Source organism: Kitasatospora sp. NPDC101155 (assembly GCF_044768305.1).
Classification (GTDB): domain Bacteria; phylum Actinomycetota; class Actinomycetes; order Streptomycetales; family Streptomycetaceae; genus Kitasatospora.
On the sequence record NZ_JBIWPN010000001.1, the window covers coordinates 94,456 to 149,405 of the forward strand.

General features: G+C 72.7%; 51 protein-coding genes, 1 tRNA gene, 1 pseudogene and 1 riboswitch (1 of these 54 running past the window's edge). Of the genes and pseudogenes, 22 read left to right on the forward strand and 31 right to left on the reverse strand.

Features of this window, described 5'->3' with window-relative positions; translation table 11 throughout:
- Window positions 1-204: 204 nt before the first annotated feature.
- Window positions 205-1,290, reverse strand: coding sequence for a histidinol-phosphate transaminase (gene hisC, locus ACIRYZ_RS00505; RefSeq protein WP_402937682.1), 1,086 nt, complete (start codon window positions 1,288-1,290; stop codon window positions 205-207).
- A 336-nt stretch (window positions 1,291-1,626) separates the two neighbouring features.
- Between hisC and ACIRYZ_RS00510 the strand changes: the two genes are divergently transcribed.
- From ACIRYZ_RS00510 to ACIRYZ_RS00520, 3 genes are all read left to right on the forward strand, one after another.
- Window positions 1,627-2,784 carry a LacI family DNA-binding transcriptional regulator gene (locus ACIRYZ_RS00510; protein ID WP_402937685.1) on the forward strand — a complete coding sequence of 386 codons (1,158 nt, stop codon included), beginning with the start codon at window positions 1,627-1,629 and terminating at the stop codon, window positions 2,782-2,784.
- 159 nt (window positions 2,785-2,943) lie between these two features.
- Complete coding sequence (locus ACIRYZ_RS00515) at window positions 2,944-4,254, forward strand: metallophosphoesterase (RefSeq protein ID WP_402937688.1); 1,311 nt, start codon at window positions 2,944-2,946, stop codon at window positions 4,252-4,254.
- A gap of 263 nt (window positions 4,255-4,517) precedes the next feature.
- Window positions 4,518-5,336, forward strand: coding sequence for a hypothetical protein (locus ACIRYZ_RS00520; RefSeq protein WP_402937691.1), 819 nt, complete (start codon window positions 4,518-4,520; stop codon window positions 5,334-5,336).
- Between the two features lie 56 nt (window positions 5,337-5,392).
- On the opposite strand, the gene ACIRYZ_RS00525 is transcribed toward ACIRYZ_RS00520, so the two are convergent.
- Both ACIRYZ_RS00525 and ACIRYZ_RS00530 read right to left on the reverse strand, forming a co-directional pair.
- The gene (locus tag ACIRYZ_RS00525; protein ID WP_402937694.1) at window positions 5,393-6,361 is read right to left on the reverse strand and encodes an aldo/keto reductase; all 969 of its coding nucleotides are present in this window, start codon (window positions 6,359-6,361) and stop codon (window positions 5,393-5,395) included.
- Between the two features lie 13 nt (window positions 6,362-6,374).
- Window positions 6,375-6,971 (reverse strand): NADPH-dependent FMN reductase, encoded by a 597-nt coding sequence (locus ACIRYZ_RS00530; protein WP_402937696.1) that lies wholly within the window; start codon window positions 6,969-6,971, stop codon window positions 6,375-6,377.
- A 101-nt stretch (window positions 6,972-7,072) separates the two neighbouring features.
- Here ACIRYZ_RS00530 and ACIRYZ_RS00535 point away from each other — a divergent pair, with 101 nt between their 5' ends.
- Window positions 7,073-7,909: a helix-turn-helix domain-containing protein gene (locus ACIRYZ_RS00535; RefSeq protein WP_402937698.1), complete on the forward strand. Its 837-nt coding sequence runs from the start codon at window positions 7,073-7,075 to the stop codon at window positions 7,907-7,909.
- 59 nt (window positions 7,910-7,968) lie between these two features.
- Here the strand turns inward: ACIRYZ_RS00535 and ACIRYZ_RS00540 are convergent, their stop codons facing one another.
- Window positions 7,969-8,856, reverse strand: coding sequence for a LysR family transcriptional regulator (locus ACIRYZ_RS00540; protein ID WP_402937701.1), 888 nt, complete (start codon window positions 8,854-8,856; stop codon window positions 7,969-7,971).
- Window positions 8,857-8,991: 135 nt separating this feature from the next.
- Between ACIRYZ_RS00540 and ACIRYZ_RS00545 the strand changes: the two genes are divergently transcribed.
- Window positions 8,992-9,378, forward strand: coding sequence for a VOC family protein (locus ACIRYZ_RS00545; protein WP_380608927.1), 387 nt, complete (start codon window positions 8,992-8,994; stop codon window positions 9,376-9,378).
- 80 nt (window positions 9,379-9,458) lie between these two features.
- Here the strand turns inward: ACIRYZ_RS00545 and ACIRYZ_RS00550 are convergent, their stop codons facing one another.
- From ACIRYZ_RS00550 to ACIRYZ_RS00610, 13 genes and pseudogenes are all read right to left on the reverse strand, one after another.
- Complete coding sequence (locus ACIRYZ_RS00550; RefSeq protein ID WP_402937704.1) at window positions 9,459-9,638, reverse strand: thiamine biosynthesis protein ThiC; 180 nt, start codon at window positions 9,636-9,638, stop codon at window positions 9,459-9,461.
- Between the two features lie 42 nt (window positions 9,639-9,680).
- The gene (locus ACIRYZ_RS00555) at window positions 9,681-10,100 is read right to left on the reverse strand and encodes a PIN domain-containing protein (protein ID WP_402937706.1); all 420 of its coding nucleotides are present in this window, start codon (window positions 10,098-10,100) and stop codon (window positions 9,681-9,683) included.
- Complete coding sequence (locus ACIRYZ_RS00560; RefSeq protein WP_402937709.1) at window positions 10,097-10,318, reverse strand: type II toxin-antitoxin system VapB family antitoxin; 222 nt, start codon at window positions 10,316-10,318, stop codon at window positions 10,097-10,099. Before ACIRYZ_RS00560 ends, ACIRYZ_RS00555 begins: the two co-directional genes overlap by 4 nt.
- A 136-nt stretch (window positions 10,319-10,454) precedes the next feature.
- Window positions 10,455-10,646, reverse strand: a pseudogene (locus tag ACIRYZ_RS00565) (hypothetical protein); the annotation flags it as partial.
- Between the two features lie 33 nt (window positions 10,647-10,679).
- Entirely contained in the window at window positions 10,680-11,087 is a 408-nt protein-coding gene (locus ACIRYZ_RS00570) for a type II toxin-antitoxin system VapC family toxin (protein ID WP_402937711.1), read from the reverse strand.
- On the reverse strand, window positions 11,084-11,314 hold the full coding sequence (locus ACIRYZ_RS00575; protein WP_033348302.1) for a FitA-like ribbon-helix-helix domain-containing protein: 231 nt from the start codon (window positions 11,312-11,314) through the stop codon (window positions 11,084-11,086). Before ACIRYZ_RS00575 ends, ACIRYZ_RS00570 begins: the two co-directional genes overlap by 4 nt.
- A 115-nt stretch (window positions 11,315-11,429) precedes the next feature.
- Window positions 11,430-11,582: a thiamine biosynthesis protein ThiC gene (locus ACIRYZ_RS00580; protein ID WP_402938543.1), complete on the reverse strand. Its 153-nt coding sequence runs from the start codon at window positions 11,580-11,582 to the stop codon at window positions 11,430-11,432.
- A gap of 52 nt (window positions 11,583-11,634) precedes the next feature.
- Window positions 11,635-13,008, reverse strand: a complete 1,374-nt coding sequence (locus ACIRYZ_RS00585) for a toll/interleukin-1 receptor domain-containing protein (protein WP_402937714.1) — start codon at window positions 13,006-13,008, stop codon at window positions 11,635-11,637.
- Entirely contained in the window at window positions 12,998-14,191 is a 1,194-nt protein-coding gene (locus tag ACIRYZ_RS00590; RefSeq protein ID WP_402937717.1) for a hypothetical protein, read from the reverse strand. Before ACIRYZ_RS00590 ends, ACIRYZ_RS00585 begins: the two co-directional genes overlap by 11 nt.
- A 234-nt stretch (window positions 14,192-14,425) precedes the next feature.
- Window positions 14,426-16,240: a phosphomethylpyrimidine synthase ThiC gene (gene thiC, locus ACIRYZ_RS00595; RefSeq protein ID WP_402937720.1), complete on the reverse strand. Its 1,815-nt coding sequence runs from the start codon at window positions 16,238-16,240 to the stop codon at window positions 14,426-14,428.
- Window positions 16,235-16,370, reverse strand: a riboswitch (TPP riboswitch). (Overlaps the previous gene by 6 nt.)
- A 162-nt stretch (window positions 16,371-16,532) precedes the next feature.
- Window positions 16,533-16,733, reverse strand: coding sequence for a DUF5326 family protein (locus ACIRYZ_RS00600; protein WP_380608924.1), 201 nt, complete (start codon window positions 16,731-16,733; stop codon window positions 16,533-16,535).
- Between the two features lie 194 nt (window positions 16,734-16,927).
- Window positions 16,928-17,599 carry a thiaminase II gene (gene tenA, locus ACIRYZ_RS00605; protein WP_393023802.1) on the reverse strand — a complete coding sequence of 224 codons (672 nt, stop codon included), beginning with the start codon at window positions 17,597-17,599 and terminating at the stop codon, window positions 16,928-16,930.
- Between the two features lie 17 nt (window positions 17,600-17,616).
- Window positions 17,617-17,934 (reverse strand): cupin domain-containing protein, encoded by a 318-nt coding sequence (locus tag ACIRYZ_RS00610; RefSeq protein WP_393023800.1) that lies wholly within the window; start codon window positions 17,932-17,934, stop codon window positions 17,617-17,619.
- Window positions 17,935-18,042: 108 nt separating this feature from the next.
- Here ACIRYZ_RS00610 and ACIRYZ_RS00615 point away from each other — a divergent pair, with 108 nt between their 5' ends.
- Window positions 18,043-18,423 (forward strand): phage holin family protein, encoded by a 381-nt coding sequence (locus ACIRYZ_RS00615; RefSeq protein WP_393023797.1) that lies wholly within the window; start codon window positions 18,043-18,045, stop codon window positions 18,421-18,423.
- 188 nt (window positions 18,424-18,611) lie between these two features.
- On the forward strand, window positions 18,612-19,154 hold the full coding sequence (locus ACIRYZ_RS00620) for an NUDIX domain-containing protein (protein ID WP_402937726.1): 543 nt from the start codon (window positions 18,612-18,614) through the stop codon (window positions 19,152-19,154).
- On the opposite strand, the gene ACIRYZ_RS00625 is transcribed toward ACIRYZ_RS00620, so the two are convergent.
- The gene (locus ACIRYZ_RS00625; protein ID WP_402938482.1) at window positions 19,155-20,153 is read right to left on the reverse strand and encodes an FAD-binding oxidoreductase; all 999 of its coding nucleotides are present in this window, start codon (window positions 20,151-20,153) and stop codon (window positions 19,155-19,157) included.
- Here ACIRYZ_RS00625 and ACIRYZ_RS00630 point away from each other — a divergent pair.
- Window positions 20,046-21,053 carry a pentapeptide repeat-containing protein gene (locus tag ACIRYZ_RS00630; RefSeq protein ID WP_402938485.1) on the forward strand — a complete coding sequence of 336 codons (1,008 nt, stop codon included), beginning with the start codon at window positions 20,046-20,048 and terminating at the stop codon, window positions 21,051-21,053. The genes ACIRYZ_RS00625 and ACIRYZ_RS00630 overlap by 108 nt on opposite strands.
- 95 nt (window positions 21,054-21,148) lie before the next feature.
- On the opposite strand, the gene ACIRYZ_RS00635 is transcribed toward ACIRYZ_RS00630, so the two are convergent.
- From ACIRYZ_RS00635 to pdhA, 3 genes are all read right to left on the reverse strand, one after another.
- Window positions 21,149-22,492, reverse strand: a complete 1,344-nt coding sequence (locus ACIRYZ_RS00635; protein WP_402938487.1) for a dihydrolipoamide acetyltransferase family protein — start codon at window positions 22,490-22,492, stop codon at window positions 21,149-21,151.
- 5 nt (window positions 22,493-22,497) lie between these two features.
- Entirely contained in the window at window positions 22,498-23,460 is a 963-nt protein-coding gene (locus ACIRYZ_RS00640) for an alpha-ketoacid dehydrogenase subunit beta (RefSeq protein WP_402938489.1), read from the reverse strand.
- A gap of 77 nt (window positions 23,461-23,537) precedes the next feature.
- Window positions 23,538-24,677 carry a pyruvate dehydrogenase (acetyl-transferring) E1 component subunit alpha gene (gene pdhA / locus ACIRYZ_RS00645; protein ID WP_402937729.1) on the reverse strand — a complete coding sequence of 380 codons (1,140 nt, stop codon included), beginning with the start codon at window positions 24,675-24,677 and terminating at the stop codon, window positions 23,538-23,540.
- Window positions 24,678-24,826: 149 nt separating this feature from the next.
- Here pdhA and ACIRYZ_RS00650 point away from each other — a divergent pair, with 149 nt between their 5' ends.
- Complete coding sequence (locus ACIRYZ_RS00650; protein WP_030278207.1) at window positions 24,827-25,288, forward strand: Lrp/AsnC family transcriptional regulator; 462 nt, start codon at window positions 24,827-24,829, stop codon at window positions 25,286-25,288.
- Window positions 25,289-25,446: 158 nt separating this feature from the next.
- Here ACIRYZ_RS00650 and ACIRYZ_RS00655 read toward each other — a convergent pair whose 3' ends face one another.
- Window positions 25,447-26,034: a TetR/AcrR family transcriptional regulator gene (locus tag ACIRYZ_RS00655; protein WP_402937732.1), complete on the reverse strand. Its 588-nt coding sequence runs from the start codon at window positions 26,032-26,034 to the stop codon at window positions 25,447-25,449.
- 147 nt (window positions 26,035-26,181) lie between these two features.
- Between ACIRYZ_RS00655 and ACIRYZ_RS00660 the strand changes: the two genes are divergently transcribed.
- The 3 genes from ACIRYZ_RS00660 (at window position 26,182) to ACIRYZ_RS00670 (ending at window position 30,948) form a co-directional block, all read left to right on the forward strand.
- A complete protein-coding gene (locus ACIRYZ_RS00660; RefSeq protein WP_402937734.1) occupies window positions 26,182-27,447 on the forward strand; it encodes a hypothetical protein in 1,266 nt (421 codons plus the stop codon).
- Window positions 27,448-27,597: 150 nt separating this feature from the next.
- The gene (paaN, locus tag ACIRYZ_RS00665) at window positions 27,598-29,298 is read left to right on the forward strand and encodes a phenylacetic acid degradation protein PaaN (protein WP_402937737.1); all 1,701 of its coding nucleotides are present in this window, start codon (window positions 27,598-27,600) and stop codon (window positions 29,296-29,298) included.
- Window positions 29,299-29,448: 150 nt separating this feature from the next.
- Entirely contained in the window at window positions 29,449-30,948 is a 1,500-nt protein-coding gene (locus tag ACIRYZ_RS00670) for an FAD-dependent monooxygenase (protein WP_402937740.1), read from the forward strand.
- A 163-nt stretch (window positions 30,949-31,111) separates the two neighbouring features.
- Here the strand turns inward: ACIRYZ_RS00670 and ACIRYZ_RS00675 are convergent, their stop codons facing one another.
- The gene (locus tag ACIRYZ_RS00675; protein WP_402937743.1) at window positions 31,112-31,678 is read right to left on the reverse strand and encodes a CGNR zinc finger domain-containing protein; all 567 of its coding nucleotides are present in this window, start codon (window positions 31,676-31,678) and stop codon (window positions 31,112-31,114) included.
- Between the two features lie 255 nt (window positions 31,679-31,933).
- Here ACIRYZ_RS00675 and ACIRYZ_RS00680 point away from each other — a divergent pair, with 255 nt between their 5' ends.
- The 4 genes from ACIRYZ_RS00680 to ACIRYZ_RS00695 all read left to right on the forward strand — a co-directional run bounded on the left by ACIRYZ_RS00680 (window position 31,934) and on the right by ACIRYZ_RS00695 (window position 37,098).
- Entirely contained in the window at window positions 31,934-34,102 is a 2,169-nt protein-coding gene (locus tag ACIRYZ_RS00680; RefSeq protein WP_402937745.1) for a protease pro-enzyme activation domain-containing protein, read from the forward strand.
- A 310-nt stretch (window positions 34,103-34,412) separates the two neighbouring features.
- Window positions 34,413-35,441, forward strand: a complete 1,029-nt coding sequence (locus ACIRYZ_RS00685) for an XRE family transcriptional regulator (protein ID WP_402937748.1) — start codon at window positions 34,413-34,415, stop codon at window positions 35,439-35,441.
- Window positions 35,442-35,644: 203 nt separating this feature from the next.
- Window positions 35,645-36,115 carry a VOC family protein gene (locus ACIRYZ_RS00690; protein ID WP_393023766.1) on the forward strand — a complete coding sequence of 157 codons (471 nt, stop codon included), beginning with the start codon at window positions 35,645-35,647 and terminating at the stop codon, window positions 36,113-36,115.
- A gap of 71 nt (window positions 36,116-36,186) precedes the next feature.
- Window positions 36,187-37,098 carry a pyridoxamine 5'-phosphate oxidase family protein gene (locus ACIRYZ_RS00695; RefSeq protein ID WP_402937751.1) on the forward strand — a complete coding sequence of 304 codons (912 nt, stop codon included), beginning with the start codon at window positions 36,187-36,189 and terminating at the stop codon, window positions 37,096-37,098.
- A gap of 170 nt (window positions 37,099-37,268) precedes the next feature.
- Here ACIRYZ_RS00695 and ACIRYZ_RS00700 read toward each other — a convergent pair whose 3' ends face one another.
- The 5 genes from ACIRYZ_RS00700 to ACIRYZ_RS00720 form a co-directional block, all read right to left on the reverse strand.
- The gene (locus tag ACIRYZ_RS00700; protein WP_393023958.1) at window positions 37,269-38,018 is read right to left on the reverse strand and encodes a TrmH family RNA methyltransferase; all 750 of its coding nucleotides are present in this window, start codon (window positions 38,016-38,018) and stop codon (window positions 37,269-37,271) included.
- Between the two features lie 22 nt (window positions 38,019-38,040).
- Window positions 38,041-40,152: an FUSC family protein gene (locus ACIRYZ_RS00705; protein ID WP_402937754.1), complete on the reverse strand. Its 2,112-nt coding sequence runs from the start codon at window positions 40,150-40,152 to the stop codon at window positions 38,041-38,043.
- A 9-nt stretch (window positions 40,153-40,161) separates the two neighbouring features.
- Entirely contained in the window at window positions 40,162-41,505 is a 1,344-nt protein-coding gene (locus ACIRYZ_RS00710) for an HTTM domain-containing protein (RefSeq protein ID WP_402937757.1), read from the reverse strand.
- Window positions 41,502-42,185: a DUF5819 family protein gene (locus ACIRYZ_RS00715; protein ID WP_402937760.1), complete on the reverse strand. Its 684-nt coding sequence runs from the start codon at window positions 42,183-42,185 to the stop codon at window positions 41,502-41,504. Before ACIRYZ_RS00715 ends, ACIRYZ_RS00710 begins: the two co-directional genes overlap by 4 nt.
- An 82-nt stretch (window positions 42,186-42,267) precedes the next feature.
- Window positions 42,268-43,482, reverse strand: coding sequence for a rhodanese-like domain-containing protein (locus ACIRYZ_RS00720; protein ID WP_402937763.1), 1,215 nt, complete (start codon window positions 43,480-43,482; stop codon window positions 42,268-42,270).
- A 279-nt stretch (window positions 43,483-43,761) separates the two neighbouring features.
- Here ACIRYZ_RS00720 and ACIRYZ_RS00725 point away from each other — a divergent pair, with 279 nt between their 5' ends.
- Window positions 43,762-46,527 (forward strand): SpoIIE family protein phosphatase, encoded by a 2,766-nt coding sequence (locus tag ACIRYZ_RS00725; RefSeq protein WP_402937765.1) that lies wholly within the window; start codon window positions 43,762-43,764, stop codon window positions 46,525-46,527.
- A gap of 70 nt (window positions 46,528-46,597) precedes the next feature.
- On the opposite strand, the gene ACIRYZ_RS00730 is transcribed toward ACIRYZ_RS00725, so the two are convergent.
- Both ACIRYZ_RS00730 and ACIRYZ_RS00735 read right to left on the reverse strand, forming a co-directional pair.
- Window positions 46,598-47,359 carry a hypothetical protein gene (locus ACIRYZ_RS00730; protein WP_402937767.1) on the reverse strand — a complete coding sequence of 254 codons (762 nt, stop codon included), beginning with the start codon at window positions 47,357-47,359 and terminating at the stop codon, window positions 46,598-46,600.
- A gap of 244 nt (window positions 47,360-47,603) precedes the next feature.
- Entirely contained in the window at window positions 47,604-49,373 is a 1,770-nt protein-coding gene (locus ACIRYZ_RS00735) for a phosphatidylglycerol lysyltransferase domain-containing protein (RefSeq protein ID WP_402938491.1), read from the reverse strand.
- Between the two features lie 400 nt (window positions 49,374-49,773).
- Between ACIRYZ_RS00735 and ACIRYZ_RS00740 the strand changes: the two genes are divergently transcribed.
- Together ACIRYZ_RS00740 and ACIRYZ_RS00745 are read left to right on the forward strand one after the other, a co-directional pair.
- Window positions 49,774-50,424, forward strand: a complete 651-nt coding sequence (locus ACIRYZ_RS00740; RefSeq protein WP_380346706.1) for a response regulator — start codon at window positions 49,774-49,776, stop codon at window positions 50,422-50,424.
- A complete protein-coding gene (locus ACIRYZ_RS00745) occupies window positions 50,421-51,569 on the forward strand; it encodes a sensor histidine kinase (RefSeq protein ID WP_402937770.1) in 1,149 nt (382 codons plus the stop codon). The genes ACIRYZ_RS00740 and ACIRYZ_RS00745 overlap by 4 nt, the downstream gene beginning before the upstream one ends.
- Before the next feature lie 116 nt (window positions 51,570-51,685).
- Here ACIRYZ_RS00745 and ACIRYZ_RS00750 read toward each other — a convergent pair.
- Window positions 51,686-51,769: transfer RNA gene (locus ACIRYZ_RS00750), tRNA-Leu, on the reverse strand.
- Between the two features lie 432 nt (window positions 51,770-52,201).
- Here ACIRYZ_RS00750 and ACIRYZ_RS00755 point away from each other — a divergent pair.
- The 3 genes in view from ACIRYZ_RS00755 to ACIRYZ_RS00765 are tightly spaced (at most 53 nt apart) and all read left to right on the forward strand, a layout consistent with a single transcriptional unit that may run on beyond the window.
- On the forward strand, window positions 52,202-53,059 hold the full coding sequence (locus ACIRYZ_RS00755) for an FhaA domain-containing protein (RefSeq protein ID WP_402937773.1): 858 nt from the start codon (window positions 52,202-52,204) through the stop codon (window positions 53,057-53,059).
- A gap of 46 nt (window positions 53,060-53,105) precedes the next feature.
- The gene (locus ACIRYZ_RS00760) at window positions 53,106-53,654 is read left to right on the forward strand and encodes an FHA domain-containing protein (protein WP_402937775.1); all 549 of its coding nucleotides are present in this window, start codon (window positions 53,106-53,108) and stop codon (window positions 53,652-53,654) included.
- 53 nt (window positions 53,655-53,707) lie between these two features.
- Window positions 53,708-54,950 carry the 5' portion of a PP2C family protein-serine/threonine phosphatase gene (locus ACIRYZ_RS00765; RefSeq protein WP_402937777.1) on the forward strand. 398 nt of this gene lie beyond the right edge of the window, so 1,243 of the gene's 1,641 nt are visible here — the first part of the coding sequence; it begins with the start codon at window positions 53,708-53,710; its stop codon lies off the right edge, out of view.

Sequence of the window (54,950 nt, forward strand, 5' to 3'; positions counted from 1 at the left end):
GCATGACGGACCAACCGCCCATCCCGCGCGGGCACCTTGGCGCGGGCGTGGCCAGCCGTTGGCCGAACTCCCAGCGCCCTCCCAGCGTTCCCCAGCCATCCGGCAGCGCATCCTCAGACGGCCGGCCCGGGAACGCCGCAGGGGCGCACCCCGTGGAGTGCGCCCCTGCGGAACAGGCGATCGTCAGCCGTCGGTCTCCCGACCTCAGCCGTTGATCTCCTTGCGGAACGCCTCCGCCACCGCCAGGAAGATCGAGTTGCCCTCGGCCTCCCCGATCGACACCCGCACGCCCTCCGGGAACGGCCGGACGATCACGCCGGCCTCGGCGCAGGCCGCGGCGAACTCCGCCGAGCGCTCGCCGAGCCAGAGCCAGACGAAGTTGGCCTGCGAGTCCGGGATCTCCCAGCCCTGGGCGCGCAGCCCGGCCACCACCCGGTTGCGCTCCTCGACCAGCGCCTCCACCCGCTCCAGCAGCGCCTGCTCCGAGCGCAGCGAGGCGACGGCGGCGTCCTGGGCGAGCTGGCTGACGCCGAACGGGACGGCGGTCTTGCGCAGCGCGTTCGCCACCGGCTCGTGGGCGATCGCGAAGCCGACCCGCAGGCCCGCCAGGCCGTACGCCTTGGAGAAGGTGCGCAGCACGCAGACGTTCGGGCGGTCGCGGTAGAGGTCGATGCCGTTGGGCACCTCGGGGTCGCGGATGAACTCGATGTACGCCTCGTCGACGACCACCAGGACGTCGCTCGGCACGGCGTCGATGAAGCGCTCCAGCTCGGCGCGGTGGATCACGTTGCCGGTGGGGTTGTTGGGGTTGCAGACGAAGATCAGCCGGGTGTTCGGCGTGATCGCGGCCAGCATCGCGTCCAGGTCGTGGTCGCCGCCCGCGGTGAGCGGCACCGGGACGGGCGTGGCACCGGCGATCTGGGTGATGATCGGGTAGGCCTCGAAGGAGCGCCAGGCGAACATCACCTCGTCGCCCGGGCCGGCCGTGGCCAGGATCAGCGACTGGGCGACGCCGACCGAGCCGGTGCCGGTGGCGATGTGCTCGGCGGGCACGCCGAAGCGCGCGGCCAGCTCCGCGGTCAGCTCGCCGACGCCCATGTCGGGGTAGCGGTTGAACGAGCCGGCCGCGGCGACCACCGCCTCCAGCACACCCGGCAGCGGGTTGTTGGGGTTCTCGTTCGAGGACAGCTTGTAGGCGTCGGCGCCGGCCGGCTTGCCGGGCTTGTAGGTGGGGATGCCGTCCAGGGTCGGCCGCAGGCGCGGGCCCTGCGCTGACGTACCACTGCTCACGGTCGTACTCCTTCGTGTCTCTCCGGTCCGCCCGCCGTGCCACGGTCGGGATCACCGCCGTGCCCCGGGTACTCGGAACGCGCCCGGACCACCCCGGTCGGGTGCTTTGCACGATACCGACCGGCCCTCACCCGTAGGAGTGAGATGCCCGGACGGGTTACAGGCGCAGATCAGCCATTCTGCCCGGTTCCTATGGCACATGTCAGAGGTAAGACGGCTGGTTTCGAGCGGGTATCGAAGGGGCGCACCCCGGCTCACTAGCGGAGAAACGTATCTCCAAAGGCTCCCGATGCGCCGGTCACAGACCCTTGTCAGGAGCCATACGATCGGTCCGCCATGACAGCAGCAGCCAACCAGAGCGGTCGGCGTCCCACCACCTCACGGCGTTTGGAGCGGGCCGGCATCCGGGATGTGGCAGCAGCCGCCGGAGTGTCGATCACCACCGTCTCCGACGCGCTGAACGGAAAGGGCCGCCTGCCCGACGAGACCCGCAGCCGGGTGCGCGAGGTCGCCGAGCGCCTCGGCTACCGCCCCTCGGCGGCCGCCCGCACCCTGCGCACCGGACGGTCCGGCCTGATCGGGCTGACCGTCACGACCTACGGCGAAGAACCCTTCACCTTCACCGAGTTCGCGTACTTCGCCGAGATGGCCCGCGCCGCCACCAGCGCCGCCCTGGGCCGCGGCTACGCGCTGGTGGTGCTGCCCGCCTCCTCCCGGCACGACGTCTGGGGCAACATCGCCCTGGACGGCACCGTGGTGATCGACCCGCCCGACCAGGACCCGCTGGTCAGCGAGCTGTACCGGTCCGGCGTCCCGGTGGTCAGCGACGGCAAGCCCGGCAACTGCCCGGTCACCGCCTGGGTCGACAACGACCACGAGGCCGCCGTGCTCGACATCCTCGACCACCTCTCCGAGGCCGGTGCCCGCCGGATCGGCCTGCTCACCGGCACCAGCACCGACACCTACACCCGGCTCTCCACCGAGGCCTACCTCGGCTGGTGCGCCAAGGTCGGCCAGGAGCCGGTGTACGAGGCCTACCCGGCGCACGACCCGGCGGCCGGCGCGGTGGCCGCCGACCGGCTGCTCGCCCGCCCGGACCGGCCGGACGCCGTCTACGGACTGTTCGACCCCAACGGCACCGACCTGCTCGCCGCCGCGCGCCGCTACGGCCTGCGGGTGCCGGACGACCTGCTGCTGGTCTGCTGCAGCGAGAGCGACGTCTACGCCGCCACCGAACCGCCGATCACGACACTCTCGCTCAAGCCGCGCAAGATCGGCACCACCGTGGTCAACCTCCTCATCGACGCCATCGAGGGCGTCGACTCCGGGACGGGCGTGGACATCGCCCGGCTCTTCCCGCCGCGCTTCCGCACCGCCGGGAACGGCCCGCCGCCGGGCACCCTGATGCCCACCGAGCTGATCGTCCGCGCCTCCTCCCAGCGGCGGAGTCCGCGCACCACCGTCAGCCCGCCCCGACCTCCGGGCGAGGTCTAGACCTCACTCGAACCGGGCCGACAACCCCGTCGAGGCGCTGACGAGACCATACCGAGCCGGGACAAAACGGACCCCGCGGGACCGCCCGGCTGACGCTCCGGAGGATTGGATACCCACCAGGTGACGACGGCGGGAGAGTGGTCTTCCTATGATGGGCGAATGACACCCGAGGACCGCTTCCCCGGACCTGAGCACCCCCACTCAGGCCCCCGCCACCAGCCGGACCTCGACGTGCTGCCGTACGGCACCTACTACGAACCCGAGCCCGCCGCGGGCTACCAGGGCACGCCGTACGACGCGGAGACCTACAGCGGCTACGGCGGCGCCCGCTACCTGGAGCAGCACTGGCCCGCGGACGGCCAGGGACACAGCCACACCGTGCACGCCCAAGGGCTCAACACCGACCAGGCCCCGGCGTTCCCGCACCAGGGACAGTACGACGGCGGCTACGAGAGCCAGGACGTCTACGAGGGCCAGGACGCCTACGAGAGCCAGGAGAGCGGCTACGACGACCGCGCCGGCTACGAGCCCACCCTGCCCGACCAGCCCTCCCCCGCCCTCCAGCTCCCCGGCCGCGACGACCCGCCGACCATCGAGCTCGGCCCGCCGCTGCCCGACCCCGCCGCGCCGACCTACCCGTACCCGGCCCCCGGCCCCGACGAGCCGCCGGGCCCGGTCTACGTCGTCGGCGACGTGCACGGCTACCTGGAGGAGCTGCGCGCCGCACTGCGCCACCAGGGCCTGATCGACGCCGACGGCCACTGGTCGGCCGGCCGGGCCCGGATCTGGTTCCTCGGCGACTTCACCGACCGCGGCCCGGACGGCATCGGCGTCATCGACCTGGTCATGCAGCTCGCCGCCGAGGCCGCCGCCGCCGGCGGCTACTGCCGCGCCCTGATGGGCAATCACGAACTGCTCTTCCTCGGCGCCGCCAAGTACGGCGACGAGCCCGTGCAGTCCACCGCCGGCACCGCCTCCTTCCTCGCCGCCTGGCGACTCAACGGCGGCCAGCAGAACGACCTGGACCGGCTGGAGGCCCACCACATCAGCTGGCTCTCCCGGCTGCCCGCCGTCGCACTGGAGGACGGGCACCTGCTGCTGCACTCCGACACCACCGCGTACCTGGAGTACGGCGAGTCCATCCCCGACGTCAACGACGCGGTGCACAGCCTGCTCTCGGACGGCAGCGTGGACGAGTGGTGGGACTGCTTCCGCCGCTTCACCAAGCGCTTCGCCTTCCGCGGCGACGCCGGGCCGATGGCCGTCCACGAGCTGCTCGACACCTACGGCGGCACCCGGATCGTGCACGGGCACAGCCCGATCCCGTACCTCACCGGCGCGGTGCACGCGGACGACGGGCAGCCGCCGCACATCCCCGGGCCGTACGTCTACGCGGACGACCTGGCGGTGGCGATGGACGGCGGGGTCACCATGGAAGGGCGCCTGCTGGTCGCGCGGCTGCCGATCTGACCACCCGACCGGTCGTCAACTCCTACCACTACTCGAACAGTTGTTCCCGGCGCTCGGGCCGCCGCACGCGCGCGGCCCGGGGCGCGAAATTCCGGAAACCGACTGTCAGCACGGCTGCACCCGCCCCTACCATGAGGCACACCAAACCCGGCCGCCCGTCCGGCGGCCCGCCTCCGCGCCCGCTTCGGCGTCCTGAGGGTCCCCGCGTCCTCGATGCGCGTCCTTCCGCGATGCCGATCGGGGTCCGCATGAACGGGGTCCCCATGTCCAACCCCCCGCCGCTGCTCGCCGAGGACCGCCCGGAGTACGAGCGCCTCCTCGGCGAAGCCCTGCGCGACCGCACCGTCCTCACCGCCCTGCGCGCCCCCGGCGCGCTCACCTCCGACCAGCTGCGCGTCCGCGCGCTGCGCGACGCCGACCGCATCAACGCCGCGGCCGCCACCGAGTACGGCCACTACACCGCGCTGCGCGAGGACCTGCGCGCCACGCCCCCACCACCGGACGGCGTCGAACCGTACGCCCCCGGCCTGCTCAGCCAGCTGCGCTCCGCCAACGGCGGCGCCGGGCTGTTCCCCGTCCTCACCGTGCTCACCCCGATCCTCGCCTGGGCCGCCGCACTGGCACTGCTGCTGATCGGCTACCTGCTGCGCGCCGCCGACTCCGGGCTCACCCTCGCCCCCTCCCTGGTCACCGCCGGCTGGGTGGCGCTCGCCGCCGGAGTCGCCGCGATGGCCGTCGGCATCATCGGGCTGCTCCTCACCGCCATACGCGACGGCGCCGCCGCCGTCCCGGCGGGCACCGACCGGGAGCTGGCCGCCGAACTCGCCGCCGCCCGCAACGAGTGGCGCACCGCCCTGCGCGAGCGCGGACTGCTGCCCTACCTGCACACCCAGCTGCCCGCCGTCCCCGGCCGACCCGCACCCGGCTTCAGCAGCCCCGACTTCAGCAGCCCCGGCTACACCCCGCCCGACTTCACCGGCCCCGACGGCCGCGCCTCCCGGCCCGCCGCCTTCACCCCGCCCGACTTCACCGGCCCCGGCTACAGCTCGCCGGACTTCACCGGACCGGACGACGTGGGCTGAGCCCGCCCGGGAAACCGGGCGCACCCCGGGACCGCTCGGCAGGTCGGCTCAGAAGCTCAGAAGCCGGTCGGCAGCCGGGGCGTGTACGGCGCCTCCAGCGCCGTCACCTCCGCCCCGGTCAGCCGGACGTCCAACGCGGCCACCGCGTCGTCGAGGTGGCCCGGGCGGGTGGCGCCGACGATCGGGGCGGTGACCACCGGATTGCCCAGCACCCAGGCCAGCGCGACCCGCGCCATCGGCACCCCGCGGGCCTCGGCGACGGACTGCACGGCGTCCACGATCGGCCGGTCGACGTCCGCGAAGAACCGCCCGGCCACCTGGTCCCCGGCCGAGCGGGCCGTCGACTGCCCGTACGGGCGGGCCAGTCGGCCCGAGGCCAGCGGGCACCACACCAGGCTGCCCACCCCCTGGTCGGCGAGCAGCGGGAACATCTCCCGCTCCTCCTCGCGCTGCACCAGGCTGTACTGGTGCTGCATCGACACGAAGGCCGGGCCGCCGTCCCGGGCCGCGGCGTGCCGCAGCTTCGCGAAACGCCACGCCCACATCGAGGACGCCCCGACGTACCGGACCTTCCCGGCCGCCACCACCTCGCGCAGCGCCGCCACGGTCTCCTCGACCGGGGTCGCCGGGTCGAAGCGGTGCAGCTGGAAGAGGTCCAGGTGGTCGGTGCCGAGCCGGGCCAGCGAACCGTCGACCTGCTCCAGGATCGCCCGCCGGGACAGCCCCGAGCCGCCCGGTCCGTCGTGCATCGGCAGGCCCGCCTTGGTCGCCAGGACGACGTCCTCGCGCCGGGTGTACCGCCGCACCGCGCGACCCACCAGCTCCTCGGAGGCGCCGCCGCCGTACACGTTGGCGGTGTCCCAGAAGGTGATGCCGAGCTCCACCGCCCGCCGGAAGACCGGCGCGGCCGCCTCCTCGTCCAGCGCCCAGGGGTTGTGCCCGCGGCCGCTGCCGCCGAAGCCCATGCAGCCGAGCGCGATCCGGCTGACCTCCAGCTCGGTGCCGCCGAGCTTCACGTACTCCATCGTCGTCCCCTTCTCAGGCCGGGTACGGGGCGGCGGCCCGGGCGTTCTTCAACGCGCCTGCCCACCAGGACAGTTGGTCGAGCATGGCCCTGGCGTAGCCGGCCGCCTGCGGGTCGTCCGGGCGGCCGTCCGACCAGGCGGTGAAGTAGTTCGGGAAGGCCAGGCCGTCCCGAACGGTCACCGCGCGCAGCTCGGTCAGCACGTTCTCCAGGTGCAGCACCGCGTGCCGGCCGCCGGCTGCTCCGCCGTAGCTCACGAAGGCGACCGGCTTGGCCGTCCACTGGGTGAAGTGCCAGTCGATGGCGGCCTTCAGCGAGGCGGGGTAGCTGTGGTTGTACTCGGGGGTGACGATCAGGACGGCGTCCGCGCCCTCCAGGGCCTCGGTCAGCTTCGCCATCCCGGCCGGGCGAGGGTAGTCGGCGCCCGCGAACTTCGGTGAGGCGGCGGGCAGGGCCAGCGGTACGTCCACCTCTGCCAGATCGACCACCTCGACCTCGAACCCGCCGTGCGCGGCGGCCTGTTCGGCCACCCACGCGGACACCACCGGGCCGAACCGGCCCTCCCTGACACTGCCGACCAGGACGACCAACTTGTGCGTGTTCTTCTCCATGGCCACCACTCTCGGCCCGCCCCGCAGACGCAGCCAGACCGTGCCCAGGCTGGCCCTCGCAGGGCCACCCTCCGCACCGACCTGGTCCGTACGATCATCACATGGGCACACCACTGGGGGACTTCATCCGCGCCAAGCGCGACAGCATCCAGCCCGAGACACTCGGCCTGCCCGACCACGGCCGCCGCCGCTCACCCGGACTGCGCCGCGCCGACCTCGCGATCCGCGCGGGCATCAGCGTCGAGTACCTCACCCGGATGGAACAGGGCCGCGACCGCAACCCCTCCACCGCCGTGGTCAACGCCCTCGCCGACGCCCTCAGCCTCGCCCCCGCCGAGCGCACCCACCTGCGCTACCTCACGAAGATCACCGGCGGCGCCTGCCCCAACCACGTCCGCCCGGCCCCGCCCTCCCGCGAGGTCCGCCCCACCGTCCGCGACACCCTCCGGCTGCTCGAACCGGGCATCGCCGCCGTCACCAACCGCCTCGGCGACGTCCTCGCCCACACGCCCGGCTACGCCGCCGTCCTCGGCGCCGCCGGCCTCCTCGACCACCCCGCCCCCAACCTCACCCGCTACGTCTTCACCGACCCCCGCGCCCGCGCCCTCTTCGCCGACTGGGACGACATCGCCGACGAGCAGGCCTTCGACCTCTGGCTCGGCCCCTCCGCCGAGAGCTCCGAGTGGCTCAGCACCGAACTCGCCCCCGCCGCCGGCCCCGAGTTCACCCGCCGCCTGGGCAACCAACTCGTCCCCCGCCGCGGCCCGTTGCGCATCCACCACCCGGCCGGCCCCGAACTCCGGCTCCACCGCGAGGTCCTGGAGTTCCCCGCCGACGCCCAACAGCTCCTGGTCCTCCTCCCCGCCGACCCCGAAACCGCCGCCCACCTCGACCGGTTGACCCGGCCGGCCCCGACCCGCCTGCGCGCCATCTCCTGACGCCCGAGCCGGGATCCCCCGCCAGGGGGAGACGGTTCACCCCGGCTGCGGACGCCCCGCTACCCCCCGACGCCCACCTCGGCCGCGGCCCGGGCGAACTCGCGGACCCGCGCGGTGGTGTTGCCCGTCCGCCAGATCAGGCCGCGTTCGATCGGCGGGGCGTCGTGGATCGGGACGTAGGCGAGATCGGGGCGCGGGTAGTACTGGCGGCAGTGCTCGCCGACCGGGAGGACGCCCCGGCCCATGGCGACCAGGCTGAGCATCTCGGAGAAGGTCCCGCCGGACGGGCCCTTGGGGACGGGGCGGCCGGACGGGGTGCGGTCGGGGGTGCGGTCGCGCTTGAAGCCGATCGAGGTCACCGCCGGGTACTGCACCACCGGGTGGTCGGCGAGCACTTCGAGCGACACCGAGGCCTCCGCGGCCAGCGGGTGCCCGGCCGGGACCGCCAGGGCGCGCCGCTCGGTGAGCAGGACCGGGCCGAGGGTCATGCCGTCGAAGGGGTAGGAGGCGACCAGGATGTCGATCGAGCCGTCCTCCAGACTGGAACGGGAGTTGGAGAGCTGGACCTCCCGGACGTCCACCCGGCAGTCGGGGTGGCGCTCGCCGAACAGCGCCACCGCCCTGAGCAGTACCGGCGCCGTCCACTCCCCGAGGAACGCGACCCGCAGCTCGCCGGTCACCCCCCGGCTGGCGTCCACCGCCCGGCGCAGCGCCTCCTCCAGCGCGGCCACCACCGGAGCGAGGTCCTCGGCCAGCTGCCGCCCGACCGGGGTGAGCCGGACGGACCGGCTGGTGCGCTCGAACAGCGGGCCGCCGACCCGGCGCTCCAGGGTCTTGACCACCTGGCTGACCCGCCCGGTGGTGAGGCGCAGCCGCTCGGCGGTCCGGCCGAAGTGCAGTTCCTCGGTCAGCGCGAGGAAGACCTCGATCTCCAGCCGCTCCAGCATGTCTCCCCCGCCGTCGAGCCCGAACCGTTTAGTCCGGCTCAACGATCGTACGGCGATCCGGCATTGATGATCTCCTCCGCACGGAGGATCGTTGAACCCGTCACCAGCGAACCCACCGCACCGGAGCCGATCACCATGCGCGTCGTCGCCCTCGACCACCTGGTCCTCAACGTCGCCGACATCGAGCGATCCCTCGCCTTCTACACCGGACTCCTCGGCCTGGAGCCGGTCCGGGTCGACGAGTGGCGGGCCGGCAAGGTCTCGTTCCCGTCCGTCCGGGTCACCCCCGAGACCATCATCGACCTGTTCCACCGCCCCCGGCACGAGTCCAACGTCGACCACATCTGCCTCACCGTCGAGCCCCTCGACTGGCAGGAGGTCGTCGACTCCGGCGTCTTCACCGTCCTCGACGGCCCCGGCCCCCGCTACGGCGCCCGCGGCACCGCCACCTCCCTCTACGTCCAGGACCCGGACGGCAACACCGTCGAACTCCGCTGGTACCCCCAGGACGCCACCAGCTGAACGGCCACCACCGGAAAAGGCGCTGTCCCGGCCCCACAGGGGAGGGCCGGGACAGCGCCCGACGGATCGGATCGGCGGCGTCAGTCGGCCAGCGGGAGGTAGACCCGGCTGCCCTGGGCCTTGAACTCCTCGGACATGGCCTGCATGCCGGCCTCGGCGTCGGCGTCGAACTCGCTGGAGACGGCCGTCGAGCCTCCCCCAGCCTTCGGCCGGGAGGTGCCCCCATCGTGCTCGTCGCGGATCCTCTCGGAGATCTTCATCGAGCAGAACATGAAAACAAGCACCACACGTCGAGCGGATGCCTAGCGCGGAGCGTCGCGGACGCTGCGTTGAAGAACGTCGGTCAGCACCCCGGCAGCGGTGACGAAGTCGTTGTCGTCGTGCAGAACGATCAACCCGTGGTGAGCCGCCGTGGCGCAGATCATCAGATCGACGGTGGACAGCGCCCGGACAGCTCCACCGCTCTGGGCGAGCCGGAACTGGGCGGACTCGATCCAGCCCCACGTGTTCTTCGGCAGGGGCACGTCGGGGTACAGATCGGCGAACATCTCGCCCATCTGCTCGTAATGGACGAGGTTGCGGGCGGAACGCCGGAATTCGGTGCGCTGGGGAGCGCAGGACCCGATCACGCGCAGGTCGATGTCCTCCCCCCACGCATCGTTCAGGTGCCGCTCGCGAAGCAGGCGCCATACGGCAGTGGAGTCCGCGAGGTACCGGATCACTCCGTTCCCCGCTTCTCGGCGTCATGGAGCTGCTGCCAGCCCTCGTAGTCCCACTCCTGGGCAGCCTGCATGTGCCGAGCACGTCGGGCAGCACGCTCGTGTCTCTCGGCGTACTCGCGGAGGGCGGTGTTCACCACGTCCTTCTTGGTCGCGCCTCCGGAGAAACGCAGAGCCTTCGCCAGGGCGTCATCGTCCAGGTCGATGGTCGTCACGCTCATGCATGCCTCCGATATATAAGACCAACAACACCCTTGAATATAGCAGCGAGCCGACCGAGATCGAGCCGGAAAGGCAGCGGGCGCCGCCCCCGGAGGTCAGTCTCCGGGAGCGGCGCCCGTCAGGTCGCAGCCGTACTCAGTCGGCCAGCGGGAGGTAGACCCGGCTGCCCTGGGCCGCGAACTCGGCCGACTTCTCGGCCATGCCGGCCAGAGCCTCGGCGTCGAACTCGCTGGAGACGGCCGTCGCCCCTCCCCCAGCCTTCGGCCGGGAGGTGCCCCCATCGTGCTCGTCGCGGATCTTCCGGGAGATCTTCATCGAACAGAACTTCAACGAAGGCACCACCGGGACGCGCTGCGCCGGCTAAGGGCGAACCGAAGCGAAGACCTCGATGTCGCACTTTGCCGCCCCGCTGCGCTTGATCCTCGCGTCGCTGGTGATCAGCGGTACGCCGAGGGCTTCCGCCAGGACGACGTACTGGGCGTCGTAGGCGCTGAGGTTGGCGTGCAGCTTCTTCACTCTGTCCCAGAACGGCAGCGTCTCCCGTTTGGCGATGGGAAGCATCCGGTAGGCGACAACCGCCCTTTCCGCCTCCCTCTCGGTCAGCTTGCCGCCACGCTGCATGCCGAGCAAGGCCGACTGGATCTCGTAGTCCAGGAGGGTGGGAGCGTAGACGTCCCCCGCCTCGGCCACACGGCTCCGGATGAGTTCTCCGTCGGGACTGTGGGCCGTGAGGACCAGGACCAGAGCGGAACAGTCGATAACGATCAACGCCCGGCTCGTCCCTCGTCGATGGCAGCGACGATGTCGGTGGCGCTGACGCGGGCGGTGGTCTCCCGGTTCAGCCGCTCCATCATCTCCGCCATCGTCGGCTTGGACGCTTCCCTTGCGATCAGGTCTTGCATGAACGCCTGGAGCGACTTGCCAGCCTGGGCTGCGCGGACCTTCAGGGTCTGGATCTGATCGTCCGGGACATCCCGGATGGTGAGCGCTGTCATATCTGCACTCTAGCATCAGTAGCTGCAAAATGCAGATGTCAAGCCGGTCGGTACCGGTTCAAGCGGCGAGCCCTCTCCCGGCATCCGGAAGAGGGCTCGCCCATGGGCAGGAGCGTCAGTCGGCCAGTCGCAGGTAAACGCGATTTCCCTGGGCCGCGAACTCCTCGGACTTGGCCTGCATACCGGCCAGCGCCTCGGCGTCGAAGTCGCTCTGCACTGCGCTGGAGCCGTCGCCGTGCTCGTCGCGGATCTTCTGGGAGATCTTCATCGAGCAGAACTTCGGCAAAGACAGCACGAACACCGGTCGATCCCGGGCCGCCTCATCCCGACGTCGGCTCGGTGAGCTGGAGTTCACGCACGAACTCCGCGACGATCTCCTCCGGGCTCGACTGGTACAACGCCCGGTACTGGAGCCCGCTGAAGGGCTCCAGCAGCGCGGTTCGTTCCAGACAGACCGGAAGCAGTCGGACGCGGTCTTCGACGTGTGCCCGGTAGAGCCGGTCCGCCTCCATCTGGCACCACTTGCTCTGCCAGTAGCTGGACGAGAACAGGAGCACCCCGACCGCGCTGGTGGAGAGCCCGTCAGAGAGTTCGGCCATCCAGTTCGTGCCGGCTCGAATCGTGCCCTTCACTCGATAGTCGAACACCTTCTGGAACGAGCCGCGCAGCAGAGTGCTGAACTTCGCCGCCACCTCGCTGTCCTCGCGTGCGTAACTGAGGAAGACCTGCTCCTTGCGCCTACTGGCCGACGCGAAGTACTCGGTTGCCTGGCCGACGTCCCGGATGTAGCCCGGTTGCTGACCGATCACCTTCAGGTGGGTGCGGAATGCCGACACCAGATCGGCCTCGGATTCCCAACGGAGCATCGCCTTGCGATGCCCCACCTCCGATCCCCCGAACAGCACCTGTTCGGCGATCTCGGCCTGAGGGCCGTTCTGCTCACGGAGCAGCGGCAGCAGCGGGACCCCGTGCCCGAGGATGAACCCCGCAGCCATCTGCGCCGCCGGATCGTCCAGGGCCAGGATCGCCCAATCGAGCCTACGCAGCCGGGCCATCAGTTCCGGGTCGAGCCTTGGCGGCCAGGGCAGCGGCGCCGGGTCCCATGCCGTATCGTTCAGCACCTGCTCCAGGGCTTCACGGACCTCCGGCTGGTACTCACGCGAGAGCAGCAGACCCACCCTTCCGGCCTGGTGGGCTCGCGTCTTCCTCCTGATGTCCATCGCGAGGCTCAGCCGTTCGACGAAGGCCCGATAGGCCCTGCTGACCCTGGCGACCAGCGCCGAGTCCGGGGCGTCCGAGATCTCCTGCGGGTCGTACTCGATCACCATGACACTCGGCGGGGACTGCATCAGACGCCGATAGCGATGGTCGCAGAAGACGATTGCCGGCCGTTGGGCGCGGATGGCGATGCCAAGTTCCAGCAGGAAGTAACGGGCCTCCTGGCGTAAGGCCGCCAGGTCCCAGGACTCCTGGGGATCCCCGGGAAGCGGATAGACGCCGACAAAGCCATCGGCATCGCGGATCAGCCGCTCGAGTCGGGTGACGCTGGTGAACAGCACGCCCTCGTCGACCCGGAATGCCACTTCCTGGACTGCGCTGATGATGCGCCAGAAGAAGAGGTTGATGTCGCCGGAGCGGTAACGATGGCTGAGGAAGACGGTCGGCCGCTCTGAGAGCGCACGGTCAGTGCCCATCCGATTCCTCCTCCGTCGTCGCCGTGGCGGTCACGGCCGCGTTCAGTCCGGACATGTCCAGGACGTCCTGCTGCCGCAGCTTGGCGTAGACCGCGTCGGAGGTGAATCCCGCGATGAAACCGACGGAGACCACGAAGAACAGGAGCCGTCTTGCGCCGGATCCGACCAGGATGTCCGGCGACGTCGCCAACTGCGCCGTCACGAACAGCAGGAAGGCCACCGCGCCGGCGGCCAGGCCGAGGGCGGAGGCCCGGTACCAGTCCCCGCCCCGGTCGACCGAAGTCCTGGTGATCGCGCCGGAGGTGGCCGCCAGCAAAGAGCCCAGGATGAGCGCGGTCAGGTTCAGCGAGGCGCTCGCGGTGGTGGCATAGGTGAGGGGGATCGTCGCCAGGGCGCCCAGCAGCATTACCGTGCCAACCAGCAGACCGAGAGCCGCGTGCCGCGCCTTCGACCGACGGCCCTCCTCCCGCTGCCGCTGTTGCGCCAGCCGACGGCGGTGCTGTTCCAGCAGGATTCCCACCACCCGCTGCCCGGAGCCGGGCCGCCAACCGGCCCCGAGATCGGAGATCTCTTCCTCCGTAGCCTGGTTGCGGACTCTGCCAAGCGTCTCCCATGCCTTCCGCGCGCCACCGCCGAAGGCCGCGACCGGTGCCAGCGGTATCTCGAAGGCCAGTCCAACCATCGCGGTGACCAGGGTGGTCCGGCCACCACCTATCAGGACAATCCCCTGCACCTCGCTGAGCGATCGGTAGAAGGCGACCTCCCAGTCCTCCCCGGCCTCATGGCGGACCTCGAAGGCCTTCTCGTGCTGCTCCATTTCAGCGAAGTCGATACATGGACGGTCGAACGGCGGCCGCACCCGGATGGACCGGGCAGCGACCGGCGCCCCCGCGAGGTACCCCGTGACAACATGATGTTCCAGGAACGCGGGCGAGCTCGAATAGACCATCAGGTCGCACCCCTGCACGGCGAGGGCGGCCCCGATCTCCTCGGCGGCCCGCGCGACCGAAACACCGCCATCAGCCGACTCGGCACTCCCCGAGGGGGTGCTCCCCACGACCGCCACGACAGGCCTTCTCAACCGCGCAACCGGTCCTGATAAACCCTCACCACGCGTAGTCCCGCCCGCCAAGGAATCGGCCTCCTCCCCCAATGCCTGGCGCATGGTCAGTACGTCCGGCATGGTCCAACGGCTCTTCACGCTCGGTCCACAGCATGGCAGAGACCGACGGCCTGGAACGGCGCGCCGCCGAAATATCGGCGGCCAGACGCTCGGCCGGCTCGCCCCCGGCAAGCTCGGATTCAGCAGGGGCAGGGTCGCCGATCCGGCGGATCTTCCGAGCTGGGGCTCTGACGAAGCGACGAAGCGCTGTTCCCAAGAAGCAAGAGGCTCCCGGGAACAGCGCTCGTCTGGGCGTCAGTCGGCCAGCGGGAGGTAGACCTGGCTGCCCTGGGCCTTGAACTCCTCGGACATGGCCTGCATGCCGGCCTCGGCGTCGGCGTCGAACTCGCTGGAGACGGCCGTCGAACCGTCGCCGTGCTCGTCGCGGATCTTCTGGGAGATCTTCATCGAGCAGAACTTCGGGCCGCACATCGAGCAGAAGTGGGCAGTCTTGGCGGGTTCGGCGGGGAGGGTCTCGTCGTGGAAGTCGCGAGCGGTCTCCGGGTCGAGGGCCAGGTTGAACTGGTCCTCCCAGCGGAACTCGAAGCGGGCGTCGGAGAGGGCGTCGTCCCAGGCCTGGGCACCGGGGTGGCCCTTGGCGAGGTCGGCGGCGTGGGCGGCGATCTTGTAGGTGATCACGCCGGTCTTGACGTCGTCCCGGTTGGGCAGGCCCAGGTGCTCCTTGGGGGTGACGTAGCAGAGCATCGCGGTGCCCCACCAGGCGATCATCGCGGCGCCGATGCCCGAGGTGATGTGGTCGTAGCCGGGGGCGACGTCGGTGGTGAGGGGGCCGAGGGTGTAGAACGGCGCCTCGTCGCAGATCTCCTTCTGGAGATCCATGTTCTCCTTGATCTTGTGCATCGGGACGTGGCCCGGGCCCTCGATCATCACCTGGACGTCGCGCTCGCGGGCGATCCGGCCCAGCTCGCCGAGGGTCTGCAGCTCGGCGAACTGCGCCTCGTCGTTGGCGTCCGCGATCGAGCCGGGGCGCAGGCCGTCACCGAGCGAGAAGGTGACGTCGTAGCTCGCCAGGATGTCGCAGAGTTCCTCGAAGTTGGTGTAGAGGAAGTTCTCCTTGTGGTGCGCCAGGCACCACGCGGCCATGATCGAGCCGCCGCGCGAGACGATGCCGGTCTTGCGGCGCGCGGTGAGCGGGACGTACCGCAGCAGCACCCCGGCGTGGACGGTCATGTAGTCGACGCCCTGCTCGCACTGCTCGATGATGGTGTCCCGGTAGACCTCCCAGCTCAGGTCCTCGGCCTTGCCGTCCACCTTCTCCAGCGCCTGGTAGAGCGGCACGGTGCCGATCGGCACGGGGGAGTTGCGCAGGATCCACTCGCGGGTGGTGTGGATGTTGCGGCCGGTGGAGAGGTCCATGACGGTGTCGGCGCCCCAGCGGGTGGCCCAGGTCATCTTCTCCACCTCCTCCTCGATCGAGGAGGTCACGGCGGAGTTGCCGATGTTGGCGTTGATCTTCACCAGGAAGTTGGTGCCAATGATGGCCGGCTCCACCTCGGGGTGGTTCACGTTCACCGGGATGACGGCGCGGCCGCGGGCCACCTCGTCGCGCACGAACTCGGGCTCCAGACCCTCGCGCAGCGCCACGAACTCCATCTCCGGCGTCACCACGCCCCGCTTGGCGTAAGCGAGTTGAGTGACGGCCACACCGCCGCGACCGCGCAGCGGGCGGCGCGGGCGGCCGGGGAAGACGGCGTCCAGGTTGCGCAGGTTGCCGCCGCGCGGCGAGGTGTGCTTGATCCCGTCGTCCTCGGGGCGCGCCTCGCGGCCGTCGTACTCCTCGACGTCGCCGCGCTGGCGGATCCAGGCGTCGCGCAGGGCGGGCAGGCCGCGCCGCACGTCGGGCTCGTAGGCCGGGTCGGTGTACGGGCCGGAGGTGTCGTACAGCGGCACGGTCCTGCCGTTGGTGAGCTGCACCTCGCGGTAGGGCACCCGCAGGTCCGGGCGGGACCCGTCCCGGTAGGCCTTGCGCCAGGCCGGGGTCGGGTAGCCGGTGCGCTCGCTGCTGGGGGCGCTCTGGGCAGACTGCGGCTGTGCTTCGAACGTGGTCATCTGACCTCTACTCCCTACGCCGGCATTACCCGGTCCAGGTTCCTGCGGTCGACGCAGCCGTCGGTCCGTCCGTCGACGTTCCGGTCAGCGCCCTCTCAGCCCGGTGCTCCGAGCTCCCGCGTCGCAGGCGGTGTTGCCTGCACATGACGCCCAACACGGTAGCGAGCCGATCGCCGCAGGTCCAGAAGGCCCCCGCACCGAATATCCGGCCGAAAAGGCCGAGGCCCGGCCCCCGCTCACGGGGTGCCGGGCCTCCGGGGCGCTCCGCCGCGGTCCGCGCGGCGGAGCGGATTCAGCTCTTCGCGGCCTTCTTCACCAGGATCACCACGGCGGCCGCGATGCCCACCACGACCAGCAGCTTGATCAGGATGCTCAGCAGTGCGCCGACCACGCCGAAGACGAAGGCGATGATGTTCCAGGCCAGCACCAGGACCAGCACCGGGATGACGATGTTGCGCACCCAGGAGGGCAGCGACTTCCAGAGCTCAGCCATGTCGGTTCCTCTTCTCCCCTCGGGCCGGCCGCCGACTCGGTGCCGCATCCCGCTTGCTTTCGATGCTTCGATCGTACGGTGGCCGCAGCCCCGGAACGAGGCCCAACGGCCCGGAGAGAACCCCGAGATCACCCCGATCCCCACCCCCGGGGAGACCCCCGAGACCGACCGGGTGGGGCACCCCCGGACGGCGGTCAGACCGGCCAGCGCTCCCCGCGCCAGGCGGCGTCCCAGAACATCCACTCGTAGCGCGAGGTGGTCCTGAAGTGCTCGACCACCTTGCGGCGTTCGGCCGCGGACAGCTCCCCGCCGAGCCGGTCGGTGAGCGCCAGCACCCGGCGCACCACGGACTGGAAGGCCTCGTCGCCGTAGGTGGCGATCCACTTGGCGTACAGCGGGTCGGGGGAGCCCTGGGCGAGCAGCGCCTCGCCCACCCGGGCGTAGATCCAGTAGCAGGGCAGCACCGCGCCGAGTGCCTCGGCGAAGGACCCGCCGTAGACGGTGGCCAGCAGGTAGCTGGTGTAGGCCCGGGTGGTGGGCAGCACCGGCTCGGCGGCGGCCTCCTCGGCGGTGCCGCCGAAGGCCGTGAGGAACTCGGCGTGCATGCCCTGCTCGGCGGCCAGCGCGCCGACCGCGTCGTCGGCGAAGGCCCGGACGTCCGCCTCGCCGGGTGCCTTGGCGGCGCAGACGGCGAGCGCGCGGGCGTAGTCGCGCAGGTAGTGCGAGTCCTGGACGACGAAGTGGCGGAAGGCCTCGCGCGGCAGGGTGCCGTCGGTGAGGCCGCCGATGAAGGGGTGGGCGAGGATCTCGGCGTAGACCGGCTCGATCGACGCCCAGAGTTCCTCGGTCAGGGTCCTGGTGCTCATGCTGCGACCCTAAGCGCTCAGTCCTCCGGCGGGGAGAACACCACCAGCACCCGCAGCTCCTCGGTGATGTGGTGGAACCTGTGCGGGGTGCCGGCCGGCACGTACACCACGGTGCCGCGCGCGACGGTCGCGGTCTCGGCGCCGACGGTCAGCTCGGCGCGGCCGCTGATCACCTGGTAGATCTCGTCCTGCTCGTGCGCGGTCTGCGGGTCGGTGTCGCCGGGAGAGAGCGCGTACAGCCCGGCGGACATCCGCGGCTCGCGCAGGAAGCGCAGGTACGCGCCCTCGTTGGCCGCCCGCTCGGCGTCCAGTTCGTCCAGCCGGAACAGCTTCACCGCTGCCGTCCTCCCTCGTCCGTACACCGCGTGGACCAGGTGCATTCAACACCAACTCGTCCGACGGGAGCTTCCCCCCGGGCCGGGCGCCTGCCAGGCTTGGGCCGCATGAAGGGTTTCGTCATCAAGACACTGATCAACGCGGCGGCCATCTGGGTCGCCGCCTGGATCGTCAGCGGCATCCAGCTCGGCGAGGGCAAGGCAGACTGGCAGCACAAGGCCATGACGGTGCTCGCCGTCGCCGTGGTCTTCGGCGTCATCAACTGGCTGATCAAGCCGGTGGTGAAGCTGTTCTCGCTCCCGCTGTTCATCCTCACGCTCGGCCTGATCACCTTCGTGATCAACGCCCTGATGCTGCTGCTGACCTCCTGGGCGTCCACCAAGCTGTCGCTGGACTTCCACGTGGTCAACTTCGGGTCCGCACTGGTCGGTTCGCTGATCATCAGCCTGGTCGCCTGGGGCCTGCACCTGGCCCTGGACGACGACTGACCGCCGCCGTGCGCGGATCCGAAGCGGCCCGCGCACGGATGCGAAAGGGGCCCGTGCCCGGGTGGCTCCACCCGGTCCGGGCCCCTTCGTCGTTCGGAACGCCGAACGGATGCACCCGAGCGGTCGGCGTTTCGATCCCCGCCCGGTGCGGGAGACTCCCGCACAACGCTCCAGCCCCGGAGGTCACCATGGGCCCCGACAACCGAACCCCGCCACCGCGCCCGGTCGTCAAGCGCACGGCCCGGGCGATCCTGCTGGAGCTGAACCCGGACGATCCGCACGGCCCGGCCTCGATCGTGCTGATCCGGCGGGTCCGGCCCGGGGCGGCGCACCCGTACTGGATCACCCCCGGCGGCGGGGTCGAGCGCGACGACCGGACGGTCGTCGAGGCGCTGCACCGCGAGGTGGACGAGGAACTCGGCGGCAAGGTCGTGGACGTGGTGCCCGCCTTCGTCGACACCATCAGCCACACCCACCACGACGACGGCACCCTGCTGCACCCGCACGGGGTCAAGGTGCAGCACTTCTTCGTCTGCCGACTGGCCTCGATGGACCTCAGCCGCCGGCACGGGCCCGAGGTGTCGGACCCGAACGGCGAGTACGAGGTGGTCCGGCTGCCGTTCACCCGCGAGGGCGTGACCTCGGTGAACGTCGTCCCGCCCAAGCTGCGGGCGTACCTGGCGGCCAACATCGAGGGCATCCGCGCGCTCCTCGCACCCGACCTGGGGTGATCACCGGGAAGCCAGGTCTCCCACCAGGTCGTGCTGGATCCGCCCGGCCGGCACGCCCGCCCGCAGCAGCGCCTCGACGCCGCGGCGGACCATCGCGGGCGGCCCGCTGAGCACCGCGTCGCGGCCCGCCCAGGAGCCGAACCGGCCCACCACCTCGGGAAGTTCACCGGTCAGCGCGCCCTCGCCCGACCCGGCGCCGGACAGCACCGGCCGCACGGTCAGCCAGGGGTTGCGGGCGGCCAGCTCGCGCAGCCCGTCCAGCGCGTACAAGTCGGCGGTGCGGCGGGCCCCGTAGAACACCTCGACGCTGCGGCCGGACACGCCGTGCTCGGCCGCCTCCTCGACCAGGGCGCGGATCGGCGCGATGCCGGTGCCGCCACCGAGGCAGAGCAGATCGGCGCCGGCGCTGTGGTCGACGGTCATCTCGCCGGCCGCCGGGCCCAGCCGCAGCACGTCCCCGGGCGCGGCCCGGTGCACCAGCGCATTGCTCACCCAGCCCGCCTGGACGGCCTTGACGTGGAAGGTCAGCAGCCCGTCCGGACGGGGCGCGGCGGCGAAGGAGTAGTGCCGCCAGACCCGCGGCCACCAGGGCGTCTCCAGGCTGCAGTACTGGCCGGCCCGGAACGGGTACACCTGGTCCGGGCGGACGGTGACCACCGCGACGTCCCGGGTGCGGCGCTCGTGCCGGACCACCTCGCCCTGCCACCAGGGCGGCGAGGTGCGGGCGGCCTCCTCGGCGGCCTCGATCATGATGGTGGAGATCAGCCGGTAGGCCCGGCGCCAGGCCAGCTCGGTGTCGGCGTCCCAGCGGCCACCCGCGTACCTGGCCAGCGCCTGCACCAGGCACTCCCCCACCGGGGCGTAGTGGCCGGTCAGGGTGCCGTAGCGGCGATGACCGCGGCCGAGCGCGCTCAGCCCGGCGCGCAGCGCCGCCGGGTCCTCGGCGCCGCGGGCGGCGGACAGCAGGGCACGGAACAGCCGGTCGCGCTGGACGTCCATGGCGGCCGGGAAGAGCGAGCGGACCTCGGGGTGGTTCAGGAAGAGCAGCGCGTAGAAGTGCGCGGTGGCCCGGTCGGCGACCGGCTCGACCACCGCGAGGCTGGCCCGGATCAGCTCGATGTCCCGTGCGGTCAGGGGAAGCTCGGCGGCGGGGCTGCTCTGCGTGGCGCCGATCTGTGCCGGGCCGACCTGTGCGGCGCCGATCTGTGCGGCGCCGATCTGCCCGGAGGGGAACTCGGCCGGGAGGTGCCGGGCGGATGGCTGCGCGGCCCAGGCCTCGCTCCAACTGTCGCCGGGTCCAGTCCAGTTGAGGCTGGGAGCATCGGCGAACAGGGGCTGGAAGGCGAAGGCGGTGCCGGTGGTCGAGGGCGGCTCGGGGTAGCTCGGCGCGGGGACGGTCGGCGGCTGGGCGGGCGGGTCCGGGATCACCGAATGGGCGGGGCTCATGACGGGCGCAGGGCTCATGACGGGCGCGGCTCCGAGCGCGGGCGGCTCCGTGAGGTCCGTCACCGGCGGCAGGACGGCCGTCGGCGCGTCCGCCGCGACCAGCGGGGGGAGGTCCGGCGGGTCCAGCGGCATCGGTGGCAGGACGGACTGCGCCTCGATCGGGGCCTGCGCCACCGCCGGGTCGGGCGGCAGCTCCGGCAGGCCCGGGACGGAGGCGGCCCCCGCCGAGCCGTGCCCGGTGCGGATCAGGAGTGTTCTGCGGGACTTCACCGCTACGTTTCGAGTACCCAAGAGAATCGTTTCGCCTCCGGCCGGCCTGCGCCACCACCTGGCTTGTCTCTGCTGACGCCTAGGCAGCGTGGCACGCCCGAACTGCTCATCCGACGAATCACGCGAAGCCCGGACACCCGGCCCGGGAACGCGCTACTCTCGCTCGATCGGCGGTCGCCCTGAGTGCCGAGCAGCACACCCAGGGCGACCTCGCCCTGATCAGGCCCCCGCCCTGATCAGAGCCTTCTGCTCACAACCGCCTGCTCACAGCCACCCGCTCACAGCTGCCGCAGCAGCATCCCCGGCTGTTCGACGCAGTCCGCGACGAAGCGCAGGAACCCACCGGCCGTCCCGCCGTCGCAGACCCGGTGGTCGAAGGTGAACGACAGCTGCGTCACGTCGCGCACCGCCAACTCCCCGCCGTACACCCAGGGTTTGGCCACGATCCGGCCGACCCCGAGCATCGCCGCCTCGGGGTGGTTGAGGATCGGGGTGGAGCCGTCCACGCCGAACACCCCGTAGTTGTTCAACGTGAAGGTGCCGCCGGTAAGTTCGGCCGGGGTGAGCGAGCCCTTGCGGGCCGACTCGGTCAACCGGCCCAGCTCCTCGCCGAGTTGCTCGGTGCTGCGGGCGTGCGCGTCCCGCACCACCGGGACAACCAGGCCGCGTTCGCCCTGCGCGGCGAAGCCCAGGTGCACCGCCGAATGCCGGATGATGCCCGAACCATCCCCGGTCACACTGGAGTTGAGCTCGGGGAAGCGCGCCAGCGCGACCGTGCAGATCCGGGCCAGCAGCGCCAGCACGCTCACCTTCGGGCCCGGCGTCGCATTCAACTGCCGCCGCAGCGCCATCAGTTCGGTGGCGTCGACGTCCACCCAGCAGGTCGCGGCGGGAATCTCCCGGTGGCTGCGGCTGAGCTTCTCGGCCACCGCCTTGCGCAGTCCGCGCAGCGGGACGACACCCTCCTGAACCACCGGAGCGACGGCGGGCGCGGCGACCACCGGAGCCGCCACCTTGGCCGCGACCGCCCGTTCGACGTCCGCCCGCATGATCAGCCCGTCCGGCCCGCTCCCGGCGAGCGCGGCCAGATCGACCCCCTGCTCCCGGGCCAGCCGCCGCACCAGCGGCGAGATCACCGGCACCACGACCGGAGCGGCCGGAGCGGAGGGCGCGGCGGGCGCGGCGGGCGTGGCGGGCGTGGCAGGAGCCGGAGCAGCGGCGACCGCAACCGGCGCGGCAGCAGCCGGAGCCGGAGCCCCGACCCGGCGCCGCCGCCCGCCCTTGCTCTCGACGACCCCGTACCCCACCAACGGCCGCTCGACCTCAGCGGCGAGCGCGGCGGCCGGCGCCCCGGGAACAGCCCCCTCCGTCGGCGCCCCCGCGACCGCGACCGTCACCAGCGGCGCGCCCACGGCGATCTCCTCGCCGAGCTCGCCGTACCGCGCGGTGACCACCCCGCCGTACGGGCAGGGCACCTCCACCACGGCCTTGGCCGTCTCGACCTCCACCACCGGCTGGTCGACCGCGATCACCTCGCCGACCTCGACCATCCAGCGGACCACCTCCGCCCCGGTGAGTCCCTCACCGAGGTCGGGCAGCCTGAACTCCCGTACGACGGGCATCATCCTCAGTCCTCCCACTGCAGCCGGGCGACCGCGTCCAGGATCCGGTCCACCCCGGGGAGGTGGTGGTGCTCCAGCATCGGCGGCGGGTACGGGATGTCGAAGCCGGTGACCCGCACCACGGGCGCGGCCAGGTGGTGGAAGCAGCGCTCGGTGACCCGCGCGGCGATCTCCGCGCCGGTGCCGCCGAAGCCGCTCGCCTCGTGCACCACCACGGCCCGGCCGATCGAGCGCACCACCCGGGTGACCGTCTCGTCGTCGAAGGGCACCAGGGTGCGCAGGTCCAGCACCGCGAGGTCCCAGCCCTCGGCCTTCGCCGCCTCGGCCGCCTCCAGGCAGACCGGCAGCGAGGGGCCGTAGGTGATCAGTACGGCGGAGGTGCCGGTGCGCCGCAGCACGGCCCGGCCGATCGGCTCGACCGACGCGGCCGGGTCGAACTCGGCCTTGCCCCAGTAGAGCCGCTTGGGCTCCAGGAACACCACCGGGTCGTCGGAGGCGATCGAGGCGCGCAGCAGCCCGTACGCGTCCGCCACCGTCCCCGGGGTGACCACGTGCAGGCCCGGGGTGCTGGTGTAGTAGGCCTCGGAGGCGTCGCTGTGGTGCTCGACGCCGCCGATGCCGCCGCCGTAGGGGATGCGCACGGTGATCGGCAGCGGGAGCTTGCCCGCCGTGCGGTTGCGCATCTTGGCGACGTGCGAGAACAGCTGTTCCAGCGCCGGGTAGGCGAAGGCGTCGAACTGCATCTCGACCACCGGGCGCAGCCCGTACATCGCCATGCCGATCGCGGTGCCGAGGATGCCGGCCTCGGCCAGCGGGGTGTCCAGGCAGCGCTCGGGGCCGAACTCGGCGGTGAGCCCGTCGGTGATCCGGAAGACGCCGCCGAGCCGGCCGACGTCCTCGCCGAGCACGTGCACCGTCGGGTCCTCGCGCATGGCGTCCCGCAGGGCGGAGTTGAGCGCCTGCGCCATCGACGCGGTGCGTACACCGGAGGGGTGCCGCGCAGCGGCTCGGCCAAGGGTGGGGGTGGGCGACGGGTGGGAAGACATCAGTGCTGCACCTCGGCCTCGGCGGCCAGCTCGGCGGACAACTGGGCGGCCTGCTCCCGCAGTTGCGGGGTGAGCTCGGCGTAGACGTGGGCGAACAGCGCCATCGGGTCGAGCTCCGGGTCGGCGTGGAACTCGGCCCGCATCCGGGCCGCCAGCGCCTCCGCCTCGTCCGTCGCCTCCTGCACCAACCGGTCGTCCAGCACGTCGAGTTCACGCAGCGCGCGCTCCATCAGCAGGATCGGGTCGTGCTCCCGCCAGGCGGCCACCTCGGGCTCGGTGCGGTAGCGGGTGGCGTCGTCGGCGTTGGTGTGGGCCTCGATCCGGTAGGTCAGCGCCTCGATCAGGGTCGGGCCCTCGCCGCCGCGGGCCCGCTCGACCGCCTCGCCGAGCACGGAGTGCAGCGCGGGAGCGTCGTTGCCGTCGACCAGCCGGCCGGGCATGCCGTAGCCGACGGCCTTGTGGGCCAGGCTGGGCGCGGCGGACTGGGCGCTGAGCGGGACGGAGATGGCGTAGCCGTTGTTCTGCACCAGGAAGACCACCGGGGCCCGGAGCACGGCCGCGAAGTTCAGCGCCTCGTGGAAGTCGCCCTCGCTGGTGCCGCCGTCGCCGAGCATGGCCAGCGCGACCACCGGCTCGCCACGCAGCCGGGCGGCGTGCGCCAGTCCGACGGCGTGCGGCGCCTGGGTGCCGAGCGGGGTGCAGAGCGGGGCGGTGCGGCTGGCGCGCGGGTCGTAGCCGGTGTGGGCGTTGCCGCGCAGCAGGGTCAGCGCCTCCAGCGGGTCGACGCCCCGGGAGACCACGGCGAGGGTGTCGCGGTAGCTGGGGAAGAGCCAGTCGTGCTCGCCGAGCACCAGCGCGGCGGCGACCTGGCAGGCCTCCTGGCCGGTGGAGGCGGGGTAGACGGCGAGGCGGCCCTGCTTGGTGAGGGTGGTGGCCTGCTGGTTGTAGCGGCGGCCGACCACCAGTCGGCGGTAGAGCTCGCGCAGCAGCGCCGGGTCGTACTTCTCCAGCTCGGGGGTGCCGAGCACCCGGACGGGGGAGACGTCCGGGAGGAGCGGGGCCGGATCGGTGCGCGGGGCGGTGGCCCCGGGCAGCCAGCCGGGCACCGCGGTGTGGTGTCTGTGGTCGAGAACGGTCATCTCGGGGCACCTCCTGGGGTGGCGGGGGCTCCCTACCGATTGTTCGGTCGTCTGTTCATCTTGACCAGAACCGTGACAAGGTGGTGGACATTCGGCCTGTGCGGGGGTCGACTGGTGGCAGTGCGTCCAATCGGTGAGGGTGGGGGGTCATGTCGGCTGAACAGATGTCCAGACTCGACCGGGTCGACCGGTCGATCCTGCGGCTGCTGCAGCAGGACGGTCGCGCCTCGATCCGCTCGGTGGCCGAGCGGGTCCACGTGTCCCGGGCCAATGCGTACGCCCGGATCTCCAGGATGGTCGAGGACGGCATCATCCGCGGCTTCACTGCCAGGGTGGACCACGAACGGGCCGGTCAGGGCGCGTCCGCGTACATCACCCTGAAGATCGTCCAGAACTCCTGGCGCACCGTGCGCGAGCAGCTGCTGGAGCTGCCCGGGGTCGCCCACATCGCCCTGGTCGGCGGGGACTTCGACGTGCTGCTGCTGGTGCACACCGCCGACAACCACGCCCTGCGGGAGCTGGTGCTCAACCGGATCCAGTCCATCCCACAGGTGCTTGGCACGCGAACCATGCTGGTGTTCGAGGAGACCGACCAGGTGCCCCCTGATTAGGCGCCCTTCGCCTCCGGGGCGCTCCGGCCCGGTGCCGACGGTCGTCGCTCCGGCGCTCGTGCCTCGCTTGTCGCTCCTCCCTTTCGGCACCGGCGCGCCCCTTCGGCTCAGGGCGCGCCGACCGTCAGGGCGCGCCGACCGTCAGGGCGCGTGAACCGTCAGGCGCGGGCCCGCAGCCCGTCGAAGGCCAGGTGCACCACCGCGTCCGCGACCCCGTCGGCCGCCTTCAGCCCCGGCCGGTACCACTCCACGATCGAGTTGATCATCCCGAACAGCAGCCGGGTGGCCAGCCGCGGCTCCACGTCCGCGCGCAGCGCGCCGTCCGCGACCGCCGCCCGCAGCAGCTCGGCGACCTGGTGGTCGAAGTCCCGCCGGCGCTCCAGCGCCCACAGCTCGGTGGCCGTGTTGCCGCGCACCCGCAGCAGCAGCGTCACGTACGGCAGCTCCGCCAGCAGCACCTCGGCGGTGCGCCGCACCACGTGCTCCAGCCGCTCCACCGCCGGCCCCTGCACCGCGGCCGGCTCGGCCAGGATCGCGAACAGCCCGTCCAGCGCCCGCCCCACGGCCAGCCGCAGCAACTCCTCCTTGCCGCGGACGTGGTGGTAGATGGAGGACTTGGAGATCCCGGCCGCCCGGGACAGGTCCTCCATCGAGGTGCCGTCGTAACCGCGCTCGTTGAACACGTCGACGGTCACCGCGAGCAGTGACTCGACGGTGTAGGCAGTGCGCGTGGTGTGATCGGCCATCCTCCGAGTATCCCCGGCCGCCCCGGACCCCACGCGATCGGGTCGGCCGGTCCGTTCCGGGCCGCTCGGTCCATGCCCGGCCCGGTACGGACCGCCTAGACTTCGGCGGACGATCGTCCACGTCCAGCAGGCTGGGGTCCACCGCTGATGAACGCAATACCGGCAGTCTCCTCCGACGTGCCCGAGCAGCGCAGCGAGGAGCCGGAGAGCGTCCCGGACACCTGGCAGGAGCGCGCCCGCGCGCTGGTGGTCCGCTTCGGCCCGGCCGTGTGGTGCTACGCGGTGCTCAAGCTGATCGGCTTCACCGTGTTCATGAAGCTGCTCTCCTTCGCCGGGGACTACGCCAAGAAGCCGGCCCGGTTCGGCGGCGGCGCCAACACCTGGGACGTGCTGGCCAGCTGGGACGGCTGGTGGTACCAGCAGGTCGCGCAGTTCGGCTACCACCCGGCGCTGATCCCGGTCCCGGGCGGGCAGCCCGGCTTCACCATCGAGCAGAACTCGGCCGCCTTCTTCCCGCTCTACCCGGGCCTGATGCGGCTGACCTCGGACGTCACCGGGCTCGGCCTGTACGGCGCCGGGATGCTGGTCTCGATCCTGGCCTCGCTGTTCGCCGCCGCCGGGATCTACGCCGTGGTGGACAGGATGTCCGGCCCCCGGGCGGGCGTGATCGCCGCCGGGATCTGGGCGATCGCCCCGGGCTCGGGCGCCGAGTGGGCGGTCTACTCGGACTCCCTGTTCGTCGCGCTGGCCTCCTGGGCCTGCTACTTCGTGATGACCAAGCAGTGGGTCACGGCCGGGGTGATCACCCTGATCGCCGGGCTCAACCGGCCGACCGCGGCGGCGCTGATCGGCGCGGTCGGCCTGGCCGCGCTGGTCGAACTGAACCGGCGGGAGAGCGGCGTGCTGCGCCCGCTGGCGGCGATGCTGCTGGCCCCGGTCGGCCTGCTCGGCTACGTGGCCTGGGTGGGCTGGCGGACCGGCGAATGGGGCGGCTACTTCCGGCTGCAGCACGACTCCTGGCTGCACTACTTCGACTGGGGCCAGGGCACCTGGCACTCGATCCGCGGCGTGCTGCTGGGCCGCGGCGACTACCCCTTCGCCTTCCCGGTGCCGGACCTGTTGGCCACCCTGATCGTGTTCAGCCTGCCGGTGCTGATCGTGCTGCTGATCCGGCTGCGCCCGCCGCTGGTGCTGACCGCCTACACGCTGGCCACGATCGTCTCGGTGCTCGGCAGCCTGGGCATCTTCGGCAACGTCTCACGCTACCTGCTGCCGGCGTTCCCGCTGTTCATCGCGCTCGCGGTGGGGATGCGCAAGCTCAGCTGGCCGGTGCTGGCCGCCGTGCTGGGCACCGGCGCGGTGGCCTCCGGCTGGTACGCCGGGTACGTGCTCTTCGAGCTCGGCGTGCCGTAACCACGACGCGCACGAAGCAGCAGGGGGCGCGTCCGCCGAGGACGCGCCCCCTGCTTTTCTGCCGGAATCCGATCCCTGCACCCTCTTGAGCCGACCGATCGTTCGGTTACTCTGTGACGTGTCCCGTCCTCCCCCTTGAGGAGCGCACAGATGTCCGCAGCGGTCACCCACCCCCTCGTCAGCGAGCTGGTCGAGCGCCACCAGGCCACCCTGGACGCCGCGCTCGCCGCCGCCGCGAAGCGCGACTACTGGTCCCCGTACCCCGAGTTCCCGAAGGCCTACGGCGAGACCGGCCCGGCGGACGGCAAGGCCGCCTTCGACGCCCTGCTCGGCAGGCCCTTCGCCATCGAGGGCCACCCCACCGACGGCGACCAGGTCGGCGGCGAGGCCTCCCCGTACGGCGTCGAGCTGGGCATCACCTACCCGCACGCCGACCCGGACGCGCTGATCGCCGCGATGCGCGCCGCCCAGCCCGGCTGGGCCGCCGCCTCCCCGCTGGCGCGCGCCGCCGTCTGCCTGGAGATCCTGCACCGGATCAACGCCCGCTCGCACGAGTTCGCCCAGGCCGTCATGCACACCACCGGCCAGGCCTACGGCATGGCCTTCCAGGCCGGCGGCCCGCACGCCCAGGACCGCGGCCTGGAGGCCGTCACCTACGCCTACGCCGAGCAGACCCGGCTGCCCGAGCAGGCCGCCTGGACCAAGCCGCAGGGCAAGCGCGAGCCGCTGGTGATGACCAAGGAGTTCACCGTCGTGCCGCGCGGCCTCGCGCTGCTCATCGGCTGCAACACCTTCCCCACCTGGAACGGCTACCCGGGCCTGTTCGCCTCCCTGGCCACCGGCAACCCGGTGCTGGTCAAGCCGCACCCGCGGGCCGTGCTGCCGCTCGCGCTGACCGTCGCGATCGCCCGCGAGGTGCTCACCGAGGCCGGCTTCGACCCCAACCTGGTCTGCCTCGCCGCCGAGCACGAGGGCGGCACCGTCGCCCAGACCCTCGCCGTGCGGCCCGAGATCAAGATGATCGACTACACCGGCTCGACCACCTTCGGCGACTGGCTGGAGGAGCACGCCAAGCAGGCACAGGTCTACACCGAGAAGGCCGGTGTCAACGCGGTGGTGATCGACTCCACCGACGACTACAAGGGCATGCTCGGCAACCTGGCCTTCGCGCTCTCGCTCTACAGCGGCCAGATGTGCACCACCCCGCAGAACCTGCTGATCCCGCGCGGCGGCATCGGCACCGACCAGGGCGACAAGTCCTTCGACCAGGTGGTCTCCGACCTCGCCGCCGCCATCGAGGGCCTGCTCTCCGACGACGCCCGCGCCGCCGCCATCCTCGGCGCCGTGGTCAACCCGGGCGTGCTGCAGCGCTCGGCCGCCGCGGCCGGCGGCGAGTACGGCGAACTCGCCCTCGCCCCGCGCGCGGTGACCTCGCCCGACTTCCCCGGCGCGACCGTCCGCACCCCCGCGCTGATCAAGCTCAACGCCGACAAGCCGGACGACCGCTCGGTGTTCCGCAGCGAATGCTTCGGCCCGGTCTCCTTCGCCGTCGCCGTCGAGTCCACCCCCGCCGCCGTGGAGCTGCTGCGCACCACCGTCCGGGAGAAGGGCGCGATGACCGCCTCCGGCTACACCACCTCGCCCGAGGTGGAGGCCCTGCTGGTCGAGGCCGCGCTGGACGCCGGCGTCTCGCTCTCGCTCAACCTCACCGGCGGCGTCTACCCCAACCAGACCGCCGCCTTCTCCGACCTGCACGGCACCGGCGCCAACCCGGCCGCCAACTCGGCCTACTGCGACGGCGCCTTCGTCGCCAACCGGTTCCGCACGGTGGAGATCCGCCGGCACAGCTGAGCCGACGCACGGGCGGTACCCGGTCCCCCGGTGGTCATCGGCCACCGGGGGACCGGCGGTTCACAGCGATCGTGGGGCCCGGGATGATGGAGGCTGGGAGAACGCCGGAAGCGGCGTCCAACCGCCCTCCGAACACCGGGAGCTGAATACATGACCGTGAAGCCGACGACCGAGACCGACGTCGTCATCGTCGGTGCCGGACCGACCGGACTGCTGCTGGCCGGCGACCTCGCCGCCGCCGGAGTCGGCGTCACCGTCCTGGAGAAGCGCACCGCCGAGTCCAACCTGACCCGCGCCTTCGCCGTACACGCCCGAAGCCTGGAGCTGCTCGACGCCCGGGGACTGGCCGACGAGCTCATCGCCACCGGCCGCCCGCTCGGCTCGCTGCGGATGTTCAACCGGGTCGCGATCGACCTCAGCCCGATGCCCACCCGCTTCCCGTTCGTCCTGATCACCCCGCAGTACAACGTCGAACGGCTGCTCCAGGACCGCGCCGAGAAGGCGGGTGCCACGATCGTGCGCGGCGCCGAGATCACCGGACTGCGCCAGGACGCCGAGGGCGTCACCCTGGAGACCCGCGACGGGCAGGCCCACCGCGCCCGGTACGCGGTCGGCACCGACGGCGTCCGCTCCGCGGTCCGCGACCTGCTGGGCATCCCCTTCCCCGGCGAGGCCGTGGTCGACTCGGTGCTGCTGGCCGACGTCCGGCTGGAGCGCGAGCCCGCCGACGCGATCGCCGTCGGCGCGAACAAGAGCGGCTTCTCCTTCATCGCCCCGTTCGGCGACGGCTGGTACCGGGTCATCGCCTGGGACCGCCACGAGCAGTACACCGACGGCGCCATCCCCACCCCCGAGCAGCTCACCGCGATCGTCCTGGCCACCCAGGGCGAGGACTACGGCCTGCACGACGTGCGGTGGAGCTCCACCTTCCACAGCGACGAGCGCCAGGCCCCCAACTACCGCTCCGGCCGGGTCTTCCTGGCCGGCGACGCCGCCCACTGCCACTCCCCGGCCGGCGGCCAGGGCATGAACACCGGCCTCCAGGACGCCGCCAACCTCTCCTGGAAGCTCGCCGCCGCCCTCCAGGGCCGGGCCACCGACGCGCTGCTGGACACCTACCAGACCGAACGGCACCCGGTCGGCAAGACGGTGCTGCGCACCTCCGGCGCGCTGATCCGGATCGCCCTCGCCGAGTCCGCCCCCACCCGCGCCCTGCGCGGGGCGCTCACCGCGCTCGGCAGTCACCTCGACCTGTTCAGCGAGCGCGGCGCCCGGCTGGTCTCCGGCATCGAGATCTCCTACCCGGCTCCCAAGGGCGCCCACCCGCAGGTCGGAAAGCGCGTCCCCGACCTGCGGCTGACCGCGCTGAGCAAGCCCGAGGAGGGCGCCCCGGCCGGTCCCGAGCGGCTCTACGAGGCGCTGCGCGCCGGGCGGTTCGTGCTGGTCAGCAATGACGAGCTGGCCGCCGCCGAGCCCTGGGCGGGCCGCTTGGTCTCCGCCGCCCCCGCCGACCCGCACGGCAAGCTGGCCGACACCGTCCTGCTGATCCGCCCGGACGGCTACGTCGCCTGGGCCGCCGTCGACCCCGGCCAGGGCGAGCTGAGGAACGCCCTCACCACCTGGCTGGGCGCGGGGGCCGCCGAGGCCTGATCGCCCGTCCGATCCCCCACCTGATCCCCGCGCCCCGACAGGGGCGCGGGGAGCCGCGCGCAGCGGAAGGCGCGGACCCGCACCCGGGCCACGGGCCCCGGACCGCGCGCCACCGCACCCCGCGCAGCGGCCCGCACCCCCCGACCCTTCGTTCGGTCGTCCCTTAACCCCGCGCCTTCACGTAGTGCCGCGCCGCCTTCGCCCGGTTCCCGCAGACCGCCATCCGGCACCACCGCCGGCGGCCGTTCTGCGAGGCGTCGAAGAAATGCAGAATGCACGCCTCGTGTGCGCACTGCTTCACCCGGTGCGCGCCCTGCCCGAGCAGCGTCAGGAAGTCGTCCACCGCCAGCCAGGGCGCCAGCCACTCCGGCCGGTCGGCCTCCACCCGGTCCTCGGCCCCGCCCGGTCCGGCCGTCCGCCGGATCCGCCCGTGCGCCAGCACCGCGTCCAGCCCCTCGCGCGCCCGTAGGCTCAACTCGCCCTGGCCACGGGCCTCCTGGGCGGCCAGCCGGATCGCCTCGCGGGTCTCGCGGATCGCCGCCAGCCCGGCCTCGTCGGCCGCGCAGCGCCCGCTCAGCCCGTTGCTGGAGAGCCAGATCCCGTACTCCTCGACGCCGGTGAGCAGATCGTTGACGGGCGTCCCGGCCCAGCGGGTGTTGAGCAGGTCGAGCGCGAGCGGCTCACCGATCAGCGGTCGGGGGTCCCTCGGGTCCGCCGTCACGTCAGTCATCCCTCTCCCTCGGCTCCGCCCGATTCTACGACCGCGCCCCACACCACGAATTGGTATGGACCGGCGCCGGAATTCCGGCCATTCACTGTATGGAATCACCGGCCCTCCAGGGATCCACAGTTGACTGTTTTTTAGCAACGAATTACTTGACCATGATCCAACCAACGGACTTGTTCTGTCATGTTCTAGCCAGCGTTCTACCCCGGAACGCCCTGGCCCCTTGCCGGCCCCCACAGCCGGCCAGAGGAGGATCCGTTGCGCCCCCGCACCCTTGCCCTTGCCGCGGCGATAGCCGTCCTGCCGCTGACCGCCGTCTCGCTCGGCGTCTCCACCGCGCAGGCCGCCACCGCCCCCCACGCCACCCCGCGCGTCGCCCTGCCGAACACCGTGAACCCCGCGGTGGCCCACTCGGAGAAGAAGGGCGACGTCCCGGCCGAGCAGCAGATCTCGGTGGCCGTCAATCTGAAGCTGCGCAACGCCGACGCCCTGGACCGCTTCCTCACCGCGGTCACCACGCCCGGCTCGCCGCAGTTCGGCAAGTACCTGACGCCCGAGCAGTTCTCCGCCCAGTTCGGCCCGGCCCAGCAGGACGTCGAGAAGGTCAAGGCCTACCTGACCGCTCAGGGCCTGACCGTCGGCGACGTCAGCGCCAACCGCCAGGTGGTCAACGCCCACGGCACCGCCGCGCAGATCTCGCAGGCCTTCGGCACCCACGAGAGCTCCTACGTCGACCCGCAGCTGCAGCGCGCGTTCTTCGCCAACGACGACGCCGCCTCCATCCCCGCCGACCTGGCCTCCGTGGTCCAGGGCGTGAGCGGCCTGGACAACCACGCGGTGCGCAAGACCCACCTGGCCAAGCCCAACGCGGTCACCCCGAGCGCCGCCACCGCCACCCCGAGCGGCATGAGCCCGGCCCAGTACACCGGCGCCTACAACCTGAACAAGACCGGCGCCGACGGCACCGGCACCACGGTCGCCCTCTGGGAGTTCGACGGCTACACGTCCTCGGACCTGACCACCTACGACTCGCAGTTCGGCCTGACCGGCCCGGCCGTCTCCACCGTCTCGGTGGACGGCGCCAACTACGACTCCGCGCCCGGTCAGGGCCAGGGCGAGGTCGAGCTGGACAGCGAGATCGTCCGCGGCGCGGCCCCCAAGGCCACCCAGTTGATCTACGAGGCCCCCAACAACGACCAGGGCGAGATCGACATGGCCAACAAGATCGTGGCCGACAACAAGGCCTCGGTCATCTCGATCTCCTGGGGCTCCTGCGAGCCGGACACCACCGCCGCCTCGATGACCGCGGTCGACAACGCCTTCAAGCAGGCCGCCGCCCAGGGCATCTCGATCTTCTCCGCCTCCGGCGACGACGGCTCGCGCGACTGCACCCGCTCCACCAGCGGCTCGACCGTCAAGGCCGTCGACTTCCCGGCGTCCAGCCCGCACCAGACCGGTGTCGGCGGCACCAACCTCAAGGTCACCAGCAGCAACGCCTACTCCTCGGAGAGCGCCTGGAGCACCGCCGGCGGCGGCGTCTCCACCGTGTTCAGCAAGCCGAGCTGGCAGACCGGCACCGGCGTCAACGGCACCATGCGCACCGTGCCGGACGTCGCCTCCAACGCCGACCCGCAGAGCGGCTTCTCGATCTACACGGCCGGCGCCTGGCAGGTCTACGGCGGCACCAGCGCGGCCGCGCCGCTGTGGTCCGGCTACGCGGCCCAGTTCAACCAGAAGGCCAAGGCCGCCGGCCAGTCGGTCCTCGGCGAGGCCAGCCCCCGCCTGTACTCGGTCGCCAACAGCAGCAACTACGGCAGCACGTTCCACGACGTGACCACCGGCGCCAACCAGGACTTCTCCGCCGGCACCGGCTACGACCAGGTCACCGGCTGGGGCTCCCCGGTCGCCGACGCCCTGACCACCGCCCTGCTCGGCGGCAGCAGCGGCACCACCCCGCCGCCCACCGGCGGCTGCACCGCCGCCCAGCTGATCGGCAACGGCGGCTTCGAGACCGGCACCGCCGCCCCGTGGACCACCTCCTCGGGCGTCATCGACAACAGCACCTCGCAGCCGGCCCACTCGGGCAGCTGGAAGGCCTGGCTGGACGGCTACGGCAGCACCCACACCGACACCCTGTCGCAGACCGTCACGGTCCCGACCGGCTGCGCCTCCGCGACCCTCACCTTCTGGCTGCACATCGACACCGCGGAGACCGGCAGCACCGCGTACGACACGCTGACCCTGCAGGCCAACAACACCACGCTGAAGACCTGGTCCAACGTGAACGCGGCCTCCGGCTACGTGCAGCAGACCCTGGACCTGACCTCCTTCGCCGGCCGGACCGTGACCCTCAAGTTCACCGGCACCGAGGACGGCTCCAACCAGACCAGCTTCGTGATCGACGACGTCGCGCTGAACGTCAAGTGATCACCGGCCGGTAGCTCCACCGAGCACCACCGAGACCCCCGCCGGGGCGGCGCCGACAGGGCCCGCTCCGGCGGTGTCCGTTTCCGTCCCGGTTCGCGCCTTCCGCCCTCCCGGGTTCCGGTCGTGTTTCCGGACTGTTTCAAGATCGATAACCATCTGGTCGACCTGTCGTGACCACTGTCATACGCGCGACTGATGACGTAGCCTCTCGACCGTGCATAGGGTTCCCCAAAGCTCGGTGAAGCCGCTGACGGCGCGCCCCGGCGCCGGCCCGGTGCCACCGAACTCACCTGGTGGGGAGGGTCACCGCATGGCCGCACAGCAGCCTCAGGACGCCGCGCGGCTACGGCTGGTCGGATCGCGTACGGAGCGTACGGAGCGTCCCGACCCGCCCACGCCTGCGGCCCCGGCCACGGCCCCCGTGCCGTCCGCCGGACGCCCCACCCCGGCCGGCGGCTTCGCGGACGCCCTGCACCTGGCCATCGAGGCCAGCGGCCTCAGCCTGGACCGGATCCGCGCGGCGCTCGCCGGGCGCGGCGTCAGGGTCAGTGTGACAACCCTGAGTTACTGGCGCCGCGGGCGCAGCCAGCCCGAGCGGGCCAGCTCGCTGCGCGCCGTCCACCTGCTGGAGGAGCTGCTCGGCCTGCCGCACAGCTCGCTCTCCTCGCTGCTCGGCCCGCCGCGCCCGCGCGGCCGCTGGGCCGCCGCCGCCAGCATCAGCCACCTCGGGCTGGAGGACGTCTGGCCGGGCGAGCAGGAGATCGCCGCGATCTTCGCCGAGCTGGACGCCCCGCCGGCCGGCGAGCTGGAGCGGCTCAGCATCCACGACTCGTACTACGTGGACGCCGAGCGGCGCGCCAACCTGCTCCGGATGCGCCAGGTGGTGCGCGCCACGGTCGGCGGCGTCGGCCGCTGCCTGGTCGTGCACAAGGCCGACGAGGAGGCCACCGGCTGCCCGGAGATCACCTCGGTGCGGCACGGCCGGCTGGGCCGGGTCCGCCGCCGCCCGGAGGTCGGGCTGACCGTCGCCGAGCTGATGCTGGACCGCCCGCTCGGGCTCGGCGACAGCACGGTCTTCGAGTACGAGGTGGAGATCCCGCCGGGCGGCCCGACCATGGAGTACAGCCGCCGCTTCGCCACCCAGGTGCGCGAGTACGTGCTCCAGGTGCACTTCGACCCGGCGACCGTCCCGGTGCACTGCGAGCGCTACGACCGCGAGCCGGGGGCCGACGTCGACCACCGGCGCGAGCAGCTGTGGATCGGCGCCTCGGCGAGCGCCCACGTGCTGGCCCCGGACCAGCAGCCGGGCCACATCGGCATCCGCTGGGAGTGGGCGTAGCCGCCCTCCCGCCCCCAAGCCTCACAGCCACACAGCCCCGTCGGACCGTCAGGTCCGGCGGGGCTGTGGCGTTCCCGCCCCGGAGAACCTAACCCCCTCCCCCCGGAGAACTGGTTGACGCCCCATCATCTAACCCATAGTCTCATGAGTACCGGTTAGGTAGGAGCCTCGCCGGACCGCCCCAGCCACAGGAGTGACCAGGCATGTCCAGCACCACCCTGCTCCGCACCCTGCAGACCGGCCACGTGGGCCTGAACGTCACCGACCTGACCCGCTCGATCGACTTCTACCGCGCTGTCCTCGGCCTCCAGCTCGCCCACGAGGGCACCGACCCCGAGCGCCGCTACGCCCTGCTCGGCCGCGACGGCCGCCTGGTGGTCACCCTCTGGCAGCAGAGCACCGGCGCCTTCTCCACCGCGACCCCCGGCCTGCACCACCTCTCCTTCGAGGTGGAGAGCCTCGACGAGGTCCGCGCCACCGAGCAGCTGCTGCGCGAGCTGGGCGCCGAGTTCGCCTACGACGGCGTCGTCCCGCACGGCGAGGGCTCGGCCTCCGGCGGCATCTTCTTCTCCGACCCGGACGGCATCCGGCTGGAGGTCTACACCCGCACCGGGGTGGACGGGACCGACGCCGAGGCACCCACCACCGACGCCCCGACCTGCGGCTTCTTCTAAGCCGACACCGAGCGCGGACCGCCACCGGTGGGCCACGGGGGAGCCCGCCACCGAGCCGAGGGGAGCACGCCATGACGACCGTCAGCACGCCGTACCACGCCGGCGAGCGGGCCGCCCAGGCCCGGGCCGGCCTGACCGAACGGGCCGACCACGCCGGCCGGTCGATCCGCAGCACCGTCCCGGCGGTCGCCGCCCGCTTCCTCACCGAACGGCGGATGCTGGTGGTCGGCGCCGCCGACCCCGACGGCCGGATCTGGGCCACCCAGCTGGCCGGCCCGGCCGGCTTCCTGCAGACCGCGGACGAGCGGACGATGACGGTCGCCGCCCGCCCGGCCGGGGCCGACCCGCTGGCCGAGGCGCTGGCCCGCCCGGCCCGGGTCGGCACCATCGCCCTGGACCCGGCCGGCCGCCGCCGGATGCGGCTCAACGGCCGCTCGGCGCCGGACGGCCGGGGCGGGCTGACGGTCCACGCCGAGGAGGTGGTCTCCAACTGCCCGAAGTACATCCAGCGCCGCACCCCGCTGGACCGCCCGGGCGCGGGCGCGCCCCGTGCGGTCGCCGCCGGCCCGGTGCTGTCCACGGCGCAGCAGCTGGCCGTGGCCACCGCGGACACCTTCTTCGTCGCCACCGCCGGCCCGGACGGCAGCGTGGACGCCTCGCACCGCGGCGGCTTCCCCGGCTTCCTGGAGGCGGTCGGGCCGGACCGGGTGCGCTGGCCGGAGTACCGGGGAAACAGCATGTTCATGACGCTCGGCAACCTGGAGCTGGACCCTCGGGCCGGCCTGCTGCTGCCCGACTGGGAGACCGGCGGGGCGCTGCTGGTCACCGGCGAGGCCCGAGCCGACTGGTCCGAGCAGGCCCGGGAGTCCGCCCCGGGCGCCGAGCGAATGGTCGAACTGACCGTCACCGGCGTGCTGGAACTCGCCGACGCCACCCCGCTGACCTGGACCGGTCCCGAGTACTCGCCCGCCAACCCGCGCTGAGCCGCCGTCGGGTCCGTACCGGCGCCACCTGCTCCGCCCCGCCCGCTTCGGGACTTCGGTCCCGATGACACGCGGATGCGACCCGGGGAGGCCGCTCCCGTCCCGCCGTCAGGCTCGGACCGGGAAAGGCCCGGACACCTGGCGCGGGCCGTCCTCCTGGCGCCCCTTCCTCAGCGCCTGCCGGACTGCCAGTGGAACAGGCCCATCGCGACGCTGGTCGCCAGGTTGAAGCTGGACACCCCCGGCTGCATCGGCACCGCCACCAGCCGGTCGGCGCGGGCCTTGAGCTCCGCCGAGACGCCGTGCCGCTCGGTGCCGAAGGCGAGCAGCGCGTCGTCCGGGAACGGCAGGTCCCGGATGTCCGCGCCCTCCGGATCCAGCACGTACAGGGGCCCGGCGGGCAGCTCCGGCAGGCTCAGCCGCTCGACGGCGGTCGCGAAGTGCAGCCCGGCGCTGCCGCGCAGCACGGTCGGGTGCCAGGGGTCCAGATCACCGGTGGTCACCACCCCGGTGGCGCCGAACCCGGCCGCCAGCCGGATCACCGCCCCGACGTTGCCCAGGTTGCGCGGGTTCTCCAGCAGCACCACCGGAGCCCTGCGCGGCCGGTGCGCCAGCACCGCCCGGTTGGCCTCGACGGTCGGCCGGACGGCCAGCGCGATCACCCCGGTCGGGTGCAGCCGGGGCGCCAGCGTCCGCAGCCGGGCCTCCGGCAGCTCCACCGCGAGCCCGTCCAACGCCGGGACGACGTCCTCGGCCAGCTCGGCGGCGAGCGCCAGCAGCGCCGACCGGTCGGCCGTCAGCACCCGGCGGACGTCACCACCGAAGCGCAGCGCGTGCTTCAGCGCGTGGAACCCGTCCAACAGCACCGCCCCCGGCTCCCCCTCGGCCGTCCGCCACGCCCGCACCAGCTCCTCGTCCATGCCGCTCATGCTCCCACCCCGCCTACCGCGCCTCCGAACTCCCCCGCAGAGCCCGCTCCAGATCCCGCAGAGCCACCCCCAGCAGCCGCGTCCCCGCCCGCACCACATCCCGCTGCACGCCCGCCGGCACCTCCGCCAGCCGCTCCTCCAACCGCGCCTGCGCCTCCCGCACGGCCCCGAACTCCACCGGTCGCCCCGTCAGCAGCGCCCCCGCCGCCAGCGCCGTCGCCAGCTGCAGCTCCTCCGCGTACTCCGCCACCCCCGGCACCGGATCCGCGTCGGCGGCCGGCAGGTGCGCCTCCAGCAGCACCGCCGCCCGCCCGAGGTGTCCGACCGCCGCCCGGGCCCGGTCGATCTGTCGCCGGCTCACCCCGGGCAGCCCGGACTCGTGCCGCCCCGGTTCGGCGTCGGCCCGCTGCATGGCCTGGATCAGCTCGGAGCGCGCCTCCCGCGAGTCCAGCAGCGCCGACCGCACCACCCGCCCCCGGGGCGCCGCCGGCTGCTCGTAACAGGCGACCACCGCCGCCGCGTACCGCCCGGCCGCCGCCAGCCATTCGGCGAGCCGCTCCCCGAGCCGCGCGGTCTGCCAGGTGGGGAACAGCGCGTACGTCAGCAACGCGACCGACCCGCCGAGCAGGGTCAGCCCGACCCGTTCGAAGGCCGTCGCCAACGGGTCACCCGCCTGCAGCCCGAGCAGGAACACCACGTACGAGGAGATCCCGACCGTGGTCAGCGCGTACCCGGTCCGGAACGCGAGGTACGCCCCGCCGATGCACAGCACCGCGAGCGCGGCCAGCACCCATTCCCCGGGGTGGGCGAGCTGCACCACCAGCGTGGAGGCGGCGACCCCGACGACCGTCCCGGCCAGCCGGGCGACGCCCCGGCTGTACGTCTGGGCGAAGTCCGGCCGCATCACCATCGCGGCGGTCATCGGCGCCCAGTACCCGTGGTGGAACCCGGCCAGCCGGGCCAGCAGGTAGGCGACGGTGACGACCGCGGCCAGCCGTACGGCGTGCTGGAAGATCGCCGAGCGCGGCTGCAGCTGCCGCCGTACGGCCCGCGCCGCGACCGGCAGCATCCGGACGATGGGCGGCTTGTGCAGCGCCCCGCCGGCCCCGACCACGGGGGTGGTGATGGTGTCCTCGTCGCTGCGGTCCAGCGTGTCCGCGGCCTTGCGCAGCAGTCCGCCGAGCCGTCGGGCGGAGCGCCGGGCCGCGCCCCGCAGCCGGACCCCCTCGTCGGGCCGGACGAGGGTGAGGGTGGGCGCCGAGCGGGGGAGCCGGACCGGGTCGCCGGTGCGGATCGCCCGGGCGAGGGCGTCCATCACCTCGGCGGAGGCCGCCAGCACCTCACGGGCCCGGTCGCGCTCCGGTCCTTCCCCTGGAGCGCCCACCTTGGGGTCGGCGAGCGCGGCGAGGGTGGGCCGGATGCGTTCGGCGAGGCCGCGCAGGCCGCGCATTTCGGGTGGCCGGTGGCGGTCCTGCCAGGGGGTCAGGGCGGCGGCGTACCGGGCGGTCATGAACGGCGCCGGGTCCACCTGCGCGGCCGGGTCCTGCCGCAACCGGCGCGCGTAGTCGGCGAGTTCCGCGTAGGTGTCGGCGAGGGCGCCCCGCTGGGCGGTCCAACTCCCGATCGGCCACAGGGTGATGACGACGGCCTGGACGATCCCGCCGAGCGCGGCGACCAGTCCGTGGCCGAGCGCGGTGAACGCGCTGACCGGCAGCTGGACGACGATCAGCATCACCGAGAGGGTGTTGGCCGCGACCACCCCGGCGGTCGGCCCGATCGCCCAGGCGAGCCCTGCGCCGAAGGCCCACACCGCGAGCAGCACCGGGAACAGTCCGGTGACCCCGGCGGCCAGGTAGCCGAGGAAGGTGCTGACGCCGAGCCCGAACCCGGCCGCGACGGCGAGGCTGGCCCGGGGCCGGAAGCTGCGCTGGAAGGTGGCCGAGCCGGCGATGAACGCCCCCATCGCGGCCGAGGTGGCGAGCCGGACCCCGCCGAGTGCCAGGGTCGGGAACAGCACCAGCGCCACGGCGACCGCCCCACGGGCGGCCCGCTTGGGGTCGGTGAGCGCCCGGTCCAGGGTGAGTCCGGTCCGCGCGGTGTCACGAAGGGCAGCGAACCAGGACATAACGACATCCTAGGCGGCGGGCCCCCCGTCCTTGCGCCGGGTGGAGCCGTTGCCCCTGATGGACCCGGGGGACCTACCCGCTCCGATCCGCCCGAGCCGCGCCGCCACCCAGAGCAGGGCGCCGGTCGGCAGGAACACCGCGTCCGCCGCGACCATCGCGAGCGAGAACACCGGCAGCCCGAGCACCACCGCGATCCCCACGTGCTCGACCATCATCACCGCCAGCAGCACGTTCTTGACCCGCCGGTTGACCAGCGTGAACGGGAAGGCGACCTGCAGGATCACCGTGCCGTACGAGATCAGGAACACCGGCAGCAGCGCCGAGCCGACCAGCGCCGACAGCCCCGGCCAGGGGCTGAAGTAGTCCAGGTGCAGCGGGTAGTACAGCGCGGTGCCGTCCTGCCAGCGCGAGCCCTGCACCTTGTACCAGCCGGCCGTCGCGTAGATCAGCACCACCTCGGCGGCGATCACCAGCAGCGCGCAGTTGTGCACCATGTTCGCCAGCGCGTCGAGCACCGCCCGCGGCTCGCCGTCCGGCCGCAGCCGTCCGAGCACCCACCAGATCCCGGCCACCGCCCAGAGCCCCCAGAACAGCGGCGACCAGCCCAGGTACGGGAAGGTCGGGCCGGTCCAGGTCAGGCTGTCGCCGGAGAAGTCGCCGAGCTGACAGGCCGCCAGTACCGCGCCGAGCAGCGCCCAGAGTCCCACCCCGGACCACTCGGACCACCAGGACCGACCGGCCCGACCGGCCCGGGCCCGCCGGGCGTCCAGCGACCAGACCTCGGCGCAGCGGGTGAAGACCAGGTAGACCGCCATCAGGTGGGCGACGTTGTCCCCGCCGTCGCCGAGCAGGACGCTGCGGTTCTGCAGCGACAGCACGGTGACCAGGAACAGCACCGTGCCCGCCCGGGTCCGCCAGCCCAGCAGCACCGCCAGGGCGGCCAGCACGGCCAGGTGGTAGACCAGCTCGAACCAGAGCCGCCCGCCGAACCAGGGCAGCACGGTGAACGCCCCGGTGTCGGCCAGCAGCCGCTGGGCGAGCTCCATCGACCAGGGCGAGCGGTCGCCGTACAGCACCCGCCGGTTGGGCCACTCGCGCAGCAGGTAGACGAGCCAGACCAGCCCGAAACCGATCCGCACCACCGCGGCCTGGTGCCGTCCGAGCACCCGCCCGGTGAAGGCCTCCATCGCCCGTCCGAGCACCGCCACCGGCCCGCGCGGCACCGCCACCGGTGCGGGCGGCTGCCCGCCCTGCCGCGGGACGCGGTCCGACGGTGGCGGCTCCACGGCCTCCACCGACTGCGGCTCCACGGCCCCCACCGGCTGCGGAGCCTGCGCCGACACCTCGTTCACCCGAGCCCCCGGTAGTCCTCGTCCCCGACCGGCCACCACGGCAGCTCCCGCACCTTGGGCGCGGGCGGCGCGGCCTCACCGCTCCAGGACGGCGGCGGGACGGTGGCCGAGGTCACCCGGAACTCGATCTCCAGGACCCGCTCGCCGTCCACCTCCCGCCCGATCCGCTGCAGCGCGATCCGCTTGAGGTACTGCTCGGCGAGCCGGCCGCGCGGGTTGGTCTGCTTCTCGTCCTGGTCGTGCGAGCCGTCGTAGAAGTCCCAGGCGCGGCGCAACAGGTTCTGGTCGGCGTGGCTGGGCGCGGGGTTGCCCCGGATCGCGGCGAGGTCCTGCGCGGTCAGCCCGGTCCAGTCACGGGTGCGGGTGGTTCCGCCGTCGGCGACGGTGCGCACCCGGGCGTCCACGCTGATGTTCTGCTGCAGCGGGTTGGGGGCGAACAGCTTCCAGTTCTGCTCGAACTCGGGGTACACCACGCCGTCGACCTGGTCCTGGTACTGCCGGGACAGCGCGTTGGAGGGTGCCACGTGCAGGAACACCGCGCTCAGGAACAGCCCGGTGCCGCCCACCAGCACCGCCCCGGCCAGGCCGAGGACGAGCTGCGCGGGCTTCGACCAGACCCTCCCCGGCCCTTCGGCCGGGAGGTGCCCCCGGGAGGCAGGCCGGTCCGTGGTCTCCGTCATGGCCTCCCCCGCCCGACCGGCGCTCCGCCGGCCCCGTACCGGCGCGTCGCGCGCCCATCCTGCCCCAACCCCCGAACGGGAGCTACAGGACGAAGGCCGCCTGGCCGGTGCTGCTGACCATCGGACGGCCCGCGCCCTCCCAGGCGTACATCCCGCCGTCCACGTTCACCGCGTCCCGGCCCTGCTGGACCAGGTACTGGACGACCTGCGCGGAGCGGCCGCCGACCCGGCAGAGCACGTACAGCTTCGCGTCGGGCAGCTCGCCGATCCGGGCGATCACCTCGCCGATCGGGATGTGCAGCGCGCCGTCCACGTGGCCGGCGTCCCACTCGTCCTGCTCGCGCACGTCCAGCAGGGCGGCGTCGGCCGGGACGGAGGTGGCGTCGGTGGTGGGGATCTGCGCGAACATCGTGTGGCTCTCCTGGTGGGGGTACCGCCCGGCCGGAGGCTGGGGGAAGGTCGGGTCGGTGCCATTCTCGCCCACCGGCACCGCCGAGTGGGCACCGAACAGCCGTTCCAGCTCGGCCTGCTGCGCGGCGGCCTTGGCGAGCAGCTCCTCGGCGAGCTGCTCCAGCAGCCGGTCCGGGTCCTGCGGGGCGAGGGCGAGCAGCTGGCCCATCGGGGTCTGCTCCAGCCGGACCTGCTCGGTGGCGGTCTCGGCGATCTTGGCGGTCAGCCAGTCCAGCCGTCGGCGCAGCCAGCCCAGCCGGTCGGGGGAGTCGAGGGCGGGGGCGGCCTCCGGCGCGGTGGACCACTCGGCGGCCAGGCCCTCCAGCGCGGCGGCGTCCCCGTACGCGTAGGCCTCGTTGACCCGGACCAGGAAAGCTGCCCGGCGCTGCTGCTCGGCCGGGTCGGTGCTCAGGTCGGGGTGGGCCCGGCGGACCAGGTCGCGGTAGACCCGCTGGGCCTGCTTGCCCGGCTTCACCCGGGGAGGCGCGGCGGGCGTCGGGGCGGCCTCGGCCTGCTCCTCGCCGGACTTCTCCCGCACCGAGTCGAACAGCGCGTCCAGGTCCGGCAGCTCCTCGACCCGCTGCCGCGCCTCGGCGGCCAGCCGGATGTCCTCGGGCCGTCCGGTGCGGGCCGCGACGGCCTCGGCGACGAGTGCGTCCAGCTCGTCCAGCCGGGCGTAGAGCGGGCCGAGCAGCTGGTGGTGGATCAGGGCGAAGTTGTCGATCTCGACCCGCAGCGTCTGCACGTCCACGTCCATGCTGAGCCAGGCGAGTTCGGCCGCGGCCACCCGCTCCTCCAGCTCCTGCTGCTCCGGGTCCGTCCAGCGAACGGGGCTCTGCGCGCTCACTTCTCGCCTCTGTCTCGTCCGGCCGGCAGGGTCCTGCGGAGCCGCCGCGGGGGGCGGCCCGGCCTGCCACCCTACCGCCGCGCGGGCAAGCCCCGTCCGGGTGAAGCGGGGGTACGAACCGGCGCGCGGCACGTGACACGCAACCGATCCTGATGAATCTCCCCGTTTCGGTGTCGGGCCCGGCCCGGTCCATGCTTCGCTGGTATCCGCACAGCGTGCCTTCCTCCGGAGAGACGGCCGCCTCCAGGCGTGGCGGCTAGGCGGGAGCAGACCGAATCCATGGTGGCCGAGTCCAACTCCACACCGCGTTCGGCGGGCGCCGAAACCGCGCCGGGCGACCACCCGGGCGGGGTGGCCGCCCTCGTTCGGCTCGCCCTCGTCCTGGTCGACCGGACGGGACGGATTGCCCAGTGGAGCCGGGCCGCCGAGGAGCTGTTCGGGCACCGCGCCGAGGCTGCCACCGACCGCCCCGCCTCCGGCCTGCTGCCCGCCCTGGAGGACCGGATGCTCGGCCGCTGCGCGGTACGCCGCCGCTGCGACGCCCTCGACACCCTGGCCGAGCTGACCTCCGGCGGCAGGCCCTGGGCCGGCCGGCTGACCGTGCACGACCGCGAGGAACACCAGCGCGACGTGCTCTGGTGGGCCTACCCGCTGTCCGGCCCGTCCGGCGGGCTGCTCGCGCTGGCCGCCGACGCCCGCCCGCTGCGCACCACCGGGCCGCGGCTCGCGCTCGGCGAGCGGCTGCTGCCGTTCTCCGCCGCCCCCGCCGCCCGGGGCGGCTTCCACGGGCTGACCGCGACGCTCACCCCCGCCGTCGACGGGCTGCCCGAGCCGCTGTCCCGGCTGCTGCCCGCCGCCCAGCGGGCGCCGCTGCTGGCGGCAGTGGCCCACGGCGGGCTGCCCGCCCTGCGGCTGGACGCGGCCACCGTGCTGCCGGTGCTGCCCTCCGATCCACAGTCCGGCGCCGCGCACGCCGCCGTAGGCCTCGGCCGCCGCTACCCGACGCCCCAGCAGCGCGCCGCCCGGGTCGGCTCCCCGCCGCAGCCCGAACAGTCCGCGCCCGGCCGCCGGCCGCCCGGCCCGCTGCCCGTCCAACGCGAGACCGCCCAGCGCGAGGCCGTCCAGCGCGAACCGGCCCAGCTCCCCGCCGCGGTCGGCGGCGGCCCCGCGGGCGTCCCGTCCGTCCCTCCCCCCGCCTCCGGCCGGGAGGTCCCCCCACCCATCGGAGGAGGAGCCACCATCGAGCAGCAGGCCGCCGTCGAGTCGTCCGCCAAGGGCCTCCCGTCCCGCCGCGCCGACCAGGCCCCGTCCGGAACCGTCCCCGCCCCCGCCTGCCCCGAGGGCCCGCCGGGCGGACGGCTGGGCCCGTTCCTCACCAACGGGCAAGCCGGCGAGCAGCTGGCCCTGCTGAACGAGGTCGGTGGCAAGGTCGGCACCACCCTGGACCTCGGCTTCACCGCGCGCGAGCTGTGCCAGGTGCTGGTCCCCCGGGTCGCCGACTTCGCGTGCGTGGACCTGGTGGACGGGCTGATCTCGGACTCCGAGCTGCCGGTCGCCAGGCCGGACGACGACACCATGCTGCGCCGGGTCGCCCTGGTCTTCAACGAGACCGGCGGCGCCTGGGACCACGTGCTCTCCGAGGGCTCGCTGGTCAGCATGCCCCGCCGGACCCCACCCGGGATGGCCCTGCAGCTGAACCAGCCGGTGCTGGTCCCGGTAATCAGCGACGACGTCGCGGTCGACTACGCGATCGCGCTCGGCGGCGCCCGGCTGGCCCCGGTGGTCTCCGGCCGCTCGATGCTGGTGGTGCCGCTGTCCGCCCGGGGCACCGTGCTGGGCATCCTCAAGCTGCTCCGGCTGCCCGACCGCGCCCCCTTCGACGAGAGCGACGCCGCCACCCTCAAGGAGCTGGCGGTACGGGCCGCGCTGTCGCTGGACAACGCCCGGCTGCACCGCGCCGAGGCGCGGGTCGCCACCACCCTGCAGCGCTCCATGATCCCGACCCGCCCGCCGCAGATCCCCGGCGTGCAGATCGCCCACCGCTACCTGCCGGGCGATCCCAAGGCCGAGGTCGGCGGCGACTGGTTCGACGCGATCCAGCTGCCCGGCAGCCGGGTCGCCCTGGTGGTCGGCGACGTAATGGGCCACGGCATCCACTCCGCCGCCGCGATGGGCCGCTTCCGCACCGCGATGCAGACCCTCGCCGCCCTGGACCTGCCGCCCGGCCAGCTGCTGCGCCACCTGGACAACCTGGCCCACAAGCTGGGCGACGACCACCTGGCGACCTGCCTGTACGCGGTCTACGACCCGATCAACCGCACCTGCGAGCTGGCCAGCGCCGGGCACGTCCCGCCCGTCCTGGTGCACCCGGACGGCACCGGCGAGCTGCTGGAGATCCCGGCCGGCGCGCCGATCGGCGTCGGCGGGGTGCCGTTCGTCGCCAAGACCATCGACGTCTCGGACGGCTCGATGCTGGTGCTGTGCACCGACGGCCTGGTCGAGGTGCGGGGCGGGGACATAGGAGCCGGCCTGGCCGCGCTGTGCGGCAACCTGATCGACCCGCAGCAGAGCCCCGAGCAGGCCTGCGACGAGGTGCTGCGCCGACTGCACACGGACGACCGCAAGGACGACGTCGCCCTGCTGGTGGCCCGCTTCGACGGGGTCGCCCCGTCCGAGGTGGCCACCTGGGACCTCACCGTGGACCACCGCGAGGTCCGCCGGGCCCGCTCGCTCGTCCGCGAGCAGCTGGCCGCCTGGCACCTGGAGGCGCTCAGCGACACCACCGAGCTGCTGGTCAGCGAGCTGGTCACGAACGCCGTCCGGGTCGCCCGGGACACCGTCCAGCTGCAGCTGATCCGGGTGGACAAGCTGCTGGTCGAGGTCAGCGACGACAACCACAACCTGCCCTCGCTGGAACCCGCCGAGCAGCTCGGCGAGACCGGCCGCGGCCTCACCCTGGTCACCAAGCTCGCCGAACGCTGGGGCACCGCCCGCAAGGCGGTGGGGAAGGTCGTCTGGTTCGAACTCCCCCTCCCGCACGCGTGACGGCCGCGTACGGACACACTGCGAACCAGTGGGTCGGCGTACGCGGCCGTCACGACCGATGAAACGACCGTCAGGGGATGGCGGCCCCCGCCGAACGGTGCCGCCCGGCCTCCACCGCGACCTCCCGGGAGGCGACCGCGGCCACCGAGGTGGCGGCGCCGACCCCGGCCAGCACCCGCGGCCAGAAGTCCCCGAAGACCTCGACCGAGACGGCGATCAGCAGCGCGGTGACCACCGCGACCACGTGCTCCAGACCGGCCAGGTTCGGCAGCACAATCGCCTCGCCGACCATCAGGGTCACCACCAGGGCGGCCGTGAGCCAGGCCCGGCAGCGGAACGCGATGCAGATCGCCAGCGCCACCACCGCGGCCGACGGCCCGGTGTCCCGCACGTAGGCGACCCACTTCGGGAAGCCGAACAGGTGGCCCGGCCCGATGGCCACCCCGATCCGGGCGAACAGCGTGCCCGTCAGGGTGCAGGCGTAGGCGACCACCAGCGTCATCCGCCGACCGAGCGCGATCTCGGCGATCGCGAAGACCACGAACACCTGGGCCAGCGCCCCCCAGACCGGCAGGTCCAGGGCCGGCACGTACAACGACAGCGGGGTCCGCACCAGCGAGACCTCCAGCGGCAGCGCGGCCCGCACCACTCCGATGTGGTTGACGAACCGCTCGCCGCCCGGCAGGTGCTGGACGATACTGAACAGCAGGATCAGAAACGTCGCCGCCGTGGCCAGCGGGAACGCGGCGAACCTCTTTCGCACCACCGCGTCCCGGACCGTGACGTACAACGCTCCCCACTCGGCGACAGCGGCCGTTCTGGCTAGCGCCACCGGCCCCTTTCGCACGCCCCCCGCGTGGGTCCTGTGAATCACAACGTTTCTCCTGAATCCCCGAACTTCTCAGCCACCCCAACATTAGAAGCCAGTTAACAAATCCACATCGGCATGGATGGGGATTCAGGTCATCCTCAGGGGGGAGAACAATCCCCCCACCGGATCCCCCATCGGACCGATCGGGCCCTCCACCCCACCCCCCGTCCGACCGGGCAGGCCCCCCTCCGCCCCCGACGGAGGGTTATCCCTCCCCGTCCCGCGCGGCCACCGGCACCCGGGGGGCCACCACGGCGGCCCGGGAGTGTCGGCGACGGAACAGCGCGGGCAGGCTCGGCGCGACGATGAACCCCTCGGCCCGCGCGCTCGCCAGGCCGATCCGCGGAATCTCACTGCTCTTCTCGAACAGCAGGTATCGCGGCTCCCAGATCGGCCGGTACTTGGCGTTCGCGCGGTACAGCGACTCGATCTGCCACCAGCGCGAGAAGAACCCCAGGACGGCACGCCACAGCCGCAGCACCGGGCCGGCACCCAGCCGCGAACCGCGCTCGAACACCGACCGGAACATCGCGAAGTTCAGCGAGACCCGCTTCAGCCCCACCTCGTCGGCGCGCTGCAGCAGCTCGATCACCATGAACTCCATCAGGCCGTTCTCGGTGTCCCGGGCCCGGCGCATCAGGTCCAGCGAGAGCCCGTCCGGGCCCCACGGGACGAAGCTCAGCAGCGCCGCGAGCTCGCCGTCCCCGTCATGGCACTCCAGCATCACGCAGCGGCCGTCGCCCGGGTCCCCGAGCCGGCCCAGCGCCATCGAGAAGCCCCGCTCGGTCGCACCGTCGCGCCACTCGTCGGCCTTGGCCACCAGCTGCGCCATCTCCTCCTCGGAGATGTCCTCGTGGCGGCGGATCCGCACCGTGTACCCGGCCCGCTTGACCCGGTTGTAGGCCTGCCGGACCACCCGCATCGCGCGGCCGTCCAGCGAGAACTCGTCCAGCTCGACGATCGCCTCGTCGCCCAGCTCCAGCGCGTCCAGCCCGTGCCGGGCGTAGATCACACCGGCCTCCTCGGAGGCACCCATCACGGCCGGCGCCCAGGCGTGCTCACGGGCCTCGGCCAGCCAGGCGTCGATCGCGCCCGGCCAGGCCTCCGGGTCGCCGATCGGGTCGCCCGAGGCGAGCGAGACCCCGCCGACCACCCGGTAGGTCACCGCCGCCTTGCCGCTGGGGGAGAAGACCACCGCCTTGTCCCGGCGCAGCGCGAAGTAGCCCAGCGAGTCGCGCTCGCCCTGCTTGTCCAGCAGGCCGCGCAGCTTCGCCTCGTCCTCGGGGTTGAGCAGCTCCTTCCCGCGCGGGCTGCGGAAGGCCACGTACAGCACCAGCAGGAACAGCACCGCGCCCATCGCGTTGATCGCGGCGTTCACCCAGGTCGGCGCGGCGATCACCGAGCGCAGGTGCTCGGACGGGGTGATGGTGATCATCCGGCCGACCGAGTAGCGGAAGAGGTCCCACCAGCCGGCGCCGTTCAGCTCGTTGGTCAGCCAGACCAGCAGCGCGCCGACGCTGCCGCCGAACACCAGCCCGCCGACGAAGGTGGCCGCCGCGGTCTTCGGGTTGGAGCGGTCGCCCTTGGACGTGAACTCCTTGCGCCCGATCAGCAGCGCCAGCACGAACAGGCAGGTCAGGATGATGGACATGTAGTTGAGCGGGTGCTTGTTGAACCGCCCGCCGGGCACCACCATGAACGCCAGGTACAGCAGCGCGAACACACTGCCGAGCGCCGCGTTGAAGATCCACGCGGCCCGCTTGCGGCGCCGCATCGCGACGGCGAGGAAGACCGACAGCACCGCGGCGGCCAGGCCCGAGGTCATCAGGTACGGGGTGAAGTACTCACCCTCGTTGTGCTCGGAGACCTGGTTCCCCCAGGGCACCAGCAGCACCGTGGCCACGTTCAGCAGTGCCAGCAGCCGCAGGTACCAGACGGAGGCCACGGCGGCCCTCGGACGCCAGCGGTCGAGCAGCCCGGCGGGCCGGGGCCCGGTCGACGTGGCGGACGGCTCCGGCTTCACAGTGGACGACACAGCTCAATTCCAAACGATCAGATGGTGGGGCGCATCCGCACACGGCCCGGCGCCGGGCGCCCGCACGGGCCCGGCGGACTGACCGGCCACCCCCCGCCCACCGGCTGCCCGCAGGGAGCGGCGGGCCGGAAAGGCAGCCAACTCCATGGTTCCCCACCATTCCTGAGAATTACGTGAACCGGGTAGCGGATTCCCACCCCCGCCGAACGGCGGGGGTCGACACCCCCCATGCGTTCGGCGCCCCGCCGTCGCTACCCCTACCCTCAAAAGCGATCCCCGCGGACCGCCCGAACCCGGCCGCCCGAACCGAGGAGGCACCATCACCACGACCCGCGTGCTGATCGTCGACGACGAGATCCTGGTCCGCTCCGGCCTGGGCCTGATCGTCGGCTCCGCCCCAGACCTGGAGGTGGTCGGCGACTGCTCCGGTGGGCAGGCCGAGGAACACGTCCAGCGCCTGCGCCCGCACGTGGTGCTGCTCGACATCCGGATGCCGGACCTCGACGGCATCTCCGTGCTGCGCCGCCTGCGCGCCCTGCCCGACCCGCCCGCCGTGGCGATGCTCACCACCTTCGACACCGACGAGTACATCGGCACCGCGCTGCGGGCCGGCGCAGCCGGCTTCCTGCTCAAGGACACCGCACCCGAACAGCTGGTGCACGCCGTCCGGGTGCTCGCGGCCGGCGGCAACATCCTCTCCCCGACCGTCACCCGCACCGTGATCGGCGGCTACGTCGACGGCGGCGGCCCGGACGCCGAGGCCACCGCGCTGGCCCGCACCCTCACCGGCCGGGAGCTCGACGTGCTCGCCCTGCTCGGCGAGGGCCTGTCCAACGCCGAGATCGCCGACCGGCTCTTCCTCGGCACCGGGACGGTCAAGGACCACATCAGTGCGATCCTCGGCAAGCTCGGCGCCGCCAACCGGGTGCAGGCCGCCGTGGTCGCCCACCGGGCCGGCCTGGTGCGACCCAAGCCCGGCGACGGGGCATGACGACCGTCGACCAGCTGCCGTCCCGCCGGCTGCCGGCCTGGTGCACCGCGCCCTGGCTGATGCTCCTGCTGCCCGTCCTGTACTCCCTGCTGGACGCCGCGCTGGTGGCCCGGGACGCCACCTGGTGGCAACTGGCGCTCTCCACGCTGGCCGCCGTCGCGCTGTTCTGGCGCCGCCGCTTCCCGGTGGCGGTGTTCCTGCTCACCATGCCCGGTACCTGGGTGGAGGCGATCTGGCTGGCCCCGATCACCGCCGTCTACACGGTGGCCACCGGGCGTCCCAGCACCAAGGTGCTGTTCCCCTGCGCGGCCCTGTTCACCCTGGTCTCCTTCTTCCACTGGCCGCTGCCGACCCCGGTCATCGACCTCAGCCGGAACACCGCCCTGGACGCCATCCAGGCCGTGATGCTGGCCGCCGGCCCGGCCGCCACCGGTCTGCTCTCCCGAACCCGGCGAGAGCTGGCCGCCCGTCTGGAGGAGCTGACCCGCGGCCAGGAGCGGGAGAGCCGGCTGCTCGCCGAGCGGGTGCTGATGAGCGAGCGCGGCCGACTGGCCCGGGAGATGCACGACGTGGTCTCGCACCAGGTCAGCCTGATCAGCATCCAGGCCGGCGCGCTCCAGGTGAGCACCGCCGACCCGGCCGCCGCGACCGTCGCCCGCACCATCCGCGAACTGTCCGTACGGACCCTGGACGAGCTGCGCCAGATGGTCGGGGTGCTGCGCGGCACCGGCGCCCCGTTCCCGGCCGCCCCGCTCGCCCCGCAGCCCCGGCTGGCCGACCTGCCCCGGCTGATCGAGGAGAGCGGCCTGACCGCCGACGCCGAGCTCAACCCCGGTGACCGCCCGTGGCCGGAGGCGGTCGAGCGGGCCGCCTACCGGACCGTCCAGGAGGCGCTCACCAACATCACCAAGTACGCCCCGGAGGCGGTGGTGCACGTGAAGGTCCGGGCGAAGGGCCGCCGGCTGCGGGTGGAGGTCCGCAACGAGGCGCCGCCGGTCCGCCCGGCCGAGACCCTGCCGGGCGGCGGCCACGGGCTGGTGGGCCTGCGCGAGCGCGCCCAGCTGCTGGGCGGCACGCTCACGGCCGGCCCCACCCAGGACGGCGGCTTCGAGGTCCGTGCCGAGCTCCCCGCCACCCACTCCTGAGCCGACCACCCCGCTCACGGACCGCGCCCGACCGGGGTCCGTGAGCACGGACCCCGGGGAACGAGCCGGGAGAACGAGAAAGCCCCGCAGATCCGAAGATCTGCGGGGCTTCGCTGTGCGCGAGGGGGGAGTTGAACCCCCACGCCCTTTCGGGCACTGGAACCTGAATCCAGCGCGTCTGCCTATTCCGCCACCCGCGCATGGGTGTTGTCTTCTTTGCCGACCTTCCCTCAGAACCGCTCGGTACCATGTGGTCTTCGCGCTTCCTCGGTCCGGCTTCCCTTCCGGGCGGCCCTTCCGACGTGGAAAACAGTAGCACGACCTGGGGGGCAGCTCCGAATCCGTATCCGGGGGGACCGACCGGGCCCGAACGGGCGAACGACGAACGGGCGAGCGAAGGAGGGAGGCGGCTCCGACCGGCACACCTGGCGTGCGGGACCCGGCATGCGTCACCCTGTGTGTCCGAGCCCACCCCCGGGCACCACGCGGTCCGGGAACCGTACGGAAGGGCCCGGCGTGGATACGATCAGTACGGAAGTACCGCAAGTAGGCACGACCGACTCCTCGGAGGACCGCTCCTCGGAGAGGGCTGGTCGGCAGGCAGGCGAACGAACCCTGGAAGGGGGTGCCCCATGGGGATGCTGAAGAAGTTCGAACAGCGACTGGAGGGTCTCGTCAACGGCACCTTCGCCAAGGTGTTCAAGTCCGAGGTCCAGCCCGTGGAGATCGCCGGCGCTCTGCAGCGCGAGTGCGACAACAACGCGAGCATCTGGAACCGCGACCGCACCGTCGTGCCGAACGACTTCATCGTCGAGCTCAGCCCGCACGACTTCGAGCGGCTCAGCCCCTACTCCGGCCAGCTCGGCACCGAACTGGCCGGGATGGTCCGCGAGTACGCCGAGGCCCAGCGGTACAGCTTCATGGGCCCGCTCCAGGTGAACCTGGAGAAGGCCGACGACCTGGACACCGGCCTGTACCGGGTGCGCAGCCGCACCCTGGCGGCCGAGGAGCCCCAGCAGTACTCCCCGCCGCCGCAGCAGCCCGGCTACGACCGCCAGCCGGCCGCCCCCGCCCCCGGCGCGCCGTGGCAACAGGGCGGTGCCGGGCAGTACAGCGCGCCCCCGCCGCCGACCGCACCCCCCGCGATGCCCTCGGCCCCGCCCGCCGGCGGCAACGTCCGCGCCTTCCCCGGCTCCGGCCACGGCGCCTCGGTGCGCCGCTGGATCGAGGTGAACGGCGCCCGCCACCAGATCTCCGGCGCGGCCTGCGTACTCGGCCGCTCGACCGAGGCGGACGTGCGGATCGACGACCCCGGGGTCTCCCGCAAGCACGCCGAGATCCGCCCCGGCACCCCCTCGATGGTGCTCGACCTGGGGTCCACCAACGGCATCGTGGTGGACGGGCAGCACACCCAGCGCGCTACGCTCCGCGACGGCTCCCGAATCGTCGTGGGCTCCACCACCATCGTCTACCGGCAGGTCGAAGGGTAGTGTCCGAGTTGTTCGCGCGCCTCGCTCACCGACTGGCGGGACGGCCATGTCAGAACTGACCCTGACGGTCATGCGGCTGGGTTTCCTCGCCGTACTGTGGCTGTTCGTCATCGTCGCGATCCAGGTGATCCGCAGCGACCTGTTCGGCACCAAGGTGAACCCCCGCCCCTCCCGCCGCGGCGGCAACGCCGCATCGGGCGGTACCGCGACCACCGCGGCCGCCGGACGTCCGACGCCCGCCGTCGGCGGGTCCACCGGCTCCGCCGCGGGCCAGACCCAGGGCGGCGGCCGCCGTCGCGGCGCCCCGACCCAGCTCGTCGTGGTGCAGGGCTCGCTGGCCGGAACCACCGTGGCGCTGCAGGGCCAGACCATCACGCTGGGCCGCGCGCACGACTCCACCATCGTGCTGGACGACGACTACGCGTCCTCCCGGCATGCCAGGATCTATCCGGATCAGACTGGGCAGTGGACGGTCGAGGATCTAGGCTCCACCAACGGCACCTATCTGGACCGGCAGCGCCTGACCGCGCCCACCCCGCTCCAGCCGGGCATGCCGATCCGTATCGGCAGGACCGTCATCGAACTGCGGAAGTAGTAGCGCATGAGGGCAAGCATCCCGTCCAAGACCCAGAGGGGGGCACAGGTCGCATGACCCTGGTGCTGCGCTTCGCCGCCGGCTCCCACAAGGGACTGATCCGGGAGGGGAACGAGGACTCCGGCTACGCCGGGCCGCGGCTGCTGGCCGTGGCCGACGGCATGGGCGGCGCCGCGGCCGGCGAGGTCGCGTCCTCCGAGGTGCTCGGCTCGATCGTCCGGCTGGACGAGGACGTGCCGGGTGCCGACCTGCTGACCCTGCTGGGCAACGCCGTCCAGGGCGCCAACGACCGGCTCCGGCAGATGGTCGAGGAGGACCCGCAGCTGGAGGGCATGGGTTGCACCCTGACCGCCATGCTGTGGACCGGCCAGCGGATGGGCCTGGTGCACGTCGGCGACTCCCGCGCCTACCTGCTGCGCGACGGCTCGCTGGTGCAGATCACCCAGGACCACACCTGGGTGCAGCGCCTGGTCGACGAGGGCCGGATCACGCCCGAGGAGGCCGAGACCCACCCGCAGCGCTCGCTGCTGATGCGGGCCCTCGACGGCCGCGGCCAGGTCGAGCCCGACCTGTCGATCCGCGAGGTCCGGGCCGGCGACCGCTACCTGATCTGCTCCGACGGCCTCTCCGGCCCGGTCAGCCACCAGACCCTCCAGGACACCCTGGGCAGCTTCTACTCGCCCGAGCAGACCGTGCAGGAGCTGATCCAGCTCGCGCTGCGCGGCGGCGGTCCGGACAACATCACCTGCATCGTGGCGGACGTCATCGACGTCGGCGCCACGGACACCATGAGCGGCCAGTTCAACGACGTCCCGGTGGTGGTCGGCGCGGTCGCCGACACCCCGCCGTCCTCGGCCGCCGCCGACCGCTCGATCGCGGACACCCCGGCCGGCCGCGCCGCCGGCCTGGGTCGCGGCCCGCAGGGCGCCTTCGGCCCGGCCGAGGGCTACGAGGACGGCTACGGCGCCGCGCAGGGCGGCTTCGGCCCCCCCGAGGGCTACGAGGGCGAGGCCGGGTACGGCCACTCCTCCGCCGAGCCCTCGGTGTACGGCACCGAGGACTTCGACGAGGAGCAGCCCCCCAAGCGCAAGCGCCGGGGCCTGACCGTCTCGCTGGCCGTCCTGGTCACCCTCGGCCTGCTCGGCGGCGCCGGGTACTTCGGCTACCAGTGGACCCAGGACCAGTACTACATCGGCGAGGACGGCGACCACGTCGCCATCTACCAGGGCGTCAACCAGAACCTGGCCGGTCTGAGCCTGTCCTCGGTGCACGAGTCGCACAACGACGCCCCGCTGA

What these genes read in the sequence shown, in the direction of transcription:
- ACIRYZ_RS00655 (WP_402937732.1), bottom strand. Translation starts at nt 26,034, where the DNA reads ATGGCCGATCACACCACGCGCACTGCCTACACCGTCGAGTCACTGCTC.
- ACIRYZ_RS00675 (WP_402937743.1), bottom strand. Translation starts at nt 31,678, where the DNA reads ATGACTGACGTGACGGCGGACCCGAGGGACCCCCGACCGCTGATCGGT.
- ACIRYZ_RS00760 (WP_402937775.1), top strand. Translation starts at nt 53,106, where the DNA reads ATGTCAGAACTGACCCTGACGGTCATGCGGCTGGGTTTCCTCGCCGTA.
- ACIRYZ_RS00575 (WP_033348302.1), bottom strand. Translation starts at nt 11,314, where the DNA reads ATGACAGCGCTCACCATCCGGGATGTCCCGGACGATCAGATCCAGACC.
- ACIRYZ_RS00520 (WP_402937691.1), top strand. Translation starts at nt 4,518, where the DNA reads ATGTCCAACCCCCCGCCGCTGCTCGCCGAGGACCGCCCGGAGTACGAG.
- ACIRYZ_RS00590 (WP_402937717.1), bottom strand. Translation starts at nt 14,191, where the DNA reads ATGCCGGACGTACTGACCATGCGCCAGGCATTGGGGGAGGAGGCCGAT.
- ACIRYZ_RS00615 (WP_393023797.1), top strand. Translation starts at nt 18,043, where the DNA reads ATGAAGGGTTTCGTCATCAAGACACTGATCAACGCGGCGGCCATCTGG.
- ACIRYZ_RS00510 (WP_402937685.1), top strand. Translation starts at nt 1,627, where the DNA reads ATGACAGCAGCAGCCAACCAGAGCGGTCGGCGTCCCACCACCTCACGG.
- ACIRYZ_RS00700 (WP_393023958.1), bottom strand. Translation starts at nt 38,018, where the DNA reads ATGGACGAGGAGCTGGTGCGGGCGTGGCGGACGGCCGAGGGGGAGCCG.
- ACIRYZ_RS00540 (WP_402937701.1), bottom strand. Translation starts at nt 8,856, where the DNA reads ATGCTGGAGCGGCTGGAGATCGAGGTCTTCCTCGCGCTGACCGAGGAA.
- pdhA (WP_402937729.1), bottom strand. Translation starts at nt 24,677, where the DNA reads ATGACCGTTCTCGACCACAGACACCACACCGCGGTGCCCGGCTGGCTG.
- ACIRYZ_RS00620 (WP_402937726.1), top strand. Translation starts at nt 18,612, where the DNA reads ATGGGCCCCGACAACCGAACCCCGCCACCGCGCCCGGTCGTCAAGCGC.
- ACIRYZ_RS00530 (WP_402937696.1), bottom strand. Translation starts at nt 6,971, where the DNA reads ATGGAGAAGAACACGCACAAGTTGGTCGTCCTGGTCGGCAGTGTCAGG.
- ACIRYZ_RS00550 (WP_402937704.1), bottom strand. Translation starts at nt 9,638, where the DNA reads ATGAAGATCTCCGAGAGGATCCGCGACGAGCACGATGGGGGCACCTCC.
- tenA (WP_393023802.1), bottom strand. Translation starts at nt 17,599, where the DNA reads ATGAGCACCAGGACCCTGACCGAGGAACTCTGGGCGTCGATCGAGCCG.
- ACIRYZ_RS00650 (WP_030278207.1), top strand. Translation starts at nt 24,827, where the DNA reads ATGTCGGCTGAACAGATGTCCAGACTCGACCGGGTCGACCGGTCGATC.
- ACIRYZ_RS00515 (WP_402937688.1), top strand. Translation starts at nt 2,944, where the DNA reads ATGACACCCGAGGACCGCTTCCCCGGACCTGAGCACCCCCACTCAGGC.
- ACIRYZ_RS00745 (WP_402937770.1), top strand. Translation starts at nt 50,421, where the DNA reads ATGACGACCGTCGACCAGCTGCCGTCCCGCCGGCTGCCGGCCTGGTGC.
- ACIRYZ_RS00670 (WP_402937740.1), top strand. Translation starts at nt 29,449, where the DNA reads ATGACCGTGAAGCCGACGACCGAGACCGACGTCGTCATCGTCGGTGCC.
- thiC (WP_402937720.1), bottom strand. Translation starts at nt 16,240, where the DNA reads ATGACCACGTTCGAAGCACAGCCGCAGTCTGCCCAGAGCGCCCCCAGC.
- ACIRYZ_RS00635 (WP_402938487.1), bottom strand. Translation starts at nt 22,492, where the DNA reads ATGCCCGTCGTACGGGAGTTCAGGCTGCCCGACCTCGGTGAGGGACTC.
- ACIRYZ_RS00585 (WP_402937714.1), bottom strand. Translation starts at nt 13,008, where the DNA reads ATGGGCACTGACCGTGCGCTCTCAGAGCGGCCGACCGTCTTCCTCAGC.
- ACIRYZ_RS00600 (WP_380608924.1), bottom strand. Translation starts at nt 16,733, where the DNA reads ATGGCTGAGCTCTGGAAGTCGCTGCCCTCCTGGGTGCGCAACATCGTC.
- ACIRYZ_RS00640 (WP_402938489.1), bottom strand. Translation starts at nt 23,460, where the DNA reads ATGGCGCAGGCGCTCAACTCCGCCCTGCGGGACGCCATGCGCGAGGAC.
- ACIRYZ_RS00705 (WP_402937754.1), bottom strand. Translation starts at nt 40,152, where the DNA reads ATGTCCTGGTTCGCTGCCCTTCGTGACACCGCGCGGACCGGACTCACC.
- ACIRYZ_RS00535 (WP_402937698.1), top strand. Translation starts at nt 7,073, where the DNA reads ATGGGCACACCACTGGGGGACTTCATCCGCGCCAAGCGCGACAGCATC.
- ACIRYZ_RS00525 (WP_402937694.1), bottom strand. Translation starts at nt 6,361, where the DNA reads ATGGAGTACGTGAAGCTCGGCGGCACCGAGCTGGAGGTCAGCCGGATC.
- ACIRYZ_RS00755 (WP_402937773.1), top strand. Translation starts at nt 52,202, where the DNA reads ATGGGGATGCTGAAGAAGTTCGAACAGCGACTGGAGGGTCTCGTCAAC.
- ACIRYZ_RS00690 (WP_393023766.1), top strand. Translation starts at nt 35,645, where the DNA reads ATGTCCAGCACCACCCTGCTCCGCACCCTGCAGACCGGCCACGTGGGC.
- ACIRYZ_RS00715 (WP_402937760.1), bottom strand. Translation starts at nt 42,185, where the DNA reads ATGACGGAGACCACGGACCGGCCTGCCTCCCGGGGGCACCTCCCGGCC.
- ACIRYZ_RS00660 (WP_402937734.1), top strand. Translation starts at nt 26,182, where the DNA reads ATGAACGCAATACCGGCAGTCTCCTCCGACGTGCCCGAGCAGCGCAGC.
- ACIRYZ_RS00545 (WP_380608927.1), top strand. Translation starts at nt 8,992, where the DNA reads ATGCGCGTCGTCGCCCTCGACCACCTGGTCCTCAACGTCGCCGACATC.
- ACIRYZ_RS00695 (WP_402937751.1), top strand. Translation starts at nt 36,187, where the DNA reads ATGACGACCGTCAGCACGCCGTACCACGCCGGCGAGCGGGCCGCCCAG.
- ACIRYZ_RS00725 (WP_402937765.1), top strand. Translation starts at nt 43,762, where the DNA reads ATGGTGGCCGAGTCCAACTCCACACCGCGTTCGGCGGGCGCCGAAACC.
- ACIRYZ_RS00630 (WP_402938485.1), top strand. Translation starts at nt 20,046, where the DNA reads ATGACCGCGGCCGAGCGCGCTCAGCCCGGCGCGCAGCGCCGCCGGGTC.
- ACIRYZ_RS00685 (WP_402937748.1), top strand. Translation starts at nt 34,413, where the DNA reads ATGGCCGCACAGCAGCCTCAGGACGCCGCGCGGCTACGGCTGGTCGGA.
- paaN (WP_402937737.1), top strand. Translation starts at nt 27,598, where the DNA reads ATGTCCGCAGCGGTCACCCACCCCCTCGTCAGCGAGCTGGTCGAGCGC.
- ACIRYZ_RS00625 (WP_402938482.1), bottom strand. Translation starts at nt 20,153, where the DNA reads ATGGACGTCCAGCGCGACCGGCTGTTCCGTGCCCTGCTGTCCGCCGCC.
- ACIRYZ_RS00560 (WP_402937709.1), bottom strand. Translation starts at nt 10,318, where the DNA reads ATGAGCGTGACGACCATCGACCTGGACGATGACGCCCTGGCGAAGGCT.
- ACIRYZ_RS00580 (WP_402938543.1), bottom strand. Translation starts at nt 11,582, where the DNA reads ATGAAGATCTCCCAGAAGATCCGCGACGAGCACGGCGACGGCTCCAGC.